Raw genomic sequence first — 56,002 nt, forward strand, 5'->3', positions numbered from 1 at the left:
TCGCTTCTGTGATTTATTGCGTAAGCGTTGCTTGCCGAAGCCATCGCATCCCTCTTTAAAAACTGTCCGGAGTATTGATATTATCTACCATTGATAATTTTAACTTCTTCAGCTTTCTGATAATATACTAATTTTTGTGACAGGACGATCGGCCTTTATTTTTCGTCTACTGAATGCTGCTAATACTAGCAAGAACATCATCCGCTTCAACCACACCTTGGAATTTCTCTTCATCATCAACCACAGCAACCGTCCGTCCTTGTTCGTAGAGGTGAAAAATATTTTCGAGACTGGTATTAGCATTGGCTTTAGGAAAGTTTTGAAGCATCACAGAAGTAAGGTCTTCATTTACTTGTTGGATTGCTTCAGAAAGAAATTTTTTCTTAACCATGCCAACCAGTTTACCACCGCGATCAACCACGTACATTTGTTCGAGGTTATGGTGTAACATTTTGTCCAGTGCCACTCTAGAGGAGTTTTCACCAAGAATCAAGGTAATGGTTTGACGGGCAATTGACCCTACTTTGAGGACTTGGGCGCGGTTGACATCTCTAGTAAAGGCGCGGATGTAGTCGGAGGCGGGTTGGGTAATGAGTTCGGAGGGAGTACCGACTTGAACGATACAGCCATCTTGCATTACAGCAATGCGATCGCCAATTTTCAGCGCCTCATGAATATCGTGACTGATAAATATAATAGTTTTGTGCAGTTCTTTTTGGAGGCGCAGCAATTCATCCTGCATTTCCCGGCGAATCAGCGGATCGAGGGCGCTGAATGGCTCATCCATGAGTAAAATCTCCGCATCTGTCGCCAAAGCACGGGCTAAACCCACCCGTTGCTGCATCCCACCACTCAGCGAGTCGGGCAAATAATCCGCCCATTGCCCTAAACCCACCATTTCTAAGGTTTCCAAGGCTTTTTGGCGGCGATCGGCTTTGTCCATTCCCCGCACCAAAAGACCGTACTCTACATTCTCAGCAACAGTTTTGTGGGGAAACAATCCAAATCGCTGAAAAACCATCGAAACTTTCGTCAGGCGAATCTCCCGCATCCGTTTCTCGCCCACATGGGCAACATCTTCACCATCAATGTAAATATGTCCGCTGGTGGGCTTAATCAGACGGTTGATGCAGCGAACCAAGGTAGATTTTCCCGAACCGGATAACCCCATCACCACGAACAATTCCCCTCGATTAACTGTGAGAGATACATCGGCAATGCCTAGCACATGAAGAGTTGCTTGTAAAATATCATCTTTAGACTTGCCGTCTCGAAACATTTTGAGAGCAGCATGAGGTTTTTCTCCATAAATTTTGATGAGATGCTCAATGCAAATTTTGGGTTTTGAATTTGTCATTTCCTGGGGGCACAAGTAATGGCCGACTGTTAATATCCTGATTGAAGCAACGCTCCAGAGAGCAAATCTGTTAGTTTGAGTGTAACAGCCCACTGGTTCAAGTAAGCGAGATCGAGTCGTTCCCCTTGCACCTTCAAAACTCCCAACACATCCCTCCACTGCTTTTGGGAACCGCCAGGAATTAGTTTGTACCAACTGAGTTTTTGTAGGACGATATCTTCGGGCGAGTAGATGTAGATTCCCTCCTCTGTTAAGCCACTAACAGGGTAAAGTTGGCGACGACTCATCACCGAAGCCGAAAAAGGGTCATCGCTGCTCATGACAAAAATATCCGCTTTCTCCATTGAAGGCAAATAGATGACATTGAACGATGATTCGCGGGGTGCTGTTCTTGAATTGGCAATTGCTTCAGTCACAGCCGACTCGCTGATGTAAAACTCGCCTGACATGGCATCAATTAGTCTCTGTGCTGTTCGCGCTTCCAGGTCAATCACTAAGTCCAAGTCTTGCGTAGATCTGTTTTCTCCCAACAGCGAACTCGCCACCGAGCCGCCCACCACATAGGGAATATTCAGCGGTAGCAAGATGCTGGCTATTTTTTGCGCTAATTCGATCGGATCTGCAATCACGAGTTCACCCCAATCTTTACTGTCTGATAAAACTTCTATCCACTCAGCACCCAAACACCTTTTAATAAATTCTTGCCGAACTTTTGCCTCAGTAGCATTGGGATACTGGTTCTTTATTCCAAATATTGCCAACCTTCGCACCGCTTGATTGAAAGCGCAAGTCCGTTGTACTTTTTGTTGGGGCGTTAACTGTCGCAATAGCTGAAACATCAGCACATCCGCCTCAATGCTGGTATCGATAGATTGGGGCTTGTATCCTGACTTGACTGTGAGTGTTGGTATTGGCGGCACGGTTAAAGGAGAGTGAAACTGCATCTTATTGCACAATTATATTACAGAATCAAAGTTTTTCATGCGGATTGAAAAAGGTGATGTTTTTTTTTAATTCTTATGAAAAACTGAACCTGTAAAAACACTTGCTATAATGATATCCAGAGCAAAGGCAATAGTTGCTAGAGCCAATAACCAGATGGCAAGATTTAGACGTTTACCTTTCTTGATTGCAGCCGATTCAAATAATTCTATAGCTTCAACCCAAGTATTTGTAATGTAAGCTCTGTATCTTTCATCTGACTCATTGTACCAATAATCAGTCATTAACTCTCTAGGTTTAACAATAGTACCAATAGGGTTAGATGTTAGTCCTGTAGCAATTGCAAAAATAGATGCAGCAGAGAATCCACATACGATTACTTTGAGAATCAAACAAGTAAGACACCCTGTGTTTATGCCTGGTAAATCCGCAGCAAACCTTAGTAGCAATCCCCCAAAGCCCAAAAATGTTCCCAGCCTCCCGTTTAGGTTGTCTAAGGCTTCATTTCGAGCTTTGTAAACTGATTCTGTATACTCGTAAGCCAGGCTAATATTTGTAGAACCCGTTGCACCTTCTATAATGGATTGAGTGTTGTTATCTTCCATAAAAATGTCTAATACCAATAACCCAGAGAAACCATCTACTCCCCACACTTCACAGCCTGTCAGCCCTCAAAAAGCCAAAGGTTTTACCGGGCCTGTAAATCAAACACCTCCTGCCACACCAAGTGAGGGAACAGTAGCCAGATTCGACGGCGGTTACAACATTGTAACGTTTAATCAGCAACCGAAAAATTCCGACTAAAACTTTTTCGTACTGCTGTTCATGGGGGAGTAGGGTTTGACAGCCCTCTTCCTCAACTCAATCCAAATCCGCTCCTTTCCCCTGTCTAATTGACCTGATTCTATTTCCACACGATTACAAAGATGAGCTTGTGCGTTAATCCTCACTGCCCCAATCCAAAAAATGCTGATAATGTATTGCGCTGCTCTAGCTGCGGTTCTAATTTGTTGCTAGAAGGGCGGTATCGTGTCACACATCAATTGGGAGAAGGTGGCTTTGCCAAAACTTACCATGTCAGCGCTCGCGGCCGACTTCCAAAAGTTCTAAAAGTTTTGATTAAAAACACCCCCAAGGCTGTAGAGCTATTCAAGCGAGAAGCAGAAGTTCTATCCCGCTTCAATATTTTAGGAATTCTCAAAGGTGAGGAGTATTTTACATTTACTCCTGGTAACAGTCAGGAACAAGTGGTAAGTACCTACACAAAATTAATTACACATCCGACTTTGTTACTCTTTAGACGTATCAAGGGTTTCAAGTCAACTCAGTCGGCAATTAATTTTGTTTACCTACTTACGACCAGTTCAAAAGCGCTTTGCGGATACTCAGGCAAATTTGCAGCGGCTCTAAGAAGTTGACGAAATTTTGCATCCTTCCATAGTCATTACACCAGAAATGAACTTTCTAACATCATTTATTTTTAGAATACGCGATAACAATTGTCCTTCACCGAATCTACAATAACCCTTCTTTCCCCTTGACTCCGCTCAACCACCTCATTAAGAAATACCCCAAACCAATGCAGCAATGCAGTAAGTATGCAAGACTTTCAAGCATCGGGTCGGGTATACACCAAGCATGAAAATAGAAGGTCACGGGCAAGCGAAAATCCTCACCCAAGCTGAAATCGAACTGTTATTTAACGACGGTTTGCAGACCGATCGCGATCGCGCCCTCTTTGGAGTTTGTCTCTACACCGCCTGCCGCATTGCCGAAGCGTGCAGCTTGAAAGTCATCGATGTTTTCACCCCGGCGGGTGTCATCCGCTCCGAAATGATCATCCGCAAGGGCAACACCAAAGGCAAGCTCGGCACCCGCACTATCCCCATCATTCAAGAGTTGAGGCTGCTGTTAGAAACCTACAAACACCCCTCACACCCCTACCTGTTCCCCAGCCGCCACCTCAATCACCGCTGGAAACACGCAAACCCGGAAGCCGCCTCTCACCTATTCCAAGAAGCCTGCGAAAAAGTTGGCATCATCGGCGCTTCCACCCACAGCCTCAGAAGGTCGGCACTCACCCAGATGAGCAACGCGGGTATCCCATTGCGGATTATTCAAGAAATCAGCGGCCACCGCAACTTAGAGCAATTGCAGAAATACTTAGAAGTGCGGCCCGACCAAGTGCGCGGCGCCGTCTCTGCACTTTCTACCCTTTCCTACGTCAGGAAAATTATATATCCTGATTCAGCTCCCCCAAGCCCACAAAATCCGTTGCCCCCTCACCAACTGTCACAAGGCCAAGCAGACTCCTCGGCCCAAGAAATTCCCGACTGGTGACGAGCAATTTTAGATTTTAGATTTTAGATTTTAGATTTTAGATTTTGGATTGACACTCGCGCATCAAGAGCATCGAATGCCGATCGCTTTCTTTCCGCCCGGCAGAAGCCCTCACCCCTGGATTTGTTAAAATCGTTGGTCATGTGGAGCAGGTGCATCTACGAAACCGGCTCAAAGGAGAATTGACAGACAATGTGGCTTAAATTTGGTGTTGCTCTCAGTGGCGAACTGACGGGCATTGATGATGTTGCGCGTGGAAAAACTAACCTTGCTTGTCTCTACTGCGGTGGCGGATTGACAGCAAAAAAAGGTTCGGTGAAAGAGCACCACTTCGCGCACACCGGGGAGACTTGCAAGCCCGTGTCACAGCGGATTAAAACCAAAGCGTTTCCCTCGCTGCCCCTCTACGAGCATTTCAACATCGAACTCAAGGGTGAGGAATTGGAACAGTTGAAGGTGCTGTGGAAAGAGTACGGAGCCCAAAAGCGATCGATTCCCAAAGACTTGGTAAACTTTCGGTGGGAGCTCAAAGGATTGCTGGAATCATCGGGCGATCGCTGTTATCAGTTTACCGACTTGGGTAAAATCCCAGTGGGTGCGCTTCCCCTGGCGTTATTCAACCGAGTCCAAGAACCCCTGCTGCTGTCAGAGTTGGCTTCATTGGAAGGCTCTGTAGAGATTGCTGAAGCTGCGGGGTTATCTTGCTTAGAAGAACGGCGGGCTGATTTGCTGATTTATCGAGCACAGCTTCGTCGGATTCTGGTGAACTCGCTCTATTTCCTTGAGGTAAAAGCGGACGGGAACACGTTCTATAAAATTGGCATTACTACTAGAGCGATCGAGGAACGCATCGCCGAGGTGCAGCGGGATGTGAAAGCGCATTACTCGGATGTGGTTGTCAATTTGCTAGGGTTGTGGGAACATCGGGGGAATGTGGAGCTGTATTTCAAACACCGATATCAACCCTTTAACTACCGTATTGGCAAACTGACCGAGTATTTTGTGTTTCCGAACGTCAAGGCTATTTTGAATGATTTGTATGAAATGGAACCCAAACTGCTGAGTGAGATTGAGGTGGAGGTTCTCAGACAAATTCAAGAGCAATCAGATTCCGCTGCCAATTAATCGATCTACAGCATTCGCACGGGCTTTGCAAACCTATCCCATTAATTGAGTTAAGGGATACGAGCAGAGTGTCCCACCAAATCCATAAAATCTATCCTTGCTCGCTCGAAGCGGTGGGGGCATAATGTAGGGTCAGACTCCTCGTTCTACCCCGCTCACTTTAAAGAAAATTTAGAATAATCAGGGGAACAAATTCAATGGCAAAAAAAGCAAAAAAACTCTGGCTTTCTTCTTCTCCCAAACAGTCTAAACCTACAGTGCCTGATACTGAGAAACAATTAATCGAACCAAAATGCAATGAGTTAATTGAAACAGAATTCAATCCCAAATATATCGAATCTCCACCCACAGACCATGATTTCAACTATCGAACGGATATCTTTGGCAAGTGGTATCGCAACTACTTTTACTTCTGCTCAACTTACAATTGTCCGAGTCCGAGGGCGATTTCCCCGTCTTTTGAGTCTCGCTCCGCCCGCCTAGAATATGTTGGGCCAGATTGTTTTAATGTGGCCTACATGAGACATACGGGGCAATGGTGGGAAATTCTGCATGGTTTGTCTTTAGAAGAATGTTTATCGGAAATTAGAAACAATCCCTTGTTACATCCTTAATCGTTGCTCTAATTGGCAATCGTTCTTTTAATTATCGAATTGGCTCTCCTGACGTTCGTATTTTGTGTTTCCCGATGTCAAGGTTGTGTTGAACGATTTGTACGCAATGGAACCCAAAGTGCTGTAGGCTGTTGAGGTGGATGCAATTAACGGAGCGAGTGCGAACAACACGGATGGCTGAATTCCGCAGTTTGCTATAAGTCTAGTTACTCGCTCAGTTAACAGCCGTTTTGTGCAAATGTCGGCTCAATAACCTACTGAAAATCATGAAAGCAGACACCATCGAAATTGTTGGTTTTCACGCGCATATTTACTTTGACAATGATAGTCGCGATGCTGCTGCGTGCGTGCGAGAAGGATTGACTCAGTTTGAGGTGCAGCTAGGGCGCTGGCACGACAAACCCATAGGCCCCCACCCCCAAGCGATGTATCAAGTTGCCTTTTTACCCTCGCAGTTTGGCAAAGTCGTTCCCTGGTTGATGCTCCATCGCGAGGAACTAAATATTCTCGTCCATCCCGAAACAGGAGATGATGTGGCAGACCATACAACACATTCTTTGTGGCTGGGAGAAAAACTAGAGCTGAATGTCGAAGTTCTGCGACCTAGGACAGCCAATACGAAGTTCTAAGTCATCATTCTCAACGGTGGATTGTTCTATGTAGAGCAAACACTACTTGCTAGGTTCGGTAGTCCGCAAACTAAATTCTTTGCTCAGAGATATTATTGATTAATTAGTCAAAAACAGGCTAATCTTTGGCAATTGTAAATTATTTGAACTAAGAAATGACAGTTAAAGCTATTTCCGCCACCATCCTTTTAGGTGTAATTCCGCTTCATGTTTACCAGTTACCCGACGGCGGCTACAAAGTCGATGCGATTGGAGTTATGAATGCGGTGGACAAAAAGGGTAGTGCCTTGAGCCGGTTTCTTACTGGGAAATCGGCTTTAGCTCTGCCTTTTGGCGGATACAATTTTACGCAAGCTCAAAGCATTCCAGTGGAAGGCAACGCTCAACTAATCAAGCCCATTCCCATTGCATTAGCTACAGCATACTGGCTCAATGAAGCAACCTTCATGCAACGTAAAAGCTCAAGCTTTAGTTCAAGCCAGCATGGCTGAATCTATCGAACGGCGGGCTGATGCAGCATTCAGCATCAAGCGTACTGAACCAGAGTACAATGTGCGGTTTGGTGAATTCGTTGAGTCAGTTATGTTGGAGAACCGGCAAGAGATTACGAACAGGAGATTGCCCGGTGACGATTTGTACTTGCCAGATGGGATTAATTGACCAGAAGTGCGATCGTTCCTACAGCTACGCTAGTTTATTGATTAAAGTTTGCCCCGAAACACAGCTATGTACATCTCCCGTCTTCAGTTACTTAATTACAAGTCCTTCCGGGATTCTGGGGTGTTAGAATTCCAACCCGGCATCAACATTATTGTGGGAGCCAACAATTCAGGGAAAACAGCGTTGCTGGAAGCTCTGAGCCTGAGTTTTAAGGACATCCCCCACCGAAGTTTAAAAACAGCAGGGGATGCCGATCCATCCTCGCACGTCCAAGTTTCTCTAGTAGCGGATAAGTCGGCAATTAAAGAAGTCGCTCAAATAATATCAAGCGATTTTCAGTTCGTTTACAGTGCTAACAAAACAGACCGGAACCTAACGGCTGAGACTATGCACCGCCTTTTCTTAGATTGGTTTGATGCTCCTGCTGCGGTCGAAACTAGAGTATGCTTATTGGGTGATTGCAAGGTTGTTGAAGTTGAAAAAAGCTTGACTAATGACCTAACCTTTAACGTCTATTGTATCAACAAACAAGACTATTATATTGATAAAATAGCTGGCACTAAGTTTAATAGGTGTACTGTAGACAGCGAAATAACAACCAGACTTGTCGAATATTTTAGCCGCCACACATACAGGCTTTATGCCGAACGCCCCAATTTGGCAAGCTGCTTTTTTGGCGATCGGTCTGAACTGGAGCCTGACGGCTCGAATTTGGCTGAAGTCCTGAATCAACTTCAACTTTCTGGAAAAAAGAAACTTTTTAATCGTTTCTTAACCTATGTATCCGCTATTTTTCCAGAAATAGGTTTAGTTTCTGTCAGACCTAAGCCAAACCTCAAAGATTTTACCGGAAGTGATACGAGTCGCAGAAGCCGCGAATTAGAAATTCTAATCTGGTCGCAAGAAGCGGCTGAAAATGATAAAGAAGATTTAGCATTTCCCTTGTCAGAGTGCGGAACGGGGACAGGACAGGTTTTGGCGATTCTTTACGCGGTGTTGGCTTCCCCAACTCCTAGAACAATAATTATTGACGAACCCCAATCTTATTTGCATCCAGGGGCGGCCAAGAAGCTGATACAAATTCTCAAAGAGTTTCCGCAGCACCAATATTTTATTGCCACTCATTCGGCCGAGATTATTGCTGCTGCCAATCCCTCAACTATCGTGAAGCTTCGATATGAGGATGGCGAAACCCAAGCATCAACGATGAATGCGCGAGATATTAGGGAACAGCGCTCTCTTTTAGCTGAACTGGGGGTGAGTTTGTCTGATGTTTTTGGTGCCGACAGCATTCTCTGGGTGGAAGGGCCCACCGAGGAGCAGTGCTTTCCGCTCATATTGTCCGAGCTAGTTCCAAAACTCTTGACAGGAACCAAAATTGTCAGCATCAAAAACACGGGGGATTTATTGGGAAAGAAAGCTCACTTTGCTGATGTTATGTTTGACTTATATAAGCGCATCAGCGGTGGGAATAATTTGTACCCTCCTGCTGTAGGTTTTGTCTTCGATAAAGAATGTTTGTCGGAGTCGGATATTGAGGATTTAGAGAGAAGGAAGCCGCATCCGATTAAATTCATCAAAAGGCGGATGTATGAAAATTTTCTGCTGCATCCAGATGCCATAGCATTCGTACTCAATCAAGAAGATAATGAGCAAAAACAATCTCTTACCGGGGAAGAAATTGGAGAATGGCTCGAAAGCAATAAATTAAATAAGAATTATTTTTCAAAAACTTCTACTGAAGAGGATCTATCCGATTCCCAATGGGTTGACAAAAATATTGATGCAGCAAAACTTCTAGATGCACTATTTGCCAATTTCTCGGAAGCGCGGGTCGAGTTTAGGAAAACCAAACACTCAGTAATGCTTACAGAATGGTTGCTTGAAAATAACCCCGATAGCTTTGCTGAATTAGTCCAGTTTTTGCGAGGTATCCTTGATGCGGGTAAAGCAACCGTGTCTTGACGCGAGTGCGATCGCTTCCAATATCCAATTCTGGGAGAAACTAAACCAAACCCCAATCCACCCGCCATGCCCAAACTTCCCGAATGCGTAGGCGTAAGCCGGGGCGGAGCCATCGCTGTCTTCTCTACGCGCGCAATCAATCCTTACTTAGTTTGTGCCGTCCACGCCACAGGCTCAGACACCGACACTTGCCCCGACTTTTAAGAAAACCCTAACGCTGAACCGGAGGAACTCTGGGAACCCGAGGGTGCAAGCTACTATGACGGCGAACTTATCCTGCAACGCCCGGCAGCGGTGGACACGCCTTGCAACAGTTAGAGCTGCTGGATACCCATCCACTATTTACCGATCGATGTCCCCGGTGTGAAATGACTTATCCCCAATATGAAACGCCCCCGGTGCATTGGGATTGTTCGGCTTGCGGGTGGATCGATGATTCGGTGTGAGGCTATCGCTCCTGAGTTGTTCGTGAAACTAAATTTACCGAGCATTTCAAGATACTCGTTTCTACAAACCATTTAACGGGCAATCCGTTTGATGGGATGTTCCGATCGCAAAATACGTTCCTTCTGGGCCCGACTCCGCATAGAAGCCCTGATGCAGACATTTCGTCGGCAAGGCATATTTTGATTGGGAGGAGGAAAGGGATAACGAATGGACGTATCTTTAACATATTGCGCGCCCGACTTTCCCAATTCCCAGCTCATCATGATGATTTCCCCTCGGCTTTCAAGGTCGGGAATATATTCAAAATAGAGTTCGACTGGACCTGTTGCAATCGGCGGATAGTTGTGCAAACCCTGCTTCAGAATACAAACTCCAATTTCGTTTTTTAATTTTGAACTACAACTGGTAAGATCGGGGATTAACCCATCAGAAGCCCGCATCAGAACCAATTTCCTCACCAGCCGTGCGCCAAAAACCTGAGACTCCCGAACAATAGGCTACTTTAACCGAAGCATGGTTCGTAGCTTGTGAGTATAAGCCCACCGTTGAAGATTTTCGCTTATTGGCAGAATTACTGTGGGAGAATCAAGACAGCGTTGAAGTTGATTAGCTGCTGATAATTTTGAATTGAATTTACTTAACAGAGCGATCGCCCTATTTTGAAAAGATGAGCTTTTACCGCTATGCCTAAACCAAAGAGGTATCCCGACAATTGGCAAGAGATTGCGCTCTCGGTGAAAGAAAACGCAGGGTGGCGTTGTGCTAAGTGCCATCAACAATGCCTCCGACCCGGTAAACAAAGTGGCTTAACCAAATCTGAACGATGTGCCTTAACTTTAGCGGTGCACCATCGCAATCGGATACCGGAGGACAATCGCCCTGAAAACTTAATCGCTCTGTGTACCGCGTGTCACCTGTCCTATCACAATCGTGGTCAATCCAACGTATCGCCGGGGCAATTATCCTTGTTCCCCGATGATGGCCTTAACTGGGATATTATGGAGTGCTCTCTGGAATCGGTATGAAACAATGTATCCGATCCGAATCCGCTGGTGTCCGCTTACTTTGTTTAAAGGTAGCTTTACAGTTTTCCAGCGCGAGCGTATTCGCCGTTGAAGAGGAAATTTCGTATTTTTGTTTAAGTATCTTCCCGTGCAGTAACTTCATCGGTTTGCCAGGATTCGCTTGAGCCGCTTCTTGGCTAATTCCCACAGTTCTTGAGAGTCTTCTGATTCCTGATTCGGAGCCAACTCAGTTGCTTGGGATGTTTCAATATTTACGGAAATTTCTGGTTGGATAGTTCTTTCAGGAGCTCTCATTTCCACTCACTTAAGCCAGGCACGAGTGCTGGAAATTCATCCAATTTGCAGCTAATCCAAGCAGCGCGTTTGCCGAGCGAAATTAAGAAGCCCCGAACGATCTCGCGCCTCATCCACAAAAAACAAAACTCACCCAGCAGCGGATGTGGCTGGGCTGTTTCGCGAACGGCAGACCACTACTCTAGGTGCTGCTCAACTAAGGCAATGAGTTTAGCGATCGCTTTCTGTTCTTCTAGAAGTAGTTCTTTGAGCTGGCGCATCTGTTCTTGATTTGGGGGTCTATGCACCAAGTCATCAACGAAGTCTAGTAGGGGAGACTTTCTAAAAGGTCTACCCAAAGCAGCTTCATCTCGCAAGCGCTTGGTTCGCTCCAGCTTAGACAGTTGCAATCGGTTTTTAGCCTGACGGCGTGCGATAAGTCCGTCAAGTCTTTGACATACTTTTCCAGTCCTCTTCATCTCCATACATCTCTTTTATTTCTTGTTTTAACTCAGTTATCTGCTCGGTCAGATTTGCCACCTGATCTTCAATAACGTCTGTTTTATCCTCCTGAATTTCCAGAGAAATTTCCAAAGATTCGACATATTCGTTAGAGTCGATTAGGGAGTTACCCCCCTAACCTCTCCTTCAGAACCGTGCGTGAGACTTTCACCTCACACGGCTCCTTGATAATTCCATCCTTGTTATGGATACGATTTAAGACCAACTATCAGGTTTTAACACTTTCTTTAGAGCGCATTGACCCGTCTGTTGCTGTCTTTGTGTCGTGGCAGTGTTTATGCAGAAGTTGTAGGTTGTCATAGGTGTCTTTTCCACCTAACGAAGTCGGTTTAATATGGTCAACTTCTACAATGTCTGTACTGGTAAAGTACAAACCACAGTGAGAGCAAATACCCTTTTGTCGTTTGATTAAAGATGCAACTCTGTTAGGAGTTTCCGGGTATTCACCTCGACGCTTACTCCAGTAAATCCAGTCTCCATTAAAAGGACTAGCCTCACCCTTGACTTTTGTATGCCTTACGATTGGCGTACTTGCATGGGTGATTAGTTCTAATCCATCCTCGGTCCTGAAACACCAATTTCGGTTTCCTACTGTTCGCCAGTATTTAGCCACATTGATGTCCCCTTTCCCTCTCTTTCTTGCCCAAGCTCTTAACTTATCGTAGGTTAGTTGGTCAACCTTGTTAAAGGTTTTTTTACTAACAACTGTCGAGTAATAGTTTGACCATCCCCTAATGATTGGATTCAGCCTACTGATTAAAGCAGCTTGTGGGGCGGTTTTATGCGAGTCTACTACCTCGGCAATCTTGTCTAGATGGGTCTTGATTTTGACTTTTGAGGGTGTGATTAATGTTTTAAAACCAAGTGGTTTTCCATTTGATGTATTAGCACTACGGTAGTTTCCTACTTTGTATTGTTGCACATGGAATCCTAAGAACTCAAACCCGACATTTCCTTCTATTTCATTAAGTGTGTGGGTTAGTTTTGTTTTACTTGGTTTTAATTCCAATCCCATGTCATTTAACCATTCTGCGATTATCTCCTGAGATTTCTTGACTACGTTCAAATCCTCATGGATAATCACGAAGTCGTCAGCATAACGGATTAGGCTAAGGGCGTTCCGGTTATCCCGTTTGTTTCCTTTTAGTGTTTCCGCGTGCTGTTTAACTCTTTCTTCCATACCGTGTAAAGCAATGTTCGCAAGTAAAGGTGAAATCACCCCTCCCTGTGGTGTACCCTCATTAGTAGGAAATAACTCATTTCTCGCACAGTACCCGGCTTTAAGCCAGCATTTTAATTGACGGCTTAACGTGGGGTATGTGTGTATTTTCGAGAGTAATGCTTTGTGGTCTATGCGGTCGAAGCACTTTGCAATATCAGCATCTAGCACGTATTTAGCTTTTGAATTGGTACTGATAAATATGGCTCCAATCGCATCGTGACAGGAACGTCCTGGTCTAAAACCATAACTGTTAGGCTCAAATTTTGCCTCCCATTCAGGTTCTAACGCTATCTTACATAGCGCTTGTAGTGCGCGGTCGTTTATGGTGGGTATTCCTAATGGTCGTTTTTCATTACTTCCAGGTTTTGGAATCATCACCCTGCGAGTGGGTTTTGATTTTCCTGCAAGCTTCAACTGATTGACCAAGATAATACGTTGCTTTGGAGATAACGATTTAACACCGTCCACTCCTGCCGTATTCTTTCCTTTGTTGTCTTGAGTTACTCTACGAACCGCAATACACTTGGCAGACCAAGACCTAATCAGGGTCTTTTGTAGTTTGCGAACTGCTTTAACATCACCACGTTCACTCGCTTGGAATATTCGCTTTTGCAACTTAAAAGCCACCTTTTCTAGCTTTCGCCATTTGATGTCTTTCCACTCCACCGTCTGATTGTTCAGCGTTTTAGATATATTCATTGCTACTTGTTCTACTCCATTGGAATTACCGTGTACCTGTCAGCATATCCACACCATTACAGTGAGGCATTCGCTTTTGATACAATCCCTCTCCCTTAAACCATTCGTTAGCTACTTACTGGATATCGACCTATTTCTAGTATCCAGAGATTTAAGAGATTTACTTCGTTCCGATTACACATTTGTTTGAGTCTTTAGCGTGATGCTATCCACCGGGTTTACGGGCGGTGCTTATAAGTCGATTAACGAATCGCTTATGCCATATCCTTGCCTTTTGGCTTGGTGTTAATCAATCTTTACCGTGTTTTTCAACGGTTTTATTCTGATTCAGCCATTACACCATTACAAATGACGATGGTTCCATCACATCTTTGCTTTTGCTACGCATGGACTCTTGCTTGACAGTTACCAAGTTTGGCTCTCAGTAGTTCTGCCTTTTAACCCCGCTTTAGCCTAGTGGTTGCTACCCAATAATCTAGGGGCTATGCTTTCACCTCTGCACTTGAGGGATAGGACTTGACGCACAGCGCCTCACCTACAAATGTAATCAGTTGTCACCAGTCTCAACAACTGGGCTAACTATCCCATAAGCTTTTCAGCCTATTTTTGGTTAAACGAATCGCACCGTTAACTTTTGTATTGGATCGGGCTGGGGCGACACGCCGTTAGACCCATTGCCGTTGGTCATAGTCATTCCTCACTGGTGTCTTGATGGAAGAAACTGGCGAGATCGCTATCGATCGTCCCGGACGTCGCCCGGTGTGGGTGCGCTTGATGCGTTGGAGTTGCTAGCTATTCGCCAGCACAGCGCGCTTGCTAGTTGGTTTTGTTCGACACGCTCAAGAACTCGCACTGTCGGGAACCAAGCCTGCAAGTGGGATAAGTCGCTGTTGACGCTACCCGAATACGCTTGGAACGGGTCGCTCTCCAAACAAACGAAGGTTCGCAAAGCGTAGAGTTCATCTAACTTCAACCCGTCCAATCTGTTGATTAAGGATTCAAGGGAATATTTTCGAGGCGTTGTGTGTCCCGCAATCGCTTGTTCCCTCAGTTCCCACCAACTCATCATGTTGGCTCGTTCGGTGGGACACAAAATCTCATGTTTCCGAACGCAGATGTAAACAGGCTGTCCGTCTTCCTGTAGCAAATTATCTTGGTCATCCAGTAGGCGACCGGTGACGGTTTCAGGGCGAACGTCGGTCACTTCCATGCGTCCCATTGTGGTGGTGACGCGGGGATTGGGTATTTCTACAAAGCTTGGTTGGGCGGCTTGCGATGGCTGCCCGTGATCTGCGAACATAGAGGAAATCTCCCGAAAGTGAGTGCCAAACCCCGCCCCAGAAGATTGCGAGTCAGAGGGGGCGGGGTTTGGTTTTGGATGAATTCCACATTATACCCCTTCTGAATCCCTGTGTATACCCTCAGAGTTGAATATTGGGCACGAGGGAGAATCCTTAAGGACTTAGAAGCCCCTAAATCCTTGTAGGATAAGCAGTATATGAATTGTGGAAATATTGAAAATGCCCGACATTGATGCTCCTAAAATGGTACGCATAGATTTTTCCGTGCCTGCTCCGCTTTTAGAGCAAATGCAAGAATTAGCCAAGGATGAGGGTTGGAAGCCTGCCGAATTGCACCGAATGCTCTGGGTACTCGGGTTTGCAGCGTATACCGAACAGAGCAACAAACGCTTGGTAAACGATCGGCTTAGGGCAAACAAGGCTAAGGATAAACTCGACACCTGAGCTGTTGAGGCAGTCAAAACGCCTCGAACGAGGTGACACCCAGAATTAAAGGTCTTCGTTACTCTTAGAAAGCTGCCAAGCATCGAGAAAATTACTGAATAAATTGCTTTATCCCTCCAAGTCAATCGCTTCATTGGCTAACTCCGCGTTTGCTACACTATGGGTGTTTTGTACCCATGCCGGGGCTGTAATATCGAGACTTCTCCGGCATAGATAATTTAGTTGCTCTCTAATTGCTGGTGGTATTTCCTAGTTTCCGAGATTCTACGCTTGAGGGTGTCTAATGCCCTCACCGCTGTCCAATTACCCCGATTAGCTAATTGGATATATTGCTGTATCAATTCTTCGGTGATTTGTTGGTCTAGCCACTGCACCAATTCTGCGGTTGCGAGGCGCGCTTGGGGATTGGTGTTGCCGAACATCTCGAACATTCCCAAACGCTGCATTTGCTCTAAGGTCATACTTTCCACCGCTTTCACGGCTTCTTCAAACTCTTGGGCGGTCAAGTGGGACGGCTCATGGGGATGCTGCTGTAACAAGAAACAATCGATTTCTTTGTACGCACCGACATACATTTTATGGTGAACACAGTCGCATAAAATAGCGTGTTCTGGCAGCTCATCATCGGAACCTAAGTTATAAGGCTCTAAGTGAATTGCTAGAGTTATGTGTTCTATCAGTGGCGCATACACGGCGTAGTAACTAAACGTAGCCATTGCTCTGCCATTACTCCATGTTGCTTTGCTTCCTTGATAGTAAAGAGCAAAGTATTGAGTGTTGCTGATTCCCACCATCCCCGGTAACATGGGTGGCATCGCTACGGGTAATTCGATGAAGTGTGTTCCTAACATGATTCCTCCTTGTTCAAGTAAAAGGGCATGGAAACGCTGGTTTTTTGCCCTTTCGTGTATTCAATATCTACCGTTGTTTTAGTCAATGTTCAACAACGAATTGCTCTTGCTCTTTATTTTGTTGTTATTTCATTTGAGTTACCTTCCAGATATCGGGGTATTTTAAATGTTTGAATCCATTGAAAATCAACACGAACCATCATTTCTGATGAATCATTTTTGATGGCATTCAGCCAAGGATTTTTCGCATCTCTCAGAATAAACTCTACTTTAATAGACTGCACGAACACTTCAGGCGGAACCCGACTAGCTTCAATCCATACCCCATCATCAAACGGGTTGATTGGATAAATCATTTTTTTGAAGTTATACACATTGTCGTGATAGCAGTAGGGATACTCATAGCGCGATACCATCCGATAGGAATGAGACATGGGATTGTACTTTATCAATGAGAAAATCTGCATATTTTATGACTCCATTAATCCAAGAGTGTAGTAGTTATCTAACAATCGATCGAAAGAAAACAGCCGTTAGATTGATAAGCCAAAGTTATCTTTAGTTCAAGCCCTTCTGTTCTCAAAACTTTTTCTGCCTCATCCAACAGCTCAAAAGAGTTGAACCAAACTTGAATGATGCCCTCAAGTTTATGATGCTTTAAGGTGTATCCTCGTTCGTGATGGGAAGGGTGACGGCATCTCACGAAGCAAGCCGTTCTGAGGAATGTGTGAATGTTTCTGGTCATTTTTATGTGTTCTGTTATTCAAACAGGATGAGAGCGCTACTTTCTTGGCGTTTCCCGTAGTCTGGGTCTACCTGCTTTCTCAACGCTTCAAACTCATCAAATAACTCACTCCGAACGTACTTGGTGTTGTTTCTAGAGCTTAGTTTGTAATAGGCGTGTTGCCATTCTGCAAAGGCATTCAATGATGCGCTGCTGTGCAGCAACCAATCGCAGTTGTTGAGGTGCTTGAACCCCCACTTTTCATCAGTCCATTCGGTGTTCGCATTATCCTTGCTATGCCAGCAAAGATACACCGCACCGGGGAATCTTTTGAGTAGCAGTATTTCGTACAAATTCCAAGCTTCTGTGTAACGGTAGCAACTTTCTTCGTTGATGCACTCTCCGCCGCCTTCATCTAAACCCATTTGAGTACAATCTCACCCTAAAGTGCAGTGCATTGTGTACCTCTAACTTACTATTTTTTCTACACTAGCGACAGCTATCTTATTAAAATTACTTGTTTTTATGTTAACATTCCGCCGGAAATAGTCCTTGGTAAAAAGTGATTATTTGCTGCTTAATGGCAATCTATAGAACGTTCAAATGAGTTTCGCGTTCTCCGAATTGTGCAACTTTATGAGCTTCGATATCTCCCGCTTCCAAGGCTGGTCGGATGGCTGAATTATCAGGCGATACTTCAATGCGTTGAAACTGGGGAGGAAGTTGATTTACTTCACAAGGGAGTTTGAGGGGTAAAACTCCGCCATTGTTGCTGATAGTTAAGGGGAAGCGGTGCAGGCTTAGTTTCTTGACATTCTGAGATTCGAGACACTTTTTGAGCTGCGCTTTCATCCAATCCACTCGTTTGCTATCGGTAGCTGCGAGTTTACTCAGGCGTTCTGCTTCAGATTTTTGTTGTTTACTCAGGGCATGGCGGTTGGTAATGGCAGCGCCGTAGTTATCAACTTTGGAAAGCCATTGCTCGTAGGTACTACCCCGTTAGTCTAAGAGTTGTTGCACCGCTACTTCTAATTCGGGTGTGATTTCTTCACCTTCGATGTTGTCGATTAGTTCATCCAAGTCCTCCAGTTCTACAGTGAGTAAATGCAATGACTTAGTGCGCCCTCGGTGAGCCTCACAGCGACTGGAAATCAGAGCACGTTGGTCTGGGTTCATGTGTTGCCATGCTTGCTTGCTGCACAATTGAGTCGGTTTCAGGAGTTTCGGGGGTGTCGTATTGTGCTTTTAGTTGAGCTTTGAGGGCGGTCAGTGCTTCTATTCCCTGCTCTGAGGTTGCTAGTAATTGAGCGCAAATAACATCCAATAAGGACGTATTGGGCGTATTAGGCGTAGATTCACTCGATGTGACTCTTGAGATGCGGGTAATTGTGTCTTCTTTCTGGGCATGTGTCGCAATTGTTCTAATTGTGATTTACACCCATTGCGCTCGCCATTTTATTTTAGTTATTTTAGTTATTAATTTTATCAATTATTAGCTATTACAATACTTCGGACAGTTTTTGAATGAGAGCCTGAAAGTGCCATTCTACCGTTTGTATCCGAGTTTGAGAAAGCCTGAAACCCTCATTCTACCGTTAGCGATTGAAAACTGTCCGAAGTGTTGCTATTAGTAAGACGCTATTATTATAAGATTTTAAATAAGGAAGTTGCCCCAAGCGCAAACTTGAGGCATGATAGATTAGAGCCTGCTCGCAATAATCAGATTTGTCGCGACTAATTGAAACTGAGCTTCGGTCAACCCTATTGTTTCACCATCATCCGTACAGGCAGTAGCAATCACTTGACCGCCAAGTGCAATACTGCGACGGGTAATGCAGGTTAAGGGCAATTCCTTGTATAAGAATTCCTCATCACAGATTAGGTCTATCGCGGGCTCTGGAAATTGATTCCGGACATATTCTATGAACGCAGGTTCACCTGCAATGCCCACTCGGTTTTGCAAATCTGCAAGTTCCAACTTTTCTTCTACTTCCAGCCGATGGATTCCTGTTGAATTAATCAAAGCGTAGAGCATAGCTTACTCCCTATTTTTTACACCCTAGCGGTAGCCCTTTACTTTAAATTTTTCGTATATTTAAAATTACTCTTGATATGCGGGTATTGCTTATAACGATGGCGTAATTACCAAGTGGGGTACGTTCGATAAGTGCTACTCCCACACCGAACTCAAACACTTTATTGAAGATACTTTGGGCGTACCTGCTCGGTATCTCACTCACAATACCTACACCGTTTCTTACAACTCTAAAGCTCTTTCCCTGATAATCTACCCAAGATGTTTTCCTTGCAAGGCAGCCTGTACCCCGCCATTTGGAGGGGGCTATTTTAATTATCCAAAACCACCGGATTTGGTGAGGTCAGACTTAAACTGAAGCCAATACTATCATTTTATAACGTAATAAAAGCCAGCATTTATGAAGAAAAAACCATCAATACCAGATGCGATTCTGGCTATAGATTTTGGCGGCTTATCTACTAGAGTTTTCTGCCAAAGCTCGCAAGCAGGCAGTAAAGCAAGCTCCTTTGTAATGGAATCGCAGGTGGGGCCAGTGAGCCAAGACATAGCCAATTGTTTCACACAACCCAACCTCGCATCAGCATCTCCCGAAAATATTGCTTGGGTGGCAATTGGTAATGAATGCCGAGCCGTTGGCTACTTGGCAGCATCGCAATTCAATGCTCACATCGGTTTGGCGGGACTGAAGTACAGTAGCGCTTTGTACAAAGCTCTAGCAGCTTTGTGGGTAGTGTCGCGGAAGTTAGATTTAGGCAGTCAATTTAGCGCTGCGATCTCCGTTTTCTTGCCCCCAGGCGAATTTAATGACTCCAAGCAATTTTTTGAACTCTTAAGTCAATACTCTGCTTCATTTGAAACACCTACCGGCAAGCTATCCGTCACCCTGGACAAAACCCAAGCTTTGCAAGAAGGCGGCGGCATTGCTTTGATCCACAACAGCAATTTAGGTTCAGCCTTCAAGCAGCGGGTAACTGCCTTTGTTATGGTAGGATTTCGCAATGCTTCGGTAATAGTTTCGGCACGCGGTGCTGTCGGTAAGGGCAAAACTTCAGACTTAGGAATGGTAAGGTTGGTGGATCTAGTTCAAGAGCGAACCTCTAACTACGATGCTTCCCGTTTGGCTTTATCAATCGCTCAAGCAGGCGTAAGCTACAACCGCCCTTACTTTTACCGAATTGCTCGGAATCGAGAGGAGACAGCGAAAGATCGAGAAGTTGACCAATTGATTGAAGCAGTCAAGCTGTCTCGCTTCGACTACGCTCGAATGCTATCTCATTGGATTAATGAAGTGCTGCCGCCCGATTTAGATGAAATTGTATTTTGCGGGGGGACTTCTGAATATATGAAGCCAGAACTGCGAAATCAGTTTTCTCATTATTCGCTGTCTTGGCACGCAGGTATAACAGTGCCAAAAACGCTCGATCCTGATGGTTTAGGTTGCCGCATAGCTGATGTTTACGGACTATTTTCTTACTTCAAATCTCAGTTTGAGGTACTGAGGCAAAGGTCTGTTGCGGCAACTTCTCAGAGGGCAGAAGATACAACTTCCTGTTCAGGAGATGCTCCAGTCCCCACGACTGATATACAGAGTGTAAAAGAATGTGCTGAACAATCTACCAAGCCAAAATCTGAACAATCTACCAAGCCAAAATCTGAACCACCTACTCACCCAAAATCCGAGCCACCTACTAAATTAAAACTTGAGCAATTTACTCACGCTAAATCGGAGCCATCTACTGAACAAAAAATTGAGGAACCCACTGAACAAAAGACTGAAGATATTACTGAACAAAAAATTGAGGAACCCGCTGAACAAAAAATTGAGGAACCCACTGAACAAAAGACTGAAGATATTACTGAACAAAACACTGAAATTTGCGCTCAACAAAAGGCTGATTCAAGTATCAAAGATAGCTGCTTAGACGATTCTAATAAATTGAGTGATGAGTCGTCGTCGAATACAGAACCTTCATTAGAGGAATCAGAAGCCAACTTAGATGCAGCTCTCTTATTGGGAGGGCCCTACCGAGGTGCTGGAAAGAAGGTGAGGAATTATGCCTAGAAAACGTTACAAGGAATTTTGCTGGCGCTGTCAAGTTTTGCCAGACTCCGAAGACGCTATCTTGCTATCTTACCTGCAAAATCATCCTTTTTTTAGTTTCAAGGAAACGATTTTACCTCTAATCAAAGCGCGGTGGCTGTTAGCAGCTTTACGCAATAGCGGTAGTCATTCTAGTACAGAGTTAGAGTATTTGAGGCGAGAAAGCATTAATTTTTTGCTCAGGCAGATAGATGAAGTTTGCCGAGATGCGGGATTTAACTGTACCGAGTTAGGAGTAATTGCCCCTGGTATTTCTTCGGGTTTAATTCCTTTAGCTACTTTCTCTCACTTGTCGAATCCAGGTACATCTATGGCTACGGAATTAACTGCCCCTGAGAGTTCAAATTCCGCAAGTTTGCCCGAAGAAAAAGAACCCGAGGAATTTGCGGGAGAAATGGAGTTTGAAAACAGCGCATTTAACTTAGCTGGTTTCGATCCGGCAATGGTCGGGCCTAGCTTTAGTTAAAAATTATTAAGTCTTAAATAGACATCCAGCAAGGAGGAATGAAATGACTAACATGATTCACTTGGTTGACGGCGAAAAAGGTGGCGTTGGCAAGTCGATGCTAACTCGGATTCTGGTTGAATTCAATCAGAAGTATGAACTGCTGTACACGTTAATTGATGGTGATTTTCAAAATCCTGACGTGCAGCAGCGCTATCCTGAACACAATGCAAAAATCGTAGCTTTAGTTGAAGATGAAGAGAAGTTTTTCGATATCGATATTATTTTTGAAACAGCAGTAGAAACTCCTGTGATTGTCAATTTACCCGCTCGGGTTTACAGCATTATCAACAAATGGATTGACGAAGCTAATTTAACTTCTCCTGATTTTAAAGAGCAGTCAGGAGTGGATGTATGCAAGTGGTTTATTTGCGGTGGCACGACGGACAGCATTGAGATGTTTATTGACTCTTTCAACTACTTTGAAGGTCAGCTCAATCACATTTTTGTCCGCAATTTTGGAGTTTGCAAAGATTGGTCGCACGTACAAAGCCATAAGGAAATGAACAAGCTCATTAATAATTACCGAATTCCTGTCGTAGATTTGCCGGCTCTGAGTGCAAGAGAGCGCAAGTTTATTGATACGAAGCGGTTGTCATTTTCTCAAGCAATGAAACACTCGGAATTCTTCTTGATTAGTCAGCAGCGATTGCATACTTTTCTGGAAGACTGTTTCCGTCTGATAGAAGATGTAGGTTTGTTTAACAACGCACCCAATCGCAATAAAAAAGAAGTTATCGCTCCCTATGAACAAAAAAAAAATGAGGAAATGCAGAGAGAAAATGAGCAACAAAATGAGTAACCAAATAAGCAACAGGTTGTAAAGTCTCAGGAGGCTGTAAGTTGTAAAAAAGGTATCGTAAGCTTTTAAGAATCTAAATTAAGGCTTACACACAGACTCTACTGATAGGGTGTGCCGAAACCAGCCCGCTGGCTGAGTGCAATCAACGCAGTTGTGTTATCCCAGGCGTTGGATATTAGCAATAAACAACGTTTATTGCGTTTAAACTTTGAAAGTAAGAAGATTGATCGATCGCCCGCTACGAGATTTCCAGGGTTTCAAAAACTTCTTCACCACTGGGCCAGCGGGGTGGGTGTGCCGAAACACATCTTAATACTACAGATAGTGTCTAAACCGATAATTTGCGGGTATTCCTGTAAATTTTACAGTCAATGGGTGATGAACTCGTTAGGAGACGGACAAAATATGAGTTCACACTATAGAATGCGCGATGCAGAACAGCATAAAGATTAGGATTTTGATTAGGTAGGAGGTTAAATGTCCGATCGACTTTTAGAAGAACTTTCCGAAGTTGACTCTGAAGAGTTTGGCGAGATATTGGAAACGCCAAGGGAACAGGGCAGACTTAATAATACCAAAAATAATTCCATACAATCCGCTGAAAATTCGCAAAATTTGCCCGATTCTCCAGATACAGTCGCAGAAGATGCAGTAGAAGAAAAGTTGAAATCAGATGGGAGTAAGCTAAATGAAGAGGAGTTTTGGGAACTCATAGACGATGATTCGAGGGAAAGAGAAGCTCTGAACAGAGATCCTTTATCTGCCCCTCCCATGTACGAGAGAGATACTGAGTCACTAATCAGCCAGGTACTCAAGGGCAAAGACTCCAAATTTCGCTCTCATGTCATTCAGACAGCTTACCGATACGGTCTCAATAAAAATGACCCACTTTTTATCGTATTGCTGGCTACAGGTCAACTCGAACTGCTGTTAGAAAAAAAACCGCAAGAGATTGACCAGTTTTTCAAGAATTGGCAATCTCAATGGCAAGGTGATTTGAAAGATTCTCAAGCTGTTATTTCTCAAGAACTGGAACAAGTTCGGCAGCTTACTGAAAATTGGGAAAAAGAAAGCAGGGAGTTTTTAGAACGGCAGGGAAAAGCGGCTGTTAAGGTGCAACATCGCCACATTTCTAACTCAGTTTACACCCTAGTGCGACAAGCAGCTTTAGAGAAAGTTGCTCACGATATTTGGTCGGTGATTTTTGGGAGCGGGGTGGTGTTAGGGGCAATGGCGATCGGCGCTTTTATCGGGTTAGCTGTGCCCCGGTTCATTCCACCGCCTGAACTCGACCCAAAAGGGCCGCGCCAGCTCACTTTAGAACAAGCCGTAGCGCTCGAATGGGGGCTGAGCAAAGAGGGTCAGTTTGCTCGCAAGAACGCGGATACAATTCAGTGGGCAACAAGCAATGAAGGGAAATATGCTCGCCAACTTATGAGCTGGAATCAAGCTTTGTTGAGCGAGAAAGGTGGCAAAAAATTGTGTGAAACTGAGATAAATCGATTGGGGGTGACGCTGACAGTAGAGGGTAAACCTGCACAAAAAGGATTTTGTACTTTGTGGATTCGCTCCCCTCAAGAACGAAAGTTTGTTCCTTGATGGCAAATACTAAAATCGAGAATGGGAGGTAAATAAGTTAGCTTAACAGGAGAAATCTATGATGGCAAATTTGAACAATCAGCCGTTATCTGACCAAAATCCGAAGCAAGTGCAGTCGCAAATATCGGGTGTTTTAGTTGCACTAAACGACCCATTCGATGAGATGGTTTGGGACTACTGTTTGAGTCAAACATACCCAATATCGGAACAGATTAAGATTGTACTGAGTGCTTTCTGGGGGCCGTTTGCTGCTAAAAATGCTAGCAAGTCTCCTGAGCGAGTGCGAGCAATAGCTTGTTATTCACTGCAACAATTAGCAGCTCAACAAAAATTGATTGACTCAGTGTTTGAACTGTCAAGTGAATCAAGTGACATACTCCCACGTCAAGCTGGTTAGAGTCGATTAGGGAGTTACCCCCCTAACCTCTCCTTCAGAACCGTGCGTGAGACTTTCACCTCACACGGCTCCTTGATAATTCCATCCTTGTTATGGATACGATTCAAGACCAACTATCAGGTTTTAACGCCTTCTTTAGAGCGTATTGACCCGTCTGTTGCTGTCTTTGTGTCGTGGCAGTGTTTATGTAGAAGTTGTAAGTTGTCGTAGGTATCTTTTCCACCTAATGATTTTGGTTTGATATGGTCAACTTCTACAATGTCTGTACTGGTAAAGTACAGACCACAGTGAGGACAAATACCCTTTTGTCTTTTTATTAATTTTGCAACCCTGTTAGGAGTTTCTGGGTATTCGCCTCTTCGCTTACTCCAATAAGTCCAGTTTCCATCAAACGGACTAGCAACACCCTTTACTTTGATATGCCTTACGATTGGCGTATTTGCATGAGTGAGTAGTTCTAATCCATCTTCGGTACTGAAACACCAATTACGGCTGTCTACTGTTCTCCAGTATTTGTCCTTGTTGATGCTCCCTTTCCCCCTCGTTCTTGCCCAGGCTCTTAATTTGTCGTAGGTTAGATGGTCTACCTCTGATAAGGTTTTCTTACTGACGACTGTTGAATAATAGTTTGACCAACCCCTAATAATTGGATTCAGCTTACTAATTAAAGCAGCTTGTGGGGCGGACTTATGGGTGTCTATTACTTCAGCAATCTTGGCTAGATGTACCTTTACCTTGGCTTTTGAGGGGGTGATTAGTGTTGTAAAACCCAGTGGTGTTCCCTGTCCGTTTTTTGCACATCGGTATATGCCCGTCTTATATTGTTGAACATGGAATCCTAGAAACTCAAACCCAGCATTACCGTCAATCTCAATGAGTGTGTGAGTTAATTTTGTTTTACTTGGTTTTAATTCCAATCCCATGTCACTCAACCATTCTGCTATTATCTCTTTGCACTTCATAACTACACTCAAATTTTCGTGTATAATTACGAAGTCATCAGCGTAACGGATTATGCTAAGGGCTTTTCGGTTCCCCCGTTTGCTTCCTTTTAGTGTTTCCGCGTACTGTTTTACTCTTTCTTCCATACCATGTAAGGCAATATTCGCCAGTAGCGGAGAAATGACCCCGCCTTGTGGTGTACCTTCTGTAGTAGGGAATAATTCACCTTGCATACAGTACCCTGCTTTGAGCCATTGCTTTATAACTCGGCTTATAGTGGGGTATGTATGTATTTTGGAGATTAAAGCTTTGTGGTCTATACGGTCAAAGCACTTGGCAATATCAGCATCAAGCACGTATTTGGCTTTATATCTAATACTGTCGAATATTGCTTCGATTGCGTCGTGACAGGAACGCCCTGGTCTAAAACCATAAGAGTTAGGCTCAAATTTGGCCTCCCATTCAGGTTCTAACGCTAGTTTAACTAACGCTTGCAGTGCGCGGTCGTTTATTGTGGGAATTCCTAATGGTCTAGTTTCAGTCGTACCAGGTTTAGGAATATTTACTCGCCTTGTTGGGCGGGTTTTATCTGATAGCTTTAACTTACCTACAAGGATTGTACGTTGCTTTGGGGTCAACGATTTAACGCCATCCACACCAGCCGTATTCTTACCTTGGTTATCCTGTGTTACCCTACGAACCGCGATACATTTTGCAGACCAAGACCTAATCTGGGTCTTCTGAAGTTTGCGAACTGCTTTAACATCACCACGTTCACTCGCTTGGAATATTCGCTTTTGCAACTTAAAAGTTATCCTTTCTAGCTTTCGCCAATTAAGGTCTTTCCATTCCACCGTCTGATTGTTCAGCGTATTAGACATATAAATTGCTACTTGTTCTACTCCTTTGGAATTACCGAGTATCTGTCAGCATATCCCCCGCATTACCGAGGGCATTCGCTTTTGATACCATCCCATTCTCTTAAACCGTTCGTTAGCTACTTACTGGTTATCGACCTTACCGGAGGTTTAAGAGAGTTATTTCGTTCCGATTACACATTTGTTTGAGTCTTTAGCGTGATGCTCTCCACCGGGTTTCTGGGCGGTGCTTATAAGTCGGTGTACCAACCGCTTATGCCCTATCCTTGCCTTTTGGCATGGTGTTAATCAGTCCTTACCGTATTTCTCAACGGTCTTATCCTTGATTCAGCCATTACACCATTCATATTTACGATGGTTCGGACACATCTTCGTTTTCGCTACGCATGGACTCTTGCTCAACAGTTACCAAGTTTGGCTCTCAGTAGTTCTGCCTTTTAACCCCGCTTTAGCCTATTGGTTGCTACCCAATAAACTAGAGGTTATGCTTTCACCTCTGCACTTGAGGGGAAGGACTTACCGCACGGCGGTTCACCTCCAAATGTAATCAGTTATCACCAGTCTTATCAACTGGGCTAACCGTCCCATAAGCCTTTCAGCTTATTTTAGGTTAAACGAATCGCACAGTACAGCTATGACGTGGGCATCTTTGCAGCCCGATGAAGGGTGTGCAAAATTTCCTTCGCGGTACTATCATCTATAGTTCCTACTATAGAAAGATTCCCGCTACGGCGTTTTATCCTTGGGAAAATGCCCAACCCAAGTCTCTTTAAATTAATCGCGGCGTTAACATCGCGATCGACCATTAAAGAATGTTGCTCATCCCAATAGCTTCGCATACCGCAATCGGTGAAAACACTTTCATTCCGATAGCACAGAACCATTGAGGTATAAGCAGGTTTTTGCGGAACGACGACTGATCCAGCTTTTTCGGCTATGTATTCCAGCGTCTTAAAAAACTGACCGAACGCAGCATCCAGCCAAGACTTATTTAGTCCTGATTTAGCTGATTGACCGTTTGGGAGGTAAGTAGCCTCATTATCTTGCTTAACTTTATTCCGTTTCGTTAAGCCTTTTAAGTTTAAGTCCTCATGAAAAAAGAATTTAGCTCCAGACCTGACAAGTCTGTGAGCTGTTTTGTAGTGGAAATCTTGGCGAGAACGCGCTATTTTTTGGTGCTGTCTCGCTTCTTTTTTGGCTAATTTCCGTCGGGCTTTAGAACCGCGCTTCCGTTTGTTCCGCTTCCTTGATATCTGGTCTAACTTAGCTTGGTTTTTGCGAAGCGGTTTCAACGAAGGTAGCTTTTCCCCTGACGATGTTGCTAAATAGACATCTTCATGTAGCACCGCATCCAACCCAATTGAGTTATCCCAGTTTGGGGTAACTTTATCAGGAATAAACTGGGGTACTGAAGCGTCTTCAAGCATTATCTGGATGAACCAACCGTCAGCCTTTCTAGTTACACTAATTTGCTTAATAGTGAATCCATCGGGGATTGGGCGGTGCATCCGAACTTTTATGACACCCAACTTCGGCAATCGGATATAAAACCAATTCTTGCGAACCAGCTTAATCCAGTCGTTATTAGCCGTAGAAAAAGTCATCGTCCGGTAATCCGCTTCAGTCTTGAATCGGGGCTTACCCGATCGCCCGCCTTTACTGTCCCCTACGATAAACCGCTCAAAGGCTTTATCTACTCGCTTAGAAACATCTTGCAGAATAGTTGAATCTACCTGCTTGAAGTCCAATAGCTCGCCACTGTGGAAGACTTTTACTAGGTCTTTTTTGATGACTGGTAATTGTTGTTTTTGGGAATAGTAGTTAGGCTTTTCACGAGGCGTAGAGATGCTAGCAACTAATGGGCAAGCATTTATAGCAGTCCGGTTACTCTCCCACCAATCAAATCGATCGCCTAGCTGCCTGTTGTACCAATAGCGACAAATTCTCAACCAATGATTTAGGCTTAACTTTTGAATGGTGTTGGGATAGAACTGATACTGATATGTTACTTTCATTGCGCTACGACCTTGACGCATTTGCTGAGAATAAAAATACCAGAGAAAACTATATTGTGTCAAGCAGTAATTTAATAATTATGTCAAGTAACGATGTTGGCAAATAAAGATTTGTTCATCTCGTCATCCACATTTTCATGTCCTCGCCAGGATAGCGGGCGAGGACATGAAAATGTGGAATCCTCGATTCACGCGCCTCTCATCCCACACTAATCGAAGCGATATAGTGTGGGGATTCCCGTCTGACTAGCTAAATACTGCAATTCGGTGGGAGTAAGAACCGTTGCTCTTTCTAACAAGTTCAGAATTTCGACTTCAAACGGATCTAGATTTCCTAATTGGTGAAGTCGGTCAGTACGATCGCAAATTTCTTGAAGTCCCGGTTGATTTTCGAGCGGTACAGCAGTAAGAGCCGAGTGTTTGAAGGTGTACAAGTGCATAGTAACGGTGGGGATGTGTCGCATCCACACAGTGGCGGTTTTCTCGCCCACTGACTGAATGCGGCCTAACCTGCCGTTAACATCTTCGCGATCGGGCGCATACACTTCTACTAAGGAACCAATTTTAAGCATCAGGTGGTGAGCGATGGCAGGTTTATCTTCAGGCTTTACCGAACGACATTGCCCCTGTAAAGTTTTGGCAACTTGAGCCGGACGACTACGAGCATCATTTGCCAGTATAATTGGTATATTGCCAACATCTTAGCTAAAAACATCATCGATTGGCTTATAAACAACTATGCCAACTTCAACGATCAATGTTCAACTCAAAGAAATTATTGCCCAAATCCGCCAGGGATTAGAAAATCTTTATGGCGAACAGTTAATCCGAATCATTCTCTATGGTTCCCAAGCCAGAGGCGATGCTAGACCGGACTCCGATATTGATATATTAATCCTTCTCAAACAACCCTTCAATTACTCCCAAGAAAGCGAGCGTATTTCTGTTTTGATTGCCGATATATGCTTAGAACATACCGTCGTGATTAGCTGTATGTTTGCCACACTTCAGAAGTACCAAGAGTATGAAAGCGGTTTCTTTCGCAATATCCGTCGCGAAGGAGTCCCAATATGAACCCAGAGCAACAAAGGTTACTTGATAAAGCTGATAGAACTTTGCAGGCTGCACGGGTTTTATGTGAGCAAGGCTTTTTTGATTCTGCCGCTTCCCGCGCTTATTATGTGATGTTTTACATAGTCACTGCATTTTTAGAGTCAGAGAAATTATCTTATTCTCGCCACTCCGCTGTCATCGCCGGTTTCGGTCAAAAATTTGCTCGTTCGGGCCGCGTTCCGGTGCAGTTCCATCGTTACCTAATAGATGCCCAAAAAACTCGATTAGAAGCTGACTATAACGCTGATATACAAATCTCACAAACAGACGCAGTGCAAACAATAGATCGGGCAGAAGAAATGCTCAACTTTGCTTTGGCAAATATTGATTCTATTCCTCCATCCTCTCCTTGATTGAGTAGATAGCCTGCTTTCCACTCCTGCACCCGCCAACTAAAGAAACCGGGTTTTTCAGCAGATTCAACACTGCGATTCAGTATTTTCGTAAAAAACCCGGTTTCTGGGCCTCCCTCTTTGAGTCCTATATATTAACTTTTATTATAAAAACTCCGATTTTGCGTAAAAATACCCCGCGAAATCCCAATACACAATAGAAGGCTTTCACCTTCGGAGCAAATTCACTCCCCAAAAACTATGACAGCCACAACTATGCCGATCGCCAGATCGCCCCTTACAGCCACCGGAAGAGCCACCGCAACCGACGCAAAGGATCTCGCCCCCCTCTGGCAAGCATTCGCTGCTGAACGCAAAGGATCTCGCCCCCTCAATGCTAGTCAAACCTAACTTTGACTTTGAAAAATACGTCATCAATTAAATCAAAAAACCCCTTTCTTTCTGCTGGTTATTAGAACACAGCGACAGCATCATCGGTTGTCTATTTATCTACTATTACGACGACGAAGCCCCGCCTGCAAATCTCCCCGAATATTTGATTCAGCAACACCATGAGGCACTCAATCAAGCTTGTGTCTGTTCTCAATCAGTTCTAAATACTGCAATTCGGTGGGAGTAAGAACCGTTGCTCTTTCTAACAAGTTCAGGATTTCTACTTCAAACGGATCTAGATTGCCTAATTGGTGAAGTCGGCCAGTGCGATCGCAAATTTCTTGAAGTCCGGGTTGATTTTCGAGCGGCCGGGCGGTGAGAGCTGAGTGTTTGAAGGTATGCAAATTCATGGCAAGAGTAGGGATGTGCCGCATCCACACGGTAGCCGTTTTCTCGCCCACTGACTGAATGCGCCCCAACCGACCGTTAACGTCCTGGCGATCGGGCGCGTACACTTCTACTAAGGAACCAATTTTGAGCGTCAGGTGATGAGCGATGGTAAGTTCACCTTCAAGCTTTACTTTTTGGTCGCGCCCCTGTAAAGTTTTGGCAACCTTAGCCGGACGGCTGCGAGCATCAATCGCCAAAGCGATGACCTGCTTCTTGGTCATCCCCGCAGAGCGATTCAGTATTTTCCACTTCATATCCTCTCCTCCAATAGAACTCAGGGTGTCTACTGCTTTAGCAAACTGAGCGTCTCTGCGAATTGTTTTTGGGGATGCCTTGAACTGTGCCCCCAACTTTGTCTCTGTTTTCAAGTGGTCATTTTGACCACTTGATTTTCTGTCTCCGCCGCGGGACTGTTTGGTGAGTTCGTACCAAGTGCCGCGCAAATAGCTGACTGACTCAGACGTGAGATTGCGGCGGCCCAGTTGATTGAGGAGCATCCAAACTTTGACGGTGTTAGGGCTGTCGAAAGACATCTCTACAGTTTGGTAGGGGATGCCGTGCGCCGTACAAATAGCATAGCGGTTGTGACCGTCGATGAGAATTTTTTCCTCAGCCCAAACCACCAAAGGGTCCCGACACCCTTTCTCTTGAATGCTGGCTTCTAAGGTAGCAAACTCGCTCGCACTCAAAGGAGGGATGAGCGTTTGGAAATCTGGGTCAATCCGCAGGGAGTCTGCAACAGTGTGGTGGTGCTTTCGGGTTGAGCCTCGCAAAACTACTAAAGGTTGACGCTGCTCGCTGCCCGGTGTCTCCTGAGTTGGGTGCATTTCCTAGTGCCTCCTGAGATAAGTCAACCCCTGACTTGCCAGCCCCAAAGCTAGACACCAGATTGAAGAAGTTGACTCGTATAGGTTGATTCCATATTACCTATAGTACCACGGAAATTTGCTCGTAATGTGGGATAATAAAGAAAAAAGTCGAAAGGATAATGTTGCAAAATGCCCCCAAGCAAAGGAACGCAGCTCCACCCCAACTCTCTAGCTAATTTAAAGTTAGGCGGAGGCGAACCTCGATATGAGGAGCCAAAAAAGCAAAGGAACATTCAGGTAACATCTGCGGGGTGGGAAGGTTTTCGCGCTATTGCTAGAGAGCGCGGATTGAGTTTGAGCGAGTTAATCGAACAGATTGGCAGGCGCAAGATTACTTTGACTGACGCCGAGGAACAAAGTCGCAAACAACCCACAGCCAATCTTTCAGGTATGGCGAGGCTTTGAATAAAGACGTACATTGCCGTCGGATGAGGAATAAACACAATGGTTCAATCACCTCCAAAACTTATAACTGTTGATGAATTTATTACAAACTACGGCGACAGCGATTGCTACGAACTGATTGATGGTGAATTAACCGAAATGGAACCAACAGGGCCACACGAACAAGTATCTGGGTTTTTGGGACGAAAACTAAATGTAGAAATTGACCGCTTAGATATACCCTACCTTATCCCCCCTCGCTGTCTCATCAAACTATTAGGAACAGCAACAGCCTTTCGCCCCGATGTGCTTGTATTAGACCAAACTCGACTAATTAATGAACCTTTGTGGCAACAAGAACCTGTAATTACATCAGGTTCCTCAATTAAACTGATTGCTGAAGTCGTTAGCACCAACTGGCAGAACGATTACGCCCGCAAAGTTGAAGATTACGCCCTGCTTGGAGTACCTGAGTATTGGATTGTTGACTATTTGGGCATTGGTGGCAGAGAATATATTGGCAAACCCAAACAGCCGACAGTTACAATTTGTACGCTGCGAGGAGATGAGTATCAAAAACAGTTGTTTCAAAAGAGCGATCGGCTTATTTCATCAATCTTTCCCGACTTGCAATTAACCGCACAAAAAATCTTCGCTGCCGGCAGATATGCTGCTATGTAGTTTATATCCAGGTAACGTCGGTGGGATGAGAGGGAATTCGTGCGAGTCATTGAACGGGGATTGAGTCTCAAGGAGTTGATCGAACAGATTGGTAGGGGTCTGATTCCCCTTGGCAATGGTGAAAAAAGTAACTAATCGCCCGATCGGGAAAGGGAGGTTAGAGCAAAAAAACTTTCTGTCAACTTGTTACCAGAACTTTTATTGATATAGAGCAATAATTGGCTCGCTGATTCTCCAAGCGTGCTAAGTAGGTGAAGATAAATAAAGGCCATTATGTCCGAAGAGAGGAACGAAGCAATTAGCTTGCACTTTGAGGTTTCTTCGTTCATTTTGGATGAAACGTAATATATGTCCACCTGCTTAACTGGCTTTCAAAATTTGCTCCACTAGGGAGACAACTTGTTGCGGTCGATGCTCAAAGTGCTTCTTGATTTGAAATTTTAACGAAGCTACGGGCACATCTTTTTTGTTGAGTTTAAGGCGAATACGATCGCTTCGTGGCAGAGTGGAATTGAGCGCTCGAATCACGGTGCGGCATTGTCGAAGGCTGAGGCTATCGACTTGAAGGAAGGGCTGATTTAATGGGTCAGTAGCGAGTGGAATATTAGGAGTAAATTCGGCTTTAACTTGGAGCGAAAAGGTGAGGTCGTGTTCTTGTGTTTGTTCTTGAGTTGCGGCACATTTTGCAACAGAACAAACGCGATCTATTTCATTTATAAGAGGCACAAAATCTCGGGCAATTTCTGCTGTGACTTTTTCAAAATGATTCATCCGCTTCGATGCTAACATGGTAGCGATATAGTGAACAATTAAGCCGCAGTAACCAAAAATCACCACAGTTTCAATCGTGAGGGTGAGAAAATGCTGAATAGATTCGTACATGATTATACTTGGCAAATGGAACATCTCTCAAACGCGATCGCGTTTAATATCAAAGCTTTTTAACAAAAACAGTTATTTAATTTATTGCAAAACGGTTTTACGGTGACTTATTGAGTAACCTACATTCTCGGATAAAACCAATTAACTATATATAACTTAAGCTTTATAACTATGTTGCAAAGGTTTGAGATTATTCGCCTTACTTGCGGAAGCTTTCCTACGATCGATGGTAAACTCCGTCAAGGGTTCAGAATGACATAATTAAGTTATTACTCCATAAGTGCTATTAACTAAATCTTTCTGAGAATGCGATCATAAATATCGCAAAGGGAACTGGCGCGGTGGGTGGGCGGGCAAAACAAATCCTGCTTGGAGCAGGATTTTATCCCCTTTATCGGGGGTCGTCATTGATTACTTGATAAAATCATCAATCTCTTCATTATCGTCAGTTGCCTTTTTCTTATGAGAAGCTTTGACTGCCGATTCGATATAACGGAAGTGCAAGTCAATCACTGCTTGCTCAGATGAAAGCCAGTAAACGTTGCTCAAGATTTCTTCAAGCATCTCGTCAGCCGAGTAGCCTTCATATTGCTTGTTAAACCAAGTATTGAACGCTTCCCAGTCAAGAGCTTTACCTTTCTGCAACTGTCGTTGTTTGGCACGTCCCGTTAACTCGCGGGCAACGTGCAAAAACATCTCGAAGCGCTGTTCTTCAAGAGTTTCTGCAAATTGCTTTTGCATCGGAGTTGGAGCGGATTTGCGATTAGCCATGATTAACCCTCAAGCGTGTTTTTTCTTCACAACTAAAGCGACGGCAGTCTGCTAATTACAATTAATTCAAAAAAATTAGTGGGTGGGTGAGTGGGTAAAATTAAATTCACAACCAAGGTCAAAATTTCCTTGATTGTGAATTTGTTGGGTCTGCTTCCCAGAGCGTCCTGATTCGGACGGTGGCGACAATCATTACCCTGAATCGCAATTCGTGGAAAAGGCCTCGATAGAGGCAAAAAAATGCTCTGCTTTTTCAGCAGAGCATTCTAATCAAACTTTAGCGATTATTCGTCGTCTTCCTCAAATTCCTCGTCTTCGTCTAGACTAAAATCATCCTCCTCATCGTCATCCTCATCGCCTTCTTCATCGCCTTCGGAGTCTTCCTCGTCTTCATCAATTTCATCGAGTATGTCATCATCTTCATCGTCATCATCGTCATCATCATCGAGTTCTTCAGTATCTTCTTCAGAGGATTTAGCTAACTCGTTGCGACGCTTTAAGCTTTGAGAATTGAACTCCATTAAATCGGCAATGGCAGCTTGTGGATTGTCAGCAATTGTATCGTAAAGTTGGCTCATCGCTAAAGCAACAACTTCGACATCATACTTGAGTTCATCTGGCCGGCCAACTAGCTTGGGAAACACAGTATTGTTCCACTCTTGCCAGTCGAACTTTTTACCATTGCCATTGCCGTTGCGCTTGTTCAACTGAGCTTGAATATCCAATCCCAGTTTTTCGCGAATTGCGTGGCCAACCTTTGTCGAAATACGGCTATCGCGACGCTGAATTGTCACACCGTACTTCTTATGAATTGTATTGCGAATCTGTTTGACTAGCTCGCCAGCAAGTTGCTCGGAGCTGAGGTTAGGTTGAGGTTTTGATTTGGCTCCATTGTTACTGCCGACAGTTTGATTGTTCTGCTTTTCAGGCGGTTTTGATTTAGCAGGCACTGGTGACTGAGAGCGATTTGGAGTGGCTGCTGTTTGTTTTTTAGTTGTGGCCATGATTGACAATTTAACTTACATAACATCAATTTATGAGTGCCGTTAGGCACAATTACCCCCTCCAGTTGAGGGGGAGAATTTCGCTCATTAGCAGGAAGTTAAATTTTAATTACCTTAGTTAAATTTTATGTTAAATCTCCTGTAAGTAGTGGTGTATAACGCATGAAGATTTTCAATAACTGGTCTAACTTAAGAGTTATTCAAACTCCCATTATTGCTCTCGAATATTACAGTGCCGATCGCCAAACAATCTTGTCATCATTTCATCAGTACGCTAATGAGTGTTGTTTACCTGTTTATTATTGGAATCCCGGCTATGCAACTCTTCAACAGGTGCAGTCAACTCTTCAACAGGTGCAGTCAACTCTTCAACAGGTGCGGTGTTTGGATAAACATCTCCCAAATTTAGGTTGTCATTCAGATATGGCAAGCGTTTCAGATATTTCCGAGATGTATAATAGTGAATGCGTCTTATGTAAAACTGAGCTATCTGTCGAGAGTGATGTCCTGCAATTTCTGCTGGAAAATGACTGCCCCGGTATCTTTTTGTTAGAGGACATTTTGGAGTCAGACAGTACCGAACAGCCTCTTGTCCGCCGTTATTCTCAATTGGCTAACGCATTCTTTGAGCTGAAAGGGCGTTCAGCCGAGCTGAAAGGGCGTTGGGCCAACCAATATTGGGTACTGCTGGGCGAGTACATCCAACTGCCATCAAAGCTAAGTCCATTAATTCCTCTACTCAAATGTCCGTTACCCGATCGTTTTGAAGTCGAAGTTCTTGTAGATAATTTTTGCGATCGCAATTGTTCCCTTGATTTTGGTTCAGATGCGGTAGCTGCTAAAAAACGGCTGGCTGTTTCTAGTCTAGGGCTGCCACAGGCTGAAATTGAATTAGTGTTAGATCGATCGCTCTCTGTGACCGCTTCAGTGGTTCATATCGCACAGTTGGTATTGGAGCATAAAATATCGCAACTTCGAGACCAGGGGTTGGAGTTCATTGCTTCTCCAGACGTGCCTCATGCTGGCGGTTTAGATTTATTAGACGCTTATTTGAGCGAAGTCGTAAAGCTGTCAGAAGCTGATGCCAAGAAATATCACCTCAGACCTCCCAAAGGAATGCTGCTGTGGGGGCCGCCGGGGACGGGCAAAAGTTTGAGTGCAAAGCTAGCTGCTAAGAAGCTAGGTTATGCGCTTTTAGCAGCAAGTTGGGGCAATATTCTAGGTTCTTCTAATCCCGATCGCGCTCTCAACAAAATGCTGGATACAGCCGATAATTTGGGCGGCTGCGTGCTGTTTTTTGACGATTTTGACAAGGGTTTTTCTGGCTGGGAATCAAATGCTGATGGCGGTGTAGCTAGGCGGCTGTCGCAGAAATTGCTCACATGGATGCAGGAGCATGAAAGCCCCGTGTTAATGTTAGCTACTGTTAACCGCTTAGAAATGCTGCCGGCTGAACTTATCCGCAGATTTGACGACGGCGGAATCTGGTTTGTGGATTTGCCACACAGCGGCGCTCGCTATGAGATTTTCAATTTGCACTTAGCTAAGTATTTCCCAGAGCAGTTTGGGGAGGGAAAAGAGAACCTTTGGAGCGACAGGCAGTGGTATTCGCTACTATCTGATTATGCCGGAGCAACGAGTGCTGAAATTGCGATCGCAGTTAAGCGCTGCGCTGAACGAGCTTATTGTGAAGGGCGACCGGGTAAAATTGAATTGGCCCATTTGCGTTATCAGAGAACTCAATTTGTGCTGTCGTCTGAGCGTTCTTCTGAAGATATCCAGGGGATTCGGAACAAAGCGTCCTTTGCTCGGCCTGCTTCTGGGGGCGATCGGTCTAAATTTGCGGCGGCCGAGCAAGAATTATTCGAGTATCGGCCACCTGCTTACGAGAAAACTTGAGTGCATGATAAACAACAATAGCATGGGTTTGTTGGTGAGCCAAAAAGTTTTGACTGTTGATAGAATTAGCGCAAAAGTTTTATGGCACTTTCTATAGCAGGACTTACGCCCAGCCTCTGAATAAGCCTGAAATAGCGGGCAATCCCCCCGTTTGTGGTGGTGGCGTTGCGTCCAGGACGGTCTGGGAAATAATAACCCGTGCATTTGTTATTAACCAGATGCACGGATTATTGTATAAGTAATCTAAGACTTAACTTGGACGCGGTAGCCGCAATTTTCAAGGCATAGTTTTACTCCCTGCCAAGTTAAACCTGTTTCTGGTTCAAGCGGTACAGTTAAAGCATTGGTTGTGTAGCCGCGCTCTCCCTCCTGCCTGATAACGCTATATTCAGCTTGGTGCAGCATGGCAATAGCGCATTTTGATAACTTACCAACGATATTTGCGGCTTGGTTACTAACAGTGAGAATTACATTCATTATGTTTTGAAATCAACTGTTCACTTGCACCTCAACAATCGTTGTTTAGGGGTGGGAGGTTGGGCGCGGAATTATGCGGTGACTGTTAGGGGAATGGGGAGTGGTCAGGAAGTGGAATTTTCACAGCAATGCCTGCGGTGCGGTTTCTCCCCTCCCCACTCCCAATCTTTCCCCGTTAATCTCTTACCCTCCCCAACTTTCCATCACCTTAATTTCTACCTCGCAAGGAATCGGAGAGAGAAATTTATTCCCGGCTCTCACCATACATTTTTTAAGCAAGGCTTTAACTGCCGTCACTTGTTCAAGAGGACACTCTATTAAAATTTCATCGTGAACGACACAAATCAGTTTAGCACCAGTGCGGCTCAGAGGCATAAAAAGTAGAGCAAGAGCGAGTTTAGTAATGTCAGCGCTCATTCCTTGAATTGGGTTATTTAGCATCTCATTAAGCAACGGTTTAGTATCTTTTGACCATAATCTCCTTCTGCCTAAGACAGTCCGACTCTCTCGAATACCTCGGCTCCAGGCGCTCCGAACTTTGGCGTGAAATTGTTTGATACCTGTATAGGATTCAAAGAACTTCTTACGAAAGTGTGAAGCTTGTTGCAGCGTTAAAGTGACTCCATGCTCTGCTTGAGCCATATTCTTAAATTTCGTAACTCCCATGCCATAAATTAAACCGAAGTTAATAATTTTGCCGAGCTGTCTGTCTTCGACAGTAATTTTAGATAAAGGTTTTGCTAGCACCAAGGAAGCTGTGAGAGAGTGCAAATCTTCCCCTTTGGAGTAAGCTTTCACCATCGTGCGATCGCCCGAAACCTTCGCCATGATCCGCAGTTCAATCTGGCTGTAATCGGCTTTCAGCAGGACACAACCGGGTTCTACTTTAAAACACTGTCGGGTTTCCTTATCTCTGGGGATATTCGTTAAATTCGGTTCTCGACAACTAAACCGTCCTGATCTAGCACCAATCTGAAACCAATTGGGATGGATGCGCCCTGTAATCGGATGAATGTGTTCTGGCAAACCCAGAGTAAAAGTGTCGATACGAGTAGATAAGCTGCGGTACTCTAACAGTGTTTGAATCACAGGATACTCGCCTTGCAAAGGAATTAAATGTTGAGAGTTAGTGGAAGTAACAGGAATGCCTTTCTGTTGCAAAGCCGCTAGAACTTGCTTGGGAGAGCGAGGATTAATTGTATCCGTAAATTCCGGCAGCAGAGAGATTTGTTGGTGAGGGTTAGGTCGATGGAGTTGCGAATTAATTTGTTTTAAAAGAGAGTCGCGTTGATGACAGAGCTTCACTCCCAAAACTCTCCACTGTTCTCTATCTAAAAGCATTCCGTTGAGTTCCATAGAAGCCACCGCAGGCAGACAGGCAAACTCTAGTAAAGCAGTTTTGCAAAGCTTAGAAGCTTTCAATTTTTGTTGCAGAGCAGCAGCCAGCGGGAGTAAGATTGCAGCATCGGCAGCAGCATATTGCAGTTGAGCGAGTGTTAAGTTTCCCGACCAATCGCTAACTTGCTGCGTTTTGTCTAGCTTTACTTTCAACAAATTCTCAGTGACAGCATCTAGGGACAAATGGCGTTTTAGTCCCGCCGTCAGCACTCGGTAAGCCAAATAGGTATCGAAAAAGGGTTTGGATGGTTCCAGTCCGGCAAAAGTGAGCATTTGCCATTCAAATTTGAGGTTGTGACCTACCTTCAGTGCAGGACTCGCTAAGAGCAAGCGTAATGGTTCGAGAGAACTCGGTTCAATTGCCCATAAATCTACAATGATTACTGGATGGTCAGGAATGGCAAGTTGTAACAATCTAATTTTGGCTTTGTAGGGGTCAAGCCCTGTCGTTTCGCAGTCTATACCGATGATTTTTGCTTGTTGGAATGGTTGAAGGGCTGTTTCAAGATTGAAAGCAGTATCGATCAATTGGTAAGGAGTTTTAAGTGTAACATTCAACTGAGCTATGTTAAGTTTATCGGAGGCCAAAAAAGTTGGCATAGCGGTTGATATTTTCTGTTTGTTTAGCGGATTAGGTTTCATAATTAGTTCCGTTCATAAAAATATTGAAAGAATATCGATATATGTTAAAATAGTGGAATGTTAACCATGAATTACAGCTATCGAATCTATCCGAATATCAATCAAAAGCAAGCGCTGAAAGAGTGGATGGATATTTGTCGTGTTGCCTATAACTATGGGCTGCGGGAAATTAAGGACTGGTGCAATAGCCGGAAATGCCAGGTTGACAGATGCTCCATCAGTCATGAATACATCATGCCTGCTGAGTTAACCTTCCCTAACGAAGTAAAACAGCTTAATGCTCTGCCAAGTGCCAAAAAAGTATTTCCCCGATTGGGTGAAGTACCAAGCCAAGTGTTGCAGCAAGCGCTCAAGCAATTACACCGAGCATGGGAGGGATTTCAAAAAATTGGGCATGGCTTCCCTCGATTCAAGAAGTTTGGGCAATTCAAATCTTTGTTGTTTCCCCAGTTCAAGCAGAATCCTGTGACTGGAGTACATATTGCCTTACCAAAATTGGGGTTGATTCCAATTAACCTGCATCGCCCAATCCCACAGGGGTTTGTAGTAAAGCAAGTCCGAATAATTAATAAAGCGGATATTTGGTACGCTTCTATCAACATCCAATGTGATGTCAGTGTTCCCAATCCAATGCCACACGGTCATCCGATTGGAGTAGATGTTGGGCTTGAAAAGTTTTTAGCAACCAGTGACGGGGTGATCGTAAAACCGCCCAAGTTCTTGAAAGTTATGCTCCGCAAGCTGAAATTGCTGCAACGCAGACTTACTCGGAAAAAGAAGCAGTCTAAAAATTACGAGAAACAGCGCATTAAAGTTGCTAGAATTCACCACGCAATTGATAATACCCGTAAAGATTTTCACTTCAAACAAGCTCATGCCCTTTGCTGGGCAGGTGATATGGTCTTCATGGAAGACTTGGATTACCGAATTATTGCCAAAGGGATGTTCGGGAAACAGATGCTTGATGCTGGATTTGGACAGTTCCGAACTATCACCAAATACGTGTGTTGGAAGCGTGGCAAATTCTTTGGTGAAGTGAGCGCCAGGGGGACTTCTCAGGAGTGTCCTGAGTGTGGTGCGGAGGTGAGAAAGGATTTGAGTGTTAGAGTTCATTGTTGTCCTAGTTGTGGATACACAACAGATCGAGATGTGGCTAGCAGTCAAGTCATCAGAAATAGAGGAATAACTCTGATTAGTACCGATGGACAGTCGGGAATCCAAAGCGCCTATGCAGACGGTTTGCCAGGGGTTGAGATGTCTCAATCTAGGTCAAAGTCGAAACCCCGTAAGGGAATAACTAGGAAATCTAAGAAGTGATTCTTAGAAGCTCCGTCCTTGGCTGTCGGAGAGATGTCACAGAAAGTTGAAAGTGGGGTTGCTAGACTGCGGTCCAGATCCTGAAGAACCCGACAATCTTAATTACTTTGAAACATTAAGGACAGACAGATGAGTAACTCAATTCCCTCCCAGCCCCAATCCACAATAGATGATACAACCAGTTATCCGCACTTGATGGAACTGATAGAAGCAGAAGATGCAGCTAATGGAGAAGTTGGCTGCGGTCGGAATTTGGGTAATAAACCTTCAGTTTATCTGAAAACCTGCGGTATCAATATCTCTGATGAAAAGCTAAGAAATTTGTTAAGGGAGTATTTAGGTCATTTATTGATGGAGCTAGATTTTGACTCAATCATTAACCAGGTGAGTCGTTTCGTAGAGTCATTAGTCGTGCAGGAACACACTCAATTAGAGCAGACAAGACCGACATTAATGCTCTTAGAATCAGTTTTTGAGCAGATTCCTGCGAAAGAACTCAAACAATGTATTGAGTCAGAATTGAGGGAGTTTTGTTCGGAAACTGCGATCGAGCAAATTGTTCAGTATACTGGTCAAGTGATTCACTATTCAATTCTCCAACCTCGACATAAGTGGCCCAAACCTATTTGGGTACTAAGTGCTCTTGAGAAGGTGTATATTGCTCAGGCATCTAGTTTAGATGCAGCAATTGCCCAAGTTAAAGCACAATATTCCCACGAAACCGGAGAGCTGCAAGTAATAAAAGTCGGAGGTGTTCTCGCACCAAACCAAGTGATTTGCTTGGAGTTATTGAACAATTAAAAAATGCGGAATATTTCCGGTATTCTGAGTAACGCTGGAGTATGTCTTGTGCAGTTAGCAGTTTCATTGCATAATAGCCAAAAGTTTTCAGCGATGTGAGCGCGATCGCGGTTGGAAAAATGAACTTGCTCAAAATGTTGGATACGATTGATCTCTCCAGGTCAACTGTAGGTAATCATTGTAAATTCGGATTAGTTGGAAACCCACTTGGGGCCTGATTATACATCTCCATAAATTACAGATAAGTCTAAGCAGGATAAGGGTTTCAGATTCATTTTTGGAGATGTCTATTGGTTCATTTCGACCGATCGCGAGAGTTACTTTAGCAATTGCTCAACTCGCTTGTACACAAGAGCGAGTTTTTTAGTACAATAATAACAACGATTGCTATTCCCTGTTATTAAAGCGAAAATGGAATAGCCCAAATTACAGGAGGACTCAGGCATGAACGTGTCTTTGACACCGGAGTTAGAGCAGTATGTCCAGGAGAAAGTCTCAAGCGGACTGTATTATTCTGCTAGCGAGGTAATCCGTGAAGGGTTGCGCCTGCTGAAAGAACGGGAACAATTCCAGCAAACTCGCTTACAGGAATTGCGGCAGGAAATTCAGGTAGGGCTAGACAGCGGTGAGGCAACTCCCTTGGATATGCCAGCAATCAAGGCAAAAGCGCGGCAGCGTCGGCGGAGGAAACCGCAGTAATGGCCACGATCGTTAAACGCCCGCGTGCTGAACTGGATTTGCTAGATATTTGGGACTACATCGCTGATGATAGTTTAGATCGGGCTGACGAGTTTTTAGATCGCGTTGAAGGAAAACTGCAAACCTTGGCACGTAATCCAGGATTGGGCAGAAGGCGTGAGGAACTGTTAGCTGGGTTGCACAGCTTTCCGATTGGGAACTATGTGGTGTTCTACCGGGAAATTGAAAATGGAATAGATGTAATTCGTGTTCTGCATGGTTCACGGGACATAGAAGACATTTTCAGTCGCGGCTAACTCCTTGTAATGCAAGTGCGTATTCAAGGCGTACTGCCTGCCAATAGAGAGAGTTTAATTGTGGAAGTGTTGCATAAATTTGAGTCAGAGATTGAATCAGGGGCATTAATTTTATTAGATGAAACGCGCTCTCGGGTTAGAATTCGGTTTCTTACACCGCGATTACTGACAAATCAGAGAATAAGGGTGCGCGATCGCACTTTGTCACTTTCTTAAAAGACATTTTTCTCGACTTCGTAGAATAGCCCAGTGCTGAGAGCCGTTAGGTAACTTTCATAGAGCTGCCCCCTCCATGTGGAGGGGGTAATTTTTACTGAACGCAATCGCTCACAGGAATGAAGTTGCAGGAACGCGATGCGATTTAAATTGGAATTGTTGACCACATAAACTAAGAAAAACCATGCACAATGCTTCGATTGAACCTAATTCCGGCTATAACAACTCCGGTTACGAATCGGCACCCGATTTGACTGTCGGTTACTCGTCATCTAAAGAAGTTCGCCAAGGTAATTTTGACAACGGTTACCAAGAAAATGTGTATGACTTGTCCAACCTAGCAGATACTCCTTGGACAGATTCAGCAGTCCGCCCGAATCCACAGCTTGAGCTGGAGCTTGATTAAAGAAAAAAGCGAAGATGGAGAAATACAGTCCAGGACGCACTATCAACCTAAAAAAAACAGTTTCTCGTTCTCATCCTCAATCTAAAATGACGGAATTACATTCAAAAACCGGGTTTTTGGGTAATTCCTAAAATGGAGAGGGAGAGAGGAAGAGGGGGAGAATGGGAGAGAGGGAGAGGGCGAGAGAGGGGGAGAGGGAGATTTAGCTGATGGCTAATTTCTGCAATACTGCTCTATTTTTCGTAATGTTTTAAAAACCATTTAAAGTTTTTCCAAACTAGAGAGAATAGAGCAGCTTTTTTTACCCGCATTTGAGTTAACATTAATAGGATTCCCATGAACAGTCCAAAGCAGTTAATAAAATTAAGCCAGGTAGGATCTGCTTTAATAGCTGCCAGTACACTCTGCCTAATTTTTGCTTTCATCTGCATTACTTTCTTCAGCTTCCCATCAATTGCTAGCGCTAGTTCCTTACATACTAAAATTTGGGAAAAAGAACAATCTAGAGTTTTGCTGCCAGATTGGAGCCAGATTACCTTTAGTTCCCTGCCCGCCGTTGCTAGTTCTGGAAGTTCAGGCGGTCGAAGCTGGCAAGCCGGCACTTCTGTTGACAACATCTTGAAGCTGGGGGACATCAACGATGTAAAACCTGAAATTCTGTCTTTGCAAGCAATTGAACAATTAGCACTAGGGGATATCAATTTAGAGAATATCAGCTTGTCCGCGTTTCCCTTAGCTGGTAAGCAAACTGTCGGTCACTTGGCTGAAATTGTTCCGAATCTGGGCCAATTTCAATTGAGCGATGTTCCTCCACTTGCTTCTTTATCTTCTCAAATAGCCGGAGTGAACCCTAACATCAACCAATTACCAATTGGTCAAGCTGTAAAACAAGTACCGCAACTAGCGCAGGCAAAACTTAACCAAATTGACCTATCTGAGTTTGCGATCGCCCAAATTCCCAATCTTAATAGCGTAAATTTAGAACAATTCTCTGGCTGGTCAGAGGAACTCATCAGCAATATTCCGCTACTCAGTCAAGTCCCGCTTTCTAATTTTCCGGTTCCTATTGCGTCCATTGGCAGCACAGTCATGCGAATTGACACGATCTACAGCCGGTACGAAAGCAAACGCTCTAATACAATTTCCGGTTCTGATGTAGAAGGATTTGCGGTGGCCTGCGAGAAAGATTGCGCTTATATCGAACTCGACGACATGGAAAACGCCGGTCGCCGCGCCACAGGGCCGCTAGAAGGCAAGCAGTGGATTAGCGGCAAATACCAGGAAGTGCGAGGTGGTTCTGGCTGTTTGAGCGGTTGGGAACCGACGGGCCGGCATCCTTTTGGGGAAGTGTTTAAAGTAGTGGTAATGGAACCGTCAGAAACCAGCGATACTGTTGACACGGCTCTGTACTTCAGGTTTAGTTTGCCCTGCGGCAAATCGCCTTACATTATTGGTCCGGTTCCGTTTCTCAGTTACAGCGTTAATTCGCCTATGTTTGTCGGTCGATTGGAGGGCGGTTCTTCTAACAGTATTTCACGTTCAAAAGGCGTCGCATCTGAAACAAAACCTTCAAAGCCGCTAAGTTCAAATCAAGCTAAAAAAAACGCTTTACCAGCTCAGCCGGTACCTGAATCAAAGCGAGAGTGCGCGCGCCCCGCAACTTACGTTAACGGTGTGGATGTAGCTTCATTAGGGGAGGCGTTAGCAAAGCTTTCCGAAGGAATCGCCAATTTGGAAAATGCAGCCAGTGGCGATTACGAAGCTATTGGCGAGATGGTTTGTACCGAAGGATCTCGCAACTGCGGGCGGGCGATCGGTCGCTATCAGTTGATGAGTTACCGGGAAGACGTGCAGCGTGCTGTCAGTTCAATTCCAGGGGCGGCTAACTTTATCCTGAACGTCAACAAAGGCCAAAAACCTACAAGAGAGGAACTCTTCCAATATTTTCCTCCTGCTGTTCAGGATAAAGTCTTGCAAAATTCTCTAGCTGAGAACTTAGTCCGCAGCCAACAGGAAATTGACCCTAAAACTGGGCAGGTGTTCAAGGGCGATCGCTTAATTGAGCGAGTAGCGCAAAAACACTTTGGGGGTTCTGGCAGTAAAATTGATGCCAGCTATTCCAACATTTTAGGCGGCTACTCTCTCAAACAGTACGGGGAAAAAGTTCGAGAGCTTTATAACCACAATACCAGCGACAATTGCCAAGCTAATTCTGGTGACAGCAATGGCATCAGCAACTCGGTCGGCTCCGGCATTACTTTAAATGCTAGTGGGAGTATTAAGGTTGCGCTGTTCATTAGCTCTTTTTTGGGGGGAATCTGGTTTTTAATTAGACTTGTTCACAAGCGAAAGCAGCAAATTTTTCTGATACTAATTGGTTTGGGGATAGCAGTTACTCTTGGCACGGCTGCGCTCTCCCATTGAACCAGGGGAAATAGGAGGTGGAAAAGCAAGTTATTAACAAGTCTAACAACCTTCTCTACAACCAGGACGTTTTTAATTGCTGAAACCATTAATTTTATGGCATTGATATCAAAATTGGTGATATCGGAATGATTAAACCACAGAGGGCACAGAGGACACAGAGAAAGAGAAGAGAGAGATAATAATTCCGATGTCAACTGATTAGATATGACTTCTAAGCTGTTCAGGATATAAATTGTAGAGTCGTTTTGTATTCCCCGAAGTCAGTCATAAAAATTGACTGTAAGATTTAGACATACAACAGCTTAGTTCAGCAAAACAATCTCTCTTTTATTGTCTTTTTCTTCTGCTTTAGTGTCCTGTTTTTTCTGGTATTTTGTAGGAGTGAAGTAACAAATGGTTAAACAAAATAGAGTTAAGCAACAAACAGCAGGCACCCAAAAGATTGTCAACCCCCCGGTTTGGTTAAATCAAGTTGGTTACTGGTTTCGCATTGGTTTGACAGTTTTTACCGCCCTGTCGCTATTATTGGGGACAGTTGCTTGCACGAATTCTAGTTCAGCAACAACCGCACCAGCTTCTTGGCAACAAGCTTTGCGAGTCACTCCAAAAGAAACTTTAACCCTAATCGTAAAGGAACACAGCAGCCTTCCAGAACTCAAAGTAGCGGCTGGGCAAAGTGCAGCGGCAGAAGCGATTAAGAGAATGCGAGTGTGGCAAGTTAATGGCTCGGTAGGACGGCTGAACCTTTATGATCTCAATAATTCCGCTCTGTGCGGTACAAAAGGCTGCCTTTATGTTGGCTACTTAATTCCTAATGATTCAAGTCAAATGCCAACAGAAGTATTTGCAGCTTATCTCGACCCCCATAAACCGCCGAAAACTCCTTTGTTTAAGGCTGACAGTTCCTCGCACGAGGGTTTGCCTTGTCTAGAAGTGAATCAGCTTTCCAAACAAGGCCGCCGCCAGCTTCAATTTTGCTACGACGGCCTTACCTATCAACTTGCTGACAGCCAGCTTTTCAGTAGTTAGTGTTTAGTAGTCTGCGGGTTCATCGAAGTCAAAATCTTCTTCTGAATCAACCTCAACTTCAACCTCAGCCGCCTCGGAAAATTCATCTAACTCCTCTAATTCTGAGTCTGTTCCTCCTTCAACTTGTGCAATTTTGCGAGGGGGCGACAATTTACCTCGATTTTTGCGGTTAGTTACACTTTCTGGCAACGCCTGGATTTCAGGTTCGGCACCAGCGGCTATAGCTGGCAACCCGGCATCGCTAGCCTCAATGAAACCAGCAATGTTATTGTGCAGTCCCCAAATCAATTTCTTTTGTGGTTTTTGACCGAGAAATAGCTTGTGAAAATTAGCATCAGTTGGCTGAGTAATGCTGTGAGTTTTACAGCAAAAGGATTTATTTTTGCCTTCCCCTTCTTTGAGAGCTCTAAACTCGACATTCAACACTCCCAAAGAGCGCCACTTGTCATTTTTACCGCTGTAATCTCTCCCAAAGCAATCAGCAAATGCCCGTTCCAAATTGCGGTAAAATTCTTCTCTAGCGCTCTTAAAGCTCCAGAGGGCTACATTCTTGAAGCGGACGACAATCGGTACCTGATGCAGGGGTTGGTTTTTGGGATTTAGAAAGATGAGAGCGTGTTCGGAACACACTTCCTGCGTCTTTTTATCGAGGGAATCGCGATATTCGTCGTAAAGCCCAATAAAACTACCTGCTAATTCTCCATTTTCTTCAATATCTTTGTAGCGGATGTACTCAGGCACAAAAGCTAATACCAACATTCTCGCTTTTGGGAGCAGTAAGCCTGTCACTTCTTCGCTGAGTTCGACCGTTGTCAATTCCTCAACATTAGGCATTACGTGCCATTCCGCTTTGACAAGCTGGTCGTTCGGGAGCAAAATACCTGCTGGGTTATCGTTAATCACGATTCCATAGGGCAAAGAGGGCTTGCGAGTTTGGTTGTAATCACTGTTGAATAGCTCCGGATCTATCTCGTAATAATCAGCACTCTTGTTCTTTTGCCTGTTGGAGTTTCCACTAGAATTCTGTACTGTCTTACTGGGAGATTTCGCGTTATTGCTTCTTACCATTGTTTACCTATTTTTGTCATGGTCTCCCCCTTGAGGCGATAGCCGCTAGCTGAAACATTTAGTTTTTTTTATATCTAAAAAAAATGAACAATTTGCAATTTTTGCCTAAAATTAACAAAGCTACCTTGGTACCAATGGCAGTTCAACCTCCTAAACGTTCGTTAACTAGCATAGATTTTGGCGGGTTGTTAGGTCAGTTTATGAAGCCAGAGGGACTGGCAATGTTAGGGCTAATGGCAGGCTTACTTATTGCTTCCAAATTAGTTGGAAACGGGAAGGGTAAAATTACCTCCGGGCGGCTCTGCGGGACGGCTGAAAAATTGGCAGCCACAGGCTCTGCCCTCAAGCAAATGAAAGAAAAAAAACGGCAGCCCGTTACTTTGTGGAGCGGTACGCCGAGTTATTGGTTTAAAGGTTGTCAGGGATTGAGTGCTCGATTGCAAACGCTATTAGGTGCAAATCCGACGGTTTGGTTTCCCCACGCAGAACGCGGAACTTTAGTCATTGGTGCTCCGGGTTCTGGCAAAACATTCAGCGTCATTGACCGGATGGTTGAAAGTGCATTCCAGCAAGGTTTTCCTGCCATTATTTACGACAAAAAAGGAGACCAGATGAAAGTGCTTGCACCCCTTGCAGTGCGCTATGGCTACGATGTGCAAGTGTTTGCGCCAGGGGAAGCTTACAGCGGCACTATCAATCCTCTGGATTTTATGAGAGATGCACAAGATGCAGTAATGGCAGCAGAAATTGGACAAGTTATTGCTCGAAATGCTAGTCCGGGGGAGAGTAAAGGCAATGAGTTTTTTGAGAAAGCAGGCGAGTTGATGGCGAAGGGTTTAGTGCAGTTGGCAAAAAGCAGTCCTTACCCGGATTTAGCTTTTGTGTACGCAATTATTCAACTGCCTGATTTGGTCAAGCGCATCGACCACGCCGTTCACCGACCCGACGGTCATCCCCTCAAAATGGACAGGTGGATTGCCTCTAGTTTTTCGCAGTTATTAAGTTCAAAAGATGCTGAAAAAACTGTGGCGGGCATTAAGGCAACCGCAGAGGCAACCTACTCCAGTTTCATTCAAAAAGATTTGTTGCGGGCATTTATTGGTCGCAGCACCATTCCAATTGCTTTAGAAGGGAAAAAGTGCATTATTTTCAAATTAGATGACCAAAGGCGCACTGTAGTGGGGCCGCTGTTAGCTGCTGCTATTCACTTATGTGTGGTGTCTAATTTGAGTCGGGTACGTTCTGACCCATTTTTGTACTGCTTAGACGAGTTTCCGTCTCTCAAGTTCGACAGAATGGATCAGTGGGCTAACGAATATCGTTCTGCTGGCGGCGTGCCGATTGTTGGCATTCAATCGCTCAATCAACTCTATAATCTCTATGGGGATAAAAAAGGGGCGGCGATCGCCAGTGCTCTGTCAACTCACGTCCTCTTCAACCCCGGCGATTTTGAGACAGCCGAGAAATATTCTAAGCGGTACGGGGAAGTGGAAGTGCTGGTAAAAAATCGATCGACCGGCAGCTCGACGGGGCAGCAAACGAGCCGTTCTGTCAACTGGAGCGAACAGTTGCAAAAGAAACCGCTGATTAGTCCTGACGAAATTCTGAGGTTTCCTCAAGGCAAGTGCGTCATCACTTCACCGGCCTACGCAACGGGGACGGAAGCTTTATTTCCCTACCCTCTCAAGATTCCGGTGCGGCCCGGCGACATAAAGCGAGCTAAAGATTCTGAACAACTGTGGGACAGCAGCATCAGACCGCAGCTTGAAAGGCGGGCGAAAGCTTTGTCAGTAGAGCAGCAGACAGGTAAACTGCTCAATATAGATGAAGAACTCGACAAGCGGATTCAATTCGCTTACCAATTGCTGCCACATCCGAACAATCCAGAAGAACCCGTGACTGTGGCTGATGTTAAGTCGCCAGTCAATGCTGCTGGTGCGAACAGCGCGGCTGGGAAAATAGCGGTTGACAATATTCGGACAAAACTTAAAAATCTGTCATTTGGTGGCGATCGATAATGGAGCAAACTGAACAATTTTTGGCTGACATTTTGATTGTTGACGATATTCCAGCTAACATTCAACTACTGTCTCAAGTGCTAATTGAAAACGGTTACAAAGTCAGGAAGTTGATTAGTGGACAGCGAGCTTTAAAAGCAGTAGAGTTGCAAGCGCCAGACTTGATTTTGCTCGACATAAAAATGCCCGGTATGGATGGCTATGAAGTTTGCCGTCAACTTAAAGCATCTGAAGCTACTTGTGCTATTCCTGTAATTTTCATCAGCGCTTTAGATGACGTATTTGACAAAGTAAAAGGGTTTGAGGCGGGCGGTGCTGACTACATTATAAAACCTTTTGAGCCTGTTGAAGTGTTAGCGCGGGTATCTGCCCAACTTAAAATGCAGCGCCTGCAGCAGCAACTTCGCTGCGCTAACGTGCAATTGGCTGCACAAAATGTTCAGCTAAGCCAGGAAATTCAAGAAAGACAGCAAGCAGAAGCTAATTTAAAAATGCTGTTGCACGCTGTTTCTCACGATTTGCGATCGCCTCTATCGGGAATGTCGCTGCTGCTGCGAAGTCGCCTGAATGATGCTGCCAGCAACATTGCTATTGATAGGCGGACTGTGGAGGTTATGGTGCAAAGTTGTTCGCGCCAACTCCAGTTGATTGAGTCATTAACAGCAACACAACAGTTTGATATAAAAAGTGATTCTTTAGCAATCAAGCCGCTGTCACTGCCCGCTTTAGTCCAAAATATTCTTATTGAAAGATTACCAATTCTCAACCAGCATCGAGTCAAGGTTAAACAGCTTTTTGCAGCAGATTTGCCTTTAGTCAATGCTGATGCCCAGCAGCTATGGCGGGTGTTTGGCAATCTGATCGACAATGCTGTTAAATACAATCAGTCTGGGTTTATTTTGACTGTAGAAGCTAAAAAGGAAGGTGAGATGGTTCGCTGTACGGTTGCAGACAATGGGGCAGGAATTTCACCTGAGCAATGTGCAAGATTATTCGAGCCTTATACGAGGGGAGTTGGAGTTAGTTTAAGGCAAGGATTGGGATTGGGACTTTACATTTGCAGGCAAATTGTTGAGGCTCACGGCGGAGAGATTGGCGTTGATAGCGAATTGGGAAAAGGAGCGATGTTTTGGTTGACATTGCCAAAGTTTGAAGATTGACAAGCTGTCATAAACTGTAATTTTTGGCTCTTCCGTACTTAGTGTGCCAAATTATCAGTTTTCTGATGCCCTACACCTTAGCTGGCTGGGATTTCAAGGGGCTCGCTCTTCTACCGCAAGTTGCCATAAGGGAAGCTAAGAGTATAAATGAGCTCAAAGCCTTACCTAGCAAAGCCTTGAGGAGAAATTTAAGTTAACGCGATCACACTAAGTACGGAAGAGCCTAATTTTTGAGGACTAAAGTTTATCAAATACGATTACGATCGCCTATTTCAGAACAATTAGAAATAAAGTTTCTTCACGCGATTTACTCACTATCGCGGAAGCTAAAGAATATCTCGAAGAAGTTCTGTTTTCACTAGGAACAGCTAATGTCGATCGCGATGTCACTTCGGAAGTACGAGAAATGGATTGCTATATTAGTTTGTTAGTTCTCACGCTTAAACCAGCCCCAAACGCAGTGCTTTAACGGCTGCCCTAAACCAGCCCTAAACGCAGTGCTTTAACGGCGGCGTGGGTGCGATCGCTCGCTTCAAATTTAGCTATAATCATCTCTACATGACCTTTGGCGGTGTGGACGCTCATTCCTAGCCCAGCGGCGATTTGTTTATTGCTTTTACCCTCAACTAGCTGCTGCAAAACCTGCATTTCCCGTTCTGTCAGCTTGATGTCGTCATTCGCATAGCTTTCGGGCAGTGGCGTTTTGAGATTTTGCAGCACGCAGTCGGCAATCTTAGGGTCTAGGTAACTGCCACCTTCTTGCACAGTCGTAATCGCTGCTAGAAGTTGTTCTGCGTTAGTGCCTTTAACGCAGTAGCCGTGAGCGCCGCTTGACAAAGCCGCCATTACCTGAGTTGGATTGCTGTGGTGGGTGAGCATCAGGATGCGAGTATGCGGCAGTGCGGCTCTGATTTGCTGCGCGGCTGCAATACCGTCGATTCCGGGTAAGTCAATGTCCATCAGGGCGATGTCTGGTTGGTGTTGCAGTGCAGCACTGACGGCTTCGTTGCCGTTAACAGCTTGTGCGACAACTGTTAAATGGGGTTGGTTATTGAGGATATGCTGTAGACCGAGCTGCATCATCGGGTCATCTTCAACTATCAGGATGGTTTTTAGTTGGCTTGTTTTTGGTTGGGTGGCGGTAGTTGCAGTCACGGCTAAGATTCCTACTACATTTTATCCATAGTCTATTGTTTTTCCTCATATTAAAGAGTGTCATCCTCCTATGGAGAGAAGAAAAGTATTAATTTTTGGGCGATTGCGTCGGCAATAGGGTGGATATCTCTCGATAGGAGGATGGCAATAAAATGTAAACAGATTATATCGACACTTCGTTGACTTCATCCAGATTGATTTCATCCAAATTAATAGCTGTTGCTACTTCCTTCGGTTGAGGTGTTAGATGACCATTGAGCTTGATAACTGTTTGTTCTCTCTCTCGTTCAATGGTAGTCAAAAGCCAATTTTGAGTTTGTCGGTGTTGCTTGCTGTCCCAGGCAAACAGAACTTTTTCTGCTTGTTGAGTCGGGTGCAGTGCCAAAATAATCAGTTGCAGCTTGTGAGGCTCGATCTCGAAGAATTCGGCAGCTACCCATAACTTAACTCGGTCTTGCCAAGTCAGTACAGGATGGCGAATCGCCCACTCAAATAGTCTGGGTGTTCCTTTGACTAAACCCACATTTGTACGGACTTGTATCACTTTAAATGGAGGAGAAGGGGAAGAATTTTCTTCTGTCACTCCCCTTTTTGTTCGGTCTAGTTTTGTTTGAAGTGGAATGTCAACAAACAGTTTTCGCTGCGGTAAAAACAGTGATGGCGATAGTTCTTTGAGCTGGAAAACCCACTGCTGGAACTGGGGGTGACTGTTGAGAATTGGCTCGACAGGTAATCCCATTAAAATTTGCTTGACAAGCAGTTGCAAGCGTTCTTGCAGATAGGAAGGAACAAGAGGTGGCTCTTGTAGTGGGCTAGTATGAATAGTTTGATTGAGGTCGGATAGAGTAAGGAGGTACATTGCTCAGAGCATAAAAGACTGAGCAATAGCGGCGATCGCCAGAAGTCAGGGGGGAATGGAGAATGAGACGCTGACTTTTCCGGCTTCTCAACCGAAAACCGTGAGGGTGTAGGCTGCTTGTTACCTAATTATACAAGTTTGGCTAAAAATGCTACTGATGAAGAAATGATATCGGCAATATCATCTGGATCGAGGGAATAAATCTTTGCTAAAACTTCTTTTTTAATTTTTTCAGAGCCTATCCTCTTGCTGCCACTCACTTGACCGATCGCCACCTCATCCAAACCGCGTTGATAAACTGATAAGGATATTTCTCCATCCAAATAAAGTTGCAGAGTCTTGGTACTGCCACCGCTTAACTTTGCCAGTTGCCGAAAGTTCTTAGAATCGGATTCGGGTATTGTTTTCCCCTTTAACCACCGATATATTGTTGAAAAATCTACTCCGATAGCGGACGCTAAAGCGCTTTGAGTCCAGCCTTCTTTCAGCAGCAGCTCGATCAACTGAGTCAGCCGCTTTTGGCGATCGAGTATAAGAGAAGACACAGAGCTAACAGTCACAAGTACTTACCTGACGCTATTACAGTACACTATTTTACTTTCTGTAACATAGAAACCTCTTCGCTACAGGAGGGATTGAGACAGGATCTTTCGAGAATCAGATAAATTACCTCGGATCAGATAAATTACCTGGCACTATACATCTATTTAACGGTAAAGTCCTTGTATTTGCAAGGTTTGAGCAATTTTTTGACGATCGCATTTTTGACTGCCCCTGCTGTATTTTACCCCTTTTCTACAAAATTTGAGCAATCAAAGCCTTAATCGATTACGCAACTACCCTTGCATTATGCAATACTTAATGTTGCACCGCGCAAGACGGACGGAACATCAATGTCATCCTCCAACACAGTTCGCGGTTCTGATGCACATAACTTCTCTGTTGTTCGCAGCGCTGAACTCACTGCGAGAGTTGCACAGGACTGCCAGCCAAACAAAGCCGACGCTAAAGATTTGTCTGCCCAGAGCACGCTCACTGATGCTGAAGCATTAGAATTAAGCAGCTTGGAAGCTACAGTCGAACGGAGCTTGAAAGCTTTTTGGGAAATAGGGCAAGCTTTGCGCCATATCCGCGATCGGCGTCTCTACCGACAAGACTTCTCGACTTTTGAAGACTATTGCACTAATCGGTGGGAAATGTCTCGTCGCTCAGCTTACCAATTGATCGAGGCGGCAACCGTGTACGAAAATGTGCGCCATGGCGCACAAATCCTTCCCGCCAATGAGCGCCAAGTTCGCCCTCTAACAGCACTACCCTCCCAAGAGCAGCCTAGGGCTTGGGCCCAAGCCGTTTCTACTGCTCCGAACGGCAAACTTACGGCTTTTCACGTTGCCCAAGTTGTTGAAGAACACCAGAAAAAAATTTCGAGGAATAAGTCTAACAACGAGAACAGTTCCAAAAACCAACGAACTCAAACAGCCAATCATCCGTCAAACCGTGAAATTTCAGCATCCACTCAAAAGAATGCTGGGGAATTGGGAGCAACATCCAGTCAGACAGAAACTCCATGCCGAAGCTGCTGGAATTGCTATCATTGCAGTTTTGAGCCTGTTCAAGACGACCCTCACAGTTTTTATTGTCAAAAGCTAGGCAAACTAAGCTTTATTGAGAAAGATGGTAACGAACGGGGATCTAAATGTAAATTGTGGCTCGATCGATGGATCGAGCCAGAGTTAGTCAAAAAGGCAAGACGAGCCCAACGAGATACTTTTACCTTAACTCTACAGCTCCCGATACACCTGCAAGCCCAGATGCAAGATGCGGCTAAAACTCAAGGGCTGGCTGTAGTAGATTGGGCTGCACAAGTCCTCAAAGCAGCAGCTTCTACAATCAGTTTTGCTTCTGAAGTCCAGCCTACTCATAACATTACGCCCGCCGCCACAAGTGAGAATTAGGTACGTATAGGGCTAGAAATCATCCAAATTAAACAGCGTAAATTGATGAGGCGATGTTGTCGTCTTTCTGGGTCGGCGTTTGCCCTTAACAACTTCTTGAACTACTGGATTAGAGTGAATTGATGTCTGATCATTCAAGTCAATAACTTCTGAGCTTTCTCCTGAACTTATTTCATGTTCGACAGGACAATCAGTATCATTTTTAGCCTGAGACTCGACTGGCTCAAACCACTCATTATACCAGTAAGCAGCGTTTATTGATTCGGGTCGATCGCTACTTAAAGTATTGCCAAGGAGCAAATCAGTTTGACCCAACCACCAAATCGGAACAGCCAGCCAAGGTGAAAACATATAAAACTGAAACAAAGCGCATTTTAACAGAGTAGGGTCTATATCTTGACCGATACCGCTCAGACAGTAATTTGACTGTGTTAACATTAAAGCACCCGTACCGCACGCAGGTTCATTGAAGCTGGAAATTCGCTCTGTCTTATCACCACTGACTAACTTAGATATCAACTGACACAAAGCTAAGGGTGTAGGATAAAACCCTGAACTTTTTTGAGCAGTCTTTCCGCAAATTTGGGGTAGCAGTCTGCCCATATAATCTTCAGGATACAGTATAAGAATTGACAGGTCAAACATCTGATAAAGACGCATTGATGCACCTTCACAGCCGGCGGGTTCTTTGGGTAAAATCTTGTAAGCTGGATGTCCTAATGCGAACAAAACCCAGTCCAAGAAAAACTCCAAATAGTCCCAAGCTGACCAAGTTTTCCATTCTCCATGTTGAGGAATGCAATTGAGACTGTCATCTAACATGGCTTCTGCGGTAGGAGAATGCTGCCATTCAATTTGGGGAATCGGTTCTGCTGGCAAAGTTT

The 56,002-nt window shown here is 44.5% G+C and carries 60 protein-coding genes and 1 pseudogene (1 of these 61 cut by a window edge); 31 read left to right on the forward strand and 30 right to left on the reverse strand.

Annotated features, from left to right (window positions below):
* Positions 1-166: 166 nt before the first annotated feature.
* The 3 genes from QUA16_RS11910 to QUA16_RS11920 all read right to left on the reverse strand — a co-directional run bounded on the left by QUA16_RS11910 (position 167) and on the right by QUA16_RS11920 (position 2,904).
* Positions 167-1,357, reverse strand: coding sequence for a glycine betaine/L-proline ABC transporter ATP-binding protein (locus QUA16_RS11910; RefSeq protein WP_333103573.1), 1,191 nt, complete (start codon positions 1,355-1,357; stop codon positions 167-169).
* A 29-nt stretch (positions 1,358-1,386) separates the two neighbouring features.
* Positions 1,387-2,301 carry a hypothetical protein gene (locus tag QUA16_RS11915; protein ID WP_333103574.1) on the reverse strand — a complete coding sequence of 305 codons (915 nt, stop codon included), beginning with the start codon at positions 2,299-2,301 and terminating at the stop codon, positions 1,387-1,389.
* A 66-nt stretch (positions 2,302-2,367) separates the two neighbouring features.
* A complete protein-coding gene (locus QUA16_RS11920) occupies positions 2,368-2,904 on the reverse strand; it encodes a hypothetical protein (protein WP_333103575.1) in 537 nt (178 codons plus the stop codon).
* A gap of 4 nt (positions 2,905-2,908) precedes the next feature.
* On the opposite strand from QUA16_RS11920, the gene QUA16_RS11925 reads away from it, so the two are divergent.
* The 9 genes from QUA16_RS11925 to QUA16_RS11965 all read left to right on the forward strand — a co-directional run bounded on the left by QUA16_RS11925 (position 2,909) and on the right by QUA16_RS11965 (position 9,632).
* Entirely contained in the window at positions 2,909-3,103 is a 195-nt protein-coding gene (locus tag QUA16_RS11925; RefSeq protein WP_333103576.1) for a hypothetical protein, read from the forward strand.
* Positions 3,104-3,225: 122 nt separating this feature from the next.
* Positions 3,226-3,717, forward strand: a complete 492-nt coding sequence (locus QUA16_RS11930; protein WP_333103577.1) for a serine/threonine-protein kinase — start codon at positions 3,226-3,228, stop codon at positions 3,715-3,717.
* A gap of 220 nt (positions 3,718-3,937) precedes the next feature.
* Positions 3,938-4,639 carry a site-specific integrase gene (locus QUA16_RS11935; protein WP_333103578.1) on the forward strand — a complete coding sequence of 234 codons (702 nt, stop codon included), beginning with the start codon at positions 3,938-3,940 and terminating at the stop codon, positions 4,637-4,639.
* Positions 4,640-4,831: 192 nt separating this feature from the next.
* Positions 4,832-5,764, forward strand: a complete 933-nt coding sequence (locus QUA16_RS11940; RefSeq protein ID WP_333103579.1) for a GIY-YIG nuclease family protein — start codon at positions 4,832-4,834, stop codon at positions 5,762-5,764.
* 197 nt (positions 5,765-5,961) lie between these two features.
* The gene (locus QUA16_RS11945) at positions 5,962-6,378 is read left to right on the forward strand and encodes a DUF3024 domain-containing protein (RefSeq protein WP_333103580.1); all 417 of its coding nucleotides are present in this window, start codon (positions 5,962-5,964) and stop codon (positions 6,376-6,378) included.
* Positions 6,379-6,644: 266 nt separating this feature from the next.
* The gene (locus tag QUA16_RS11950) at positions 6,645-7,007 is read left to right on the forward strand and encodes a DOPA 4,5-dioxygenase family protein (RefSeq protein ID WP_333103581.1); all 363 of its coding nucleotides are present in this window, start codon (positions 6,645-6,647) and stop codon (positions 7,005-7,007) included.
* A gap of 155 nt (positions 7,008-7,162) precedes the next feature.
* On the forward strand, positions 7,163-7,498 hold the full coding sequence (locus QUA16_RS11955; protein WP_333103582.1) for a hypothetical protein: 336 nt from the start codon (positions 7,163-7,165) through the stop codon (positions 7,496-7,498).
* A complete protein-coding gene (locus QUA16_RS11960) occupies positions 7,491-7,667 on the forward strand; it encodes a hypothetical protein (protein WP_333103583.1) in 177 nt (58 codons plus the stop codon). Before QUA16_RS11955 ends, QUA16_RS11960 begins: the two co-directional genes overlap by 8 nt.
* Positions 7,668-7,733: 66 nt before the next feature.
* Positions 7,734-9,632, forward strand: coding sequence for an AAA family ATPase (locus tag QUA16_RS11965; protein WP_333103584.1), 1,899 nt, complete (start codon positions 7,734-7,736; stop codon positions 9,630-9,632).
* 518 nt (positions 9,633-10,150) lie between these two features.
* Here QUA16_RS11965 and QUA16_RS11970 read toward each other — a convergent pair.
* The 6 genes from QUA16_RS11970 to QUA16_RS11995 form a co-directional block, all read right to left on the reverse strand.
* On the reverse strand, positions 10,151-10,342 hold the full coding sequence (locus QUA16_RS11970; protein WP_333103585.1) for a hypothetical protein: 192 nt from the start codon (positions 10,340-10,342) through the stop codon (positions 10,151-10,153).
* Between the two features lie 900 nt (positions 10,343-11,242).
* Positions 11,243-11,398, reverse strand: coding sequence for a hypothetical protein (locus QUA16_RS11975; RefSeq protein WP_333083905.1), 156 nt, complete (start codon positions 11,396-11,398; stop codon positions 11,243-11,245).
* A 176-nt stretch (positions 11,399-11,574) separates the two neighbouring features.
* Positions 11,575-11,787 (reverse strand): hypothetical protein, encoded by a 213-nt coding sequence (locus QUA16_RS11980; RefSeq protein ID WP_333103586.1) that lies wholly within the window; start codon positions 11,785-11,787, stop codon positions 11,575-11,577.
* A gap of 34 nt (positions 11,788-11,821) precedes the next feature.
* The gene (locus tag QUA16_RS11985; protein ID WP_333103587.1) at positions 11,822-11,971 is read right to left on the reverse strand and encodes a hypothetical protein; all 150 of its coding nucleotides are present in this window, start codon (positions 11,969-11,971) and stop codon (positions 11,822-11,824) included.
* Between the two features lie 136 nt (positions 11,972-12,107).
* The gene (gene ltrA, locus QUA16_RS11990) at positions 12,108-13,820 is read right to left on the reverse strand and encodes a group II intron reverse transcriptase/maturase (protein ID WP_333103588.1); all 1,713 of its coding nucleotides are present in this window, start codon (positions 13,818-13,820) and stop codon (positions 12,108-12,110) included.
* Positions 13,821-14,553: 733 nt separating this feature from the next.
* The gene (locus QUA16_RS11995) at positions 14,554-15,120 is read right to left on the reverse strand and encodes a hypothetical protein (protein ID WP_333103589.1); all 567 of its coding nucleotides are present in this window, start codon (positions 15,118-15,120) and stop codon (positions 14,554-14,556) included.
* Between the two features lie 220 nt (positions 15,121-15,340).
* Between QUA16_RS11995 and QUA16_RS12000 the strand changes: the two genes are divergently transcribed.
* Positions 15,341-15,565, forward strand: coding sequence for a hypothetical protein (locus tag QUA16_RS12000; protein ID WP_041623929.1), 225 nt, complete (start codon positions 15,341-15,343; stop codon positions 15,563-15,565).
* Positions 15,566-15,783: 218 nt separating this feature from the next.
* On the opposite strand, the gene QUA16_RS12005 is transcribed toward QUA16_RS12000, so the two are convergent.
* From QUA16_RS12005 to QUA16_RS12035, 7 genes and pseudogenes are all read right to left on the reverse strand, one after another.
* Positions 15,784-16,416: a hypothetical protein gene (locus QUA16_RS12005; RefSeq protein ID WP_333103590.1), complete on the reverse strand. Its 633-nt coding sequence runs from the start codon at positions 16,414-16,416 to the stop codon at positions 15,784-15,786.
* A 113-nt stretch (positions 16,417-16,529) separates the two neighbouring features.
* Positions 16,530-16,850 (reverse strand): hypothetical protein, encoded by a 321-nt coding sequence (locus QUA16_RS12010; protein WP_333103591.1) that lies wholly within the window; start codon positions 16,848-16,850, stop codon positions 16,530-16,532.
* Between the two features lie 71 nt (positions 16,851-16,921).
* A complete protein-coding gene (locus QUA16_RS12015; RefSeq protein ID WP_333103592.1) occupies positions 16,922-17,161 on the reverse strand; it encodes a hypothetical protein in 240 nt (79 codons plus the stop codon).
* Between the two features lie 14 nt (positions 17,162-17,175).
* Positions 17,176-17,565 (reverse strand): hypothetical protein, encoded by a 390-nt coding sequence (locus QUA16_RS12020; protein ID WP_333103593.1) that lies wholly within the window; start codon positions 17,563-17,565, stop codon positions 17,176-17,178.
* A 163-nt stretch (positions 17,566-17,728) separates the two neighbouring features.
* Positions 17,729-18,112, reverse strand: a pseudogene (locus tag QUA16_RS12025) (siphovirus Gp157 family protein); the annotation flags it as partial.
* Positions 18,113-18,139: 27 nt separating this feature from the next.
* A complete protein-coding gene (locus QUA16_RS12030) occupies positions 18,140-18,316 on the reverse strand; it encodes a hypothetical protein (RefSeq protein ID WP_333103594.1) in 177 nt (58 codons plus the stop codon).
* A 523-nt stretch (positions 18,317-18,839) separates the two neighbouring features.
* On the reverse strand, positions 18,840-19,175 hold the full coding sequence (locus QUA16_RS12035; protein WP_333103595.1) for a DUF3846 domain-containing protein: 336 nt from the start codon (positions 19,173-19,175) through the stop codon (positions 18,840-18,842).
* A 400-nt stretch (positions 19,176-19,575) separates the two neighbouring features.
* Here QUA16_RS12035 and QUA16_RS12040 point away from each other — a divergent pair, with 400 nt between their 5' ends.
* From QUA16_RS12040 to QUA16_RS12060, 5 genes are all read left to right on the forward strand, one after another.
* Positions 19,576-21,240 (forward strand): hypothetical protein, encoded by a 1,665-nt coding sequence (locus QUA16_RS12040; protein WP_333103596.1) that lies wholly within the window; start codon positions 19,576-19,578, stop codon positions 21,238-21,240.
* Positions 21,233-21,745 carry a hypothetical protein gene (locus QUA16_RS12045; protein WP_333103597.1) on the forward strand — a complete coding sequence of 171 codons (513 nt, stop codon included), beginning with the start codon at positions 21,233-21,235 and terminating at the stop codon, positions 21,743-21,745. Before QUA16_RS12040 ends, QUA16_RS12045 begins: the two co-directional genes overlap by 8 nt.
* Positions 21,746-21,788: 43 nt before the next feature.
* Positions 21,789-22,586 (forward strand): mobilization protein MobD-like protein, encoded by a 798-nt coding sequence (locus QUA16_RS12050; RefSeq protein WP_333103598.1) that lies wholly within the window; start codon positions 21,789-21,791, stop codon positions 22,584-22,586.
* A 477-nt stretch (positions 22,587-23,063) separates the two neighbouring features.
* Complete coding sequence (locus QUA16_RS12055; protein WP_333103599.1) at positions 23,064-24,185, forward strand: DUF6753 family protein; 1,122 nt, start codon at positions 23,064-23,066, stop codon at positions 24,183-24,185.
* A gap of 58 nt (positions 24,186-24,243) precedes the next feature.
* Positions 24,244-24,582, forward strand: a complete 339-nt coding sequence (locus QUA16_RS12060) for a hypothetical protein (protein ID WP_333103600.1) — start codon at positions 24,244-24,246, stop codon at positions 24,580-24,582.
* A 116-nt stretch (positions 24,583-24,698) separates the two neighbouring features.
* Here QUA16_RS12060 and ltrA (QUA16_RS12065) read toward each other — a convergent pair whose 3' ends face one another.
* From ltrA (QUA16_RS12065) to QUA16_RS12075, 3 genes are all read right to left on the reverse strand, one after another.
* A complete protein-coding gene (gene ltrA, locus QUA16_RS12065; protein ID WP_333103601.1) occupies positions 24,699-26,405 on the reverse strand; it encodes a group II intron reverse transcriptase/maturase in 1,707 nt (568 codons plus the stop codon).
* 629 nt (positions 26,406-27,034) lie between these two features.
* The gene (locus QUA16_RS12070; protein ID WP_333103602.1) at positions 27,035-28,417 is read right to left on the reverse strand and encodes a transposase; all 1,383 of its coding nucleotides are present in this window, start codon (positions 28,415-28,417) and stop codon (positions 27,035-27,037) included.
* 209 nt (positions 28,418-28,626) lie between these two features.
* The gene (locus QUA16_RS12075) at positions 28,627-28,989 is read right to left on the reverse strand and encodes a hypothetical protein (protein WP_333103603.1); all 363 of its coding nucleotides are present in this window, start codon (positions 28,987-28,989) and stop codon (positions 28,627-28,629) included.
* Between the two features lie 166 nt (positions 28,990-29,155).
* Here QUA16_RS12075 and QUA16_RS12080 point away from each other — a divergent pair, with 166 nt between their 5' ends.
* From QUA16_RS12080 to QUA16_RS12090, 3 genes are all read left to right on the forward strand, one after another.
* Positions 29,156-29,491: a nucleotidyltransferase domain-containing protein gene (locus QUA16_RS12080; RefSeq protein WP_015179744.1), complete on the forward strand. Its 336-nt coding sequence runs from the start codon at positions 29,156-29,158 to the stop codon at positions 29,489-29,491.
* The gene (locus tag QUA16_RS12085) at positions 29,488-29,883 is read left to right on the forward strand and encodes a HEPN domain-containing protein (RefSeq protein ID WP_015179743.1); all 396 of its coding nucleotides are present in this window, start codon (positions 29,488-29,490) and stop codon (positions 29,881-29,883) included. Before QUA16_RS12080 ends, QUA16_RS12085 begins: the two co-directional genes overlap by 4 nt.
* Positions 29,884-30,123: 240 nt before the next feature.
* The gene (locus QUA16_RS12090; protein ID WP_333103604.1) at positions 30,124-30,273 is read left to right on the forward strand and encodes a hypothetical protein; all 150 of its coding nucleotides are present in this window, start codon (positions 30,124-30,126) and stop codon (positions 30,271-30,273) included.
* A gap of 170 nt (positions 30,274-30,443) precedes the next feature.
* On the opposite strand, the gene QUA16_RS12095 is transcribed toward QUA16_RS12090, so the two are convergent.
* Positions 30,444-31,532, reverse strand: coding sequence for a hypothetical protein (locus QUA16_RS12095; RefSeq protein ID WP_333103605.1), 1,089 nt, complete (start codon positions 31,530-31,532; stop codon positions 30,444-30,446).
* 171 nt (positions 31,533-31,703) lie between these two features.
* Here QUA16_RS12095 and QUA16_RS12100 point away from each other — a divergent pair, with 171 nt between their 5' ends.
* Together QUA16_RS12100 and QUA16_RS12105 are read left to right on the forward strand one after the other, a co-directional pair.
* On the forward strand, positions 31,704-31,979 hold the full coding sequence (locus QUA16_RS12100) for a hypothetical protein (RefSeq protein ID WP_015179741.1): 276 nt from the start codon (positions 31,704-31,706) through the stop codon (positions 31,977-31,979).
* A gap of 39 nt (positions 31,980-32,018) precedes the next feature.
* A complete protein-coding gene (locus QUA16_RS12105) occupies positions 32,019-32,639 on the forward strand; it encodes a Uma2 family endonuclease (protein ID WP_333103606.1) in 621 nt (206 codons plus the stop codon).
* A 360-nt stretch (positions 32,640-32,999) separates the two neighbouring features.
* Here the strand turns inward: QUA16_RS12105 and QUA16_RS12110 are convergent, their stop codons facing one another.
* The 3 genes from QUA16_RS12110 to QUA16_RS12120 form a co-directional block, all read right to left on the reverse strand.
* A complete protein-coding gene (locus QUA16_RS12110) occupies positions 33,000-33,521 on the reverse strand; it encodes a hypothetical protein (protein WP_333103607.1) in 522 nt (173 codons plus the stop codon).
* A gap of 411 nt (positions 33,522-33,932) precedes the next feature.
* Positions 33,933-34,292 (reverse strand): hypothetical protein, encoded by a 360-nt coding sequence (locus QUA16_RS12115; protein ID WP_194060967.1) that lies wholly within the window; start codon positions 34,290-34,292, stop codon positions 33,933-33,935.
* A 284-nt stretch (positions 34,293-34,576) separates the two neighbouring features.
* On the reverse strand, positions 34,577-35,296 hold the full coding sequence (locus QUA16_RS12120; protein ID WP_333103608.1) for a hypothetical protein: 720 nt from the start codon (positions 35,294-35,296) through the stop codon (positions 34,577-34,579).
* A gap of 162 nt (positions 35,297-35,458) precedes the next feature.
* On the opposite strand from QUA16_RS12120, the gene QUA16_RS12125 reads away from it, so the two are divergent.
* Complete coding sequence (locus QUA16_RS12125) at positions 35,459-37,195, forward strand: ATP-binding protein (protein WP_333103609.1); 1,737 nt, start codon at positions 35,459-35,461, stop codon at positions 37,193-37,195.
* A 243-nt stretch (positions 37,196-37,438) separates the two neighbouring features.
* On the opposite strand, the gene QUA16_RS12130 is transcribed toward QUA16_RS12125, so the two are convergent.
* On the reverse strand, positions 37,439-37,672 hold the full coding sequence (locus QUA16_RS12130) for a hypothetical protein (RefSeq protein WP_106331788.1): 234 nt from the start codon (positions 37,670-37,672) through the stop codon (positions 37,439-37,441).
* A gap of 183 nt (positions 37,673-37,855) precedes the next feature.
* Positions 37,856-39,670 (reverse strand): bifunctional 3'-5' exonuclease/DNA polymerase, encoded by a 1,815-nt coding sequence (locus QUA16_RS12135; RefSeq protein WP_333103610.1) that lies wholly within the window; start codon positions 39,668-39,670, stop codon positions 37,856-37,858.
* A 108-nt stretch (positions 39,671-39,778) separates the two neighbouring features.
* Between QUA16_RS12135 and QUA16_RS12140 the strand changes: the two genes are divergently transcribed.
* The 7 genes from QUA16_RS12140 to QUA16_RS12170 all read left to right on the forward strand — a co-directional run bounded on the left by QUA16_RS12140 (position 39,779) and on the right by QUA16_RS12170 (position 46,903).
* Positions 39,779-41,029, forward strand: a complete 1,251-nt coding sequence (locus tag QUA16_RS12140; protein ID WP_333103611.1) for a transposase — start codon at positions 39,779-39,781, stop codon at positions 41,027-41,029.
* A 129-nt stretch (positions 41,030-41,158) separates the two neighbouring features.
* The gene (locus tag QUA16_RS12145; RefSeq protein ID WP_333103612.1) at positions 41,159-41,830 is read left to right on the forward strand and encodes a hypothetical protein; all 672 of its coding nucleotides are present in this window, start codon (positions 41,159-41,161) and stop codon (positions 41,828-41,830) included.
* A gap of 444 nt (positions 41,831-42,274) precedes the next feature.
* The gene (locus QUA16_RS12150) at positions 42,275-42,529 is read left to right on the forward strand and encodes a type II toxin-antitoxin system ParD family antitoxin (RefSeq protein ID WP_015179693.1); all 255 of its coding nucleotides are present in this window, start codon (positions 42,275-42,277) and stop codon (positions 42,527-42,529) included.
* Positions 42,529-42,825 (forward strand): type II toxin-antitoxin system RelE/ParE family toxin, encoded by a 297-nt coding sequence (locus tag QUA16_RS12155; RefSeq protein WP_333058482.1) that lies wholly within the window; start codon positions 42,529-42,531, stop codon positions 42,823-42,825. The genes QUA16_RS12150 and QUA16_RS12155 overlap by 1 nt, the downstream gene beginning before the upstream one ends.
* Positions 42,826-43,225: 400 nt before the next feature.
* Positions 43,226-43,447 (forward strand): hypothetical protein, encoded by a 222-nt coding sequence (locus QUA16_RS12160; RefSeq protein ID WP_194008911.1) that lies wholly within the window; start codon positions 43,226-43,228, stop codon positions 43,445-43,447.
* A gap of 336 nt (positions 43,448-43,783) precedes the next feature.
* Positions 43,784-45,871, forward strand: a complete 2,088-nt coding sequence (locus QUA16_RS12165) for a hypothetical protein (protein WP_333103613.1) — start codon at positions 43,784-43,786, stop codon at positions 45,869-45,871.
* Positions 45,872-46,267: 396 nt separating this feature from the next.
* The gene (locus QUA16_RS12170) at positions 46,268-46,903 is read left to right on the forward strand and encodes a hypothetical protein (protein ID WP_333103614.1); all 636 of its coding nucleotides are present in this window, start codon (positions 46,268-46,270) and stop codon (positions 46,901-46,903) included.
* Positions 46,904-46,906: 3 nt separating this feature from the next.
* Here the strand turns inward: QUA16_RS12170 and QUA16_RS12175 are convergent, their stop codons facing one another.
* The gene (locus QUA16_RS12175) at positions 46,907-47,971 is read right to left on the reverse strand and encodes a DUF5895 domain-containing protein (RefSeq protein WP_333103615.1); all 1,065 of its coding nucleotides are present in this window, start codon (positions 47,969-47,971) and stop codon (positions 46,907-46,909) included.
* Between the two features lie 83 nt (positions 47,972-48,054).
* Between QUA16_RS12175 and QUA16_RS12180 the strand changes: the two genes are divergently transcribed.
* Both QUA16_RS12180 and QUA16_RS12185 read left to right on the forward strand, forming a co-directional pair.
* Complete coding sequence (locus tag QUA16_RS12180) at positions 48,055-49,989, forward strand: type IV secretion system DNA-binding domain-containing protein (RefSeq protein WP_333103616.1); 1,935 nt, start codon at positions 48,055-48,057, stop codon at positions 49,987-49,989.
* Positions 49,989-51,149, forward strand: coding sequence for a hybrid sensor histidine kinase/response regulator (locus QUA16_RS12185; RefSeq protein ID WP_333103617.1), 1,161 nt, complete (start codon positions 49,989-49,991; stop codon positions 51,147-51,149). Before QUA16_RS12180 ends, QUA16_RS12185 begins: the two co-directional genes overlap by 1 nt.
* A 477-nt stretch (positions 51,150-51,626) precedes the next feature.
* On the opposite strand, the gene QUA16_RS12190 is transcribed toward QUA16_RS12185, so the two are convergent.
* The 3 genes from QUA16_RS12190 to QUA16_RS12200 all read right to left on the reverse strand — a co-directional run bounded on the left by QUA16_RS12190 (position 51,627) and on the right by QUA16_RS12200 (position 53,723).
* The gene (locus QUA16_RS12190; RefSeq protein WP_333103618.1) at positions 51,627-52,304 is read right to left on the reverse strand and encodes a response regulator transcription factor; all 678 of its coding nucleotides are present in this window, start codon (positions 52,302-52,304) and stop codon (positions 51,627-51,629) included.
* A gap of 163 nt (positions 52,305-52,467) precedes the next feature.
* A complete protein-coding gene (locus QUA16_RS12195; RefSeq protein WP_333103619.1) occupies positions 52,468-53,163 on the reverse strand; it encodes a hypothetical protein in 696 nt (231 codons plus the stop codon).
* Between the two features lie 128 nt (positions 53,164-53,291).
* Positions 53,292-53,723, reverse strand: coding sequence for a helix-turn-helix transcriptional regulator (locus tag QUA16_RS12200; protein WP_333103620.1), 432 nt, complete (start codon positions 53,721-53,723; stop codon positions 53,292-53,294).
* A 333-nt stretch (positions 53,724-54,056) separates the two neighbouring features.
* Between QUA16_RS12200 and QUA16_RS12205 the strand changes: the two genes are divergently transcribed.
* Positions 54,057-55,118, forward strand: coding sequence for a hypothetical protein (locus QUA16_RS12205; protein ID WP_333103621.1), 1,062 nt, complete (start codon positions 54,057-54,059; stop codon positions 55,116-55,118).
* Between the two features lie 12 nt (positions 55,119-55,130).
* Here QUA16_RS12205 and QUA16_RS12210 read toward each other — a convergent pair whose 3' ends face one another.
* A protein-coding gene (locus tag QUA16_RS12210; RefSeq protein ID WP_333103622.1) for a hypothetical protein crosses the window boundary here: on the reverse strand, positions 55,131-56,002 show its 3' portion. The gene runs 310 nt beyond the window's last position; 872 of the gene's 1,182 nt are visible here — the last part of the coding sequence; its start codon lies beyond the right edge, outside the window; it ends in the stop codon at positions 55,131-55,133.

It is taken from the genome of Microcoleus sp. S13_C3 (assembly GCF_036700905.1).
GTDB lineage: Bacteria > Cyanobacteriota > Cyanobacteriia > Cyanobacteriales > Microcoleaceae > Microcoleus.

Bases quoted from the DNA above. Each gene is read 5' to 3' on its own strand.
- QUA16_RS12195 (WP_333103619.1), bottom strand. From the start codon at position 53,163: ATGTACCTCCTTACTCTATCCGACCTCAATCAAACTATTCATACTAGC.
- QUA16_RS11935 (WP_333103578.1), top strand. From the start codon at position 3,938: ATGAAAATAGAAGGTCACGGGCAAGCGAAAATCCTCACCCAAGCTGAA.
- QUA16_RS12105 (WP_333103606.1), top strand. From the start codon at position 32,019: ATGGTTCAATCACCTCCAAAACTTATAACTGTTGATGAATTTATTACA.
- QUA16_RS12110 (WP_333103607.1), bottom strand. From the start codon at position 33,521: ATGTACGAATCTATTCAGCATTTTCTCACCCTCACGATTGAAACTGTG.
- QUA16_RS12015 (WP_333103592.1), bottom strand. From the start codon at position 17,161: ATGACCAGAAACATTCACACATTCCTCAGAACGGCTTGCTTCGTGAGA.
- QUA16_RS11915 (WP_333103574.1), bottom strand. From the start codon at position 2,301: ATGCAGTTTCACTCTCCTTTAACCGTGCCGCCAATACCAACACTCACA.
- QUA16_RS11995 (WP_333103589.1), bottom strand. From the start codon at position 15,120: ATGTTCGCAGATCACGGGCAGCCATCGCAAGCCGCCCAACCAAGCTTT.
- QUA16_RS11940 (WP_333103579.1), top strand. From the start codon at position 4,832: ATGTGGCTTAAATTTGGTGTTGCTCTCAGTGGCGAACTGACGGGCATT.
- QUA16_RS12035 (WP_333103595.1), bottom strand. From the start codon at position 19,175: ATGCTCTACGCTTTGATTAATTCAACAGGAATCCATCGGCTGGAAGTA.
- QUA16_RS11910 (WP_333103573.1), bottom strand. From the start codon at position 1,357: ATGACAAATTCAAAACCCAAAATTTGCATTGAGCATCTCATCAAAATT.
- QUA16_RS12115 (WP_194060967.1), bottom strand. From the start codon at position 34,292: ATGGCTAATCGCAAATCCGCTCCAACTCCGATGCAAAAGCAATTTGCA.
- QUA16_RS12120 (WP_333103608.1), bottom strand. From the start codon at position 35,296: ATGGCCACAACTAAAAAACAAACAGCAGCCACTCCAAATCGCTCTCAG.
- QUA16_RS11970 (WP_333103585.1), bottom strand. From the start codon at position 10,342: ATGATGAGCTGGGAATTGGGAAAGTCGGGCGCGCAATATGTTAAAGAT.
- QUA16_RS12000 (WP_041623929.1), top strand. From the start codon at position 15,341: ATGCCCGACATTGATGCTCCTAAAATGGTACGCATAGATTTTTCCGTG.
- QUA16_RS11920 (WP_333103575.1), bottom strand. From the start codon at position 2,904: ATGGAAGATAACAACACTCAATCCATTATAGAAGGTGCAACGGGTTCT.
- QUA16_RS12095 (WP_333103605.1), bottom strand. From the start codon at position 31,532: ATGCACCCAACTCAGGAGACACCGGGCAGCGAGCAGCGTCAACCTTTA.
- QUA16_RS12080 (WP_015179744.1), top strand. From the start codon at position 29,156: ATGCCAACTTCAACGATCAATGTTCAACTCAAAGAAATTATTGCCCAA.
- QUA16_RS12130 (WP_106331788.1), bottom strand. From the start codon at position 37,672: ATGAATGTAATTCTCACTGTTAGTAACCAAGCCGCAAATATCGTTGGT.
- QUA16_RS12205 (WP_333103621.1), top strand. From the start codon at position 54,057: ATGTCATCCTCCAACACAGTTCGCGGTTCTGATGCACATAACTTCTCT.
- QUA16_RS12185 (WP_333103617.1), top strand. From the start codon at position 49,989: ATGGAGCAAACTGAACAATTTTTGGCTGACATTTTGATTGTTGACGAT.
- QUA16_RS12050 (WP_333103598.1), top strand. From the start codon at position 21,789: ATGACTAACATGATTCACTTGGTTGACGGCGAAAAAGGTGGCGTTGGC.
- QUA16_RS12155 (WP_333058482.1), top strand. From the start codon at position 42,529: ATGGCCACGATCGTTAAACGCCCGCGTGCTGAACTGGATTTGCTAGAT.
- QUA16_RS11975 (WP_333083905.1), bottom strand. From the start codon at position 11,398: ATGAGAGCTCCTGAAAGAACTATCCAACCAGAAATTTCCGTAAATATT.
- QUA16_RS11930 (WP_333103577.1), top strand. From the start codon at position 3,226: ATGAGCTTGTGCGTTAATCCTCACTGCCCCAATCCAAAAAATGCTGAT.
- QUA16_RS12125 (WP_333103609.1), top strand. From the start codon at position 35,459: ATGAAGATTTTCAATAACTGGTCTAACTTAAGAGTTATTCAAACTCCC.
- QUA16_RS12020 (WP_333103593.1), bottom strand. From the start codon at position 17,565: ATGGGTTTAGATGAAGGCGGCGGAGAGTGCATCAACGAAGAAAGTTGC.
- QUA16_RS12055 (WP_333103599.1), top strand. From the start codon at position 23,064: ATGTCCGATCGACTTTTAGAAGAACTTTCCGAAGTTGACTCTGAAGAG.
- QUA16_RS11945 (WP_333103580.1), top strand. From the start codon at position 5,962: ATGGCAAAAAAAGCAAAAAAACTCTGGCTTTCTTCTTCTCCCAAACAG.
- QUA16_RS12045 (WP_333103597.1), top strand. From the start codon at position 21,233: ATGCCTAGAAAACGTTACAAGGAATTTTGCTGGCGCTGTCAAGTTTTG.
- QUA16_RS11965 (WP_333103584.1), top strand. From the start codon at position 7,734: ATGTACATCTCCCGTCTTCAGTTACTTAATTACAAGTCCTTCCGGGAT.
- QUA16_RS12010 (WP_333103591.1), bottom strand. From the start codon at position 16,850: ATGTCTCATTCCTATCGGATGGTATCGCGCTATGAGTATCCCTACTGC.
- ltrA (WP_333103601.1), bottom strand. From the start codon at position 26,405: ATGTCTAATACGCTGAACAATCAGACGGTGGAATGGAAAGACCTTAAT.
- QUA16_RS11950 (WP_333103581.1), top strand. From the start codon at position 6,645: ATGAAAGCAGACACCATCGAAATTGTTGGTTTTCACGCGCATATTTAC.
- QUA16_RS12090 (WP_333103604.1), top strand. From the start codon at position 30,124: ATGACAGCCACAACTATGCCGATCGCCAGATCGCCCCTTACAGCCACC.
- QUA16_RS12030 (WP_333103594.1), bottom strand. From the start codon at position 18,316: ATGAACCCAGACCAACGTGCTCTGATTTCCAGTCGCTGTGAGGCTCAC.
- QUA16_RS12160 (WP_194008911.1), top strand. From the start codon at position 43,226: ATGCACAATGCTTCGATTGAACCTAATTCCGGCTATAACAACTCCGGT.
- QUA16_RS12175 (WP_333103615.1), bottom strand. From the start codon at position 47,971: ATGGTAAGAAGCAATAACGCGAAATCTCCCAGTAAGACAGTACAGAAT.
- QUA16_RS12135 (WP_333103610.1), bottom strand. From the start codon at position 39,670: ATGCCAACTTTTTTGGCCTCCGATAAACTTAACATAGCTCAGTTGAAT.
- QUA16_RS12145 (WP_333103612.1), top strand. From the start codon at position 41,159: ATGAGTAACTCAATTCCCTCCCAGCCCCAATCCACAATAGATGATACA.
- QUA16_RS12005 (WP_333103590.1), bottom strand. From the start codon at position 16,416: ATGTTAGGAACACACTTCATCGAATTACCCGTAGCGATGCCACCCATG.
- QUA16_RS12100 (WP_015179741.1), top strand. From the start codon at position 31,704: ATGCCCCCAAGCAAAGGAACGCAGCTCCACCCCAACTCTCTAGCTAAT.
- QUA16_RS12060 (WP_333103600.1), top strand. From the start codon at position 24,244: ATGATGGCAAATTTGAACAATCAGCCGTTATCTGACCAAAATCCGAAG.
- ltrA (WP_333103588.1), bottom strand. From the start codon at position 13,820: ATGAATATATCTAAAACGCTGAACAATCAGACGGTGGAGTGGAAAGAC.
- QUA16_RS12085 (WP_015179743.1), top strand. From the start codon at position 29,488: ATGAACCCAGAGCAACAAAGGTTACTTGATAAAGCTGATAGAACTTTG.
- QUA16_RS12140 (WP_333103611.1), top strand. From the start codon at position 39,779: ATGAATTACAGCTATCGAATCTATCCGAATATCAATCAAAAGCAAGCG.
- QUA16_RS12040 (WP_333103596.1), top strand. From the start codon at position 19,576: ATGAAGAAAAAACCATCAATACCAGATGCGATTCTGGCTATAGATTTT.
- QUA16_RS12150 (WP_015179693.1), top strand. From the start codon at position 42,275: ATGAACGTGTCTTTGACACCGGAGTTAGAGCAGTATGTCCAGGAGAAA.
- QUA16_RS11925 (WP_333103576.1), top strand. From the start codon at position 2,909: ATGTCTAATACCAATAACCCAGAGAAACCATCTACTCCCCACACTTCA.
- QUA16_RS12170 (WP_333103614.1), top strand. From the start codon at position 46,268: ATGGTTAAACAAAATAGAGTTAAGCAACAAACAGCAGGCACCCAAAAG.
- QUA16_RS12070 (WP_333103602.1), bottom strand. From the start codon at position 28,417: ATGAAAGTAACATATCAGTATCAGTTCTATCCCAACACCATTCAAAAG.
- QUA16_RS11960 (WP_333103583.1), top strand. From the start codon at position 7,491: ATGGCTGAATCTATCGAACGGCGGGCTGATGCAGCATTCAGCATCAAG.
- QUA16_RS12165 (WP_333103613.1), top strand. From the start codon at position 43,784: ATGAACAGTCCAAAGCAGTTAATAAAATTAAGCCAGGTAGGATCTGCT.
- QUA16_RS12180 (WP_333103616.1), top strand. From the start codon at position 48,055: ATGAACAATTTGCAATTTTTGCCTAAAATTAACAAAGCTACCTTGGTA.
- QUA16_RS12075 (WP_333103603.1), bottom strand. From the start codon at position 28,989: ATGCTTAAAATTGGTTCCTTAGTAGAAGTGTATGCGCCCGATCGCGAA.
- QUA16_RS11955 (WP_333103582.1), top strand. From the start codon at position 7,163: ATGACAGTTAAAGCTATTTCCGCCACCATCCTTTTAGGTGTAATTCCG.